The sequence below is a fragment of the Pseudomonas sp. VE 267-6A genome (genome assembly GCF_024126555.1).
GTDB lineage: Bacteria > Pseudomonadota > Gammaproteobacteria > Pseudomonadales > Pseudomonadaceae > Aquipseudomonas > Aquipseudomonas palmensis.
The window spans coordinates 222,301-279,971 of sequence record NZ_JAMYBY010000007.1 but is presented as its reverse complement, the minus strand read 5'-3'; the positions used below and the strand labels follow the sequence as shown (position 1 = coordinate 279,971).

The window sequence follows — 57,671 nt, the reverse complement described above, 5'->3', positions numbered from 1 at the left end:
AAATCACCTCAACCTCCTCAACAGTTGCATTCGAGATAGACCTGAGTGTCGCAGGCCCCGACCCTGAAGGCCCCGATCCTATTCACCGATTGCTAAAGCCGGTAGTGGTGAAAGGCAGAACAGGTGACAACATCCTGACCCGCCAGGACATGAACCTGCCAGTCACTGTCGAGGTGACGCTGTATGCAGTGCCTGAGCCAGGCGAAATACTTGAATTGTATTGGGGTAATAACGCCGACGTGGTCGCTACCTACACCGTGAAGGCAGGCGATACCGCAGGCAGCGTCGTCAGGTTTTCCCCCGTGCCCTATGCCGCAGTGCTGGCTGCGGGAGATGGGCCCGCGATTGCGGTGTTCTACTGGACGTTCAATGGCGTCAACCGCCATCGTGCCCGTGATACGCATGTGCGGGTTGCTGTCCAGCCAATCGTTGGCTTCAAACCGGTAAAATTTCCTGATGTCACGCTCTGGGGGTGGATCAACTGCCAGAAAAAACCCTGGAACGGTATACGTATCAGCGTGCCAGGCAACCCTGGATTGTGGGGCGTAGGGGACAACGTCGAAGTGTCCTGGCAACTGTTTCGCACTCTTGAGGGGGCTTCATCAACGCCCCCCACGGGATCACTGACTGATGTTGTTTATTTCGATCCCATCAAGCTGTCTACCCCGGCGCAGGTTAATAACGGCTTTATGTTTACGATGACACGCTTTGCCGATTTGGTCCTACAACCCCTTAAGCGTGCCAATGAGGCAGATGGCAAGGATGTCGAGGGGGTTGCAGTAGTGAATTACAGAGTGGCCAGAGCGGATGGACAGGGTGGTGAATCCGATCGGGAGATGACTTTCATATCGCTACAACTTCCGAATGGCTCGGTATGTGATGGTAGCAACGTTTAGCCGCGGTTAAATCGGCCAGGTACTTCGCACCTGACGTAGGAACGTGGTAGCGGCATTAGCAAGTATCGAACGTATGAAGCAATCAGCGACGCACAGGCTGATTGAGGAAACGTCACGTGCCTGTTGTGTGTTTAGCAAATCTACCTGAAATGGAGAGTCAAGATGACTATTTTAGAAAAGGCAAATACCGGTGAAGCCGCCAAGGCAAAAAATCCCGCGATTGCAGAGTACCGGGCCAAGCGTGATCAGGATAATAAAACTGCATTGGAAGAGGGTCTTCAAGCAGTTGTTACGCACAGTAATGAACTTAAAGCCGCCAAGGCGCCCACGGGGTTCGGGGTGATGAGCGTCGGCGGGGTGAATGCAGTTGAAGATTTTGTGATGGATAATGTATTGCCTGCTGCAGACGATGGTAAGGTCAATCTTTTTCACCGAGACCAGTTCAAGTCGGGGCTAATGTTGGAGATTCCATTGTGGGTGCCTTCGGGGGGGGATGATGGCAGTTTCGATTATGTAACTCTGCATGTAAATGGTGTTCCGGTTGTCAACGGCGTAGAAGACGGTGTGCAGTATACCTACAAGTTTGAAGTGCCTGTTGCTGCCACCGATCTTCCTGGTCGTTTCGTCATCCCTTTCAACAGTTTGAAAGTGGGCGGGGATGGTATCAAATTGATTGGGTACTCGGTATATAGTAATGAGACGGGCAACAAAGAAGAATCTGAAATTCAACTGCTGACACTGGATTTGCTGGACCCCGCGTTGAACGATAACCCCGCGCCAATCGAGTACCCTGCCGACGTGACTGATGGCGTCGTTACCCTGAAATACCTTGCTGAGCACAGCGGTACATTGACGCTTCATGTTCCTCCTTATTTTGATTATTACCCGGGCGACAAATATCAGTTGTACATCGCTGGTAACCCGGTACCTGTTCGCAGTGGCGACGTTCCCCCAGAGGCAGAGGACGATGGCTTCGACATCGAACTCGATGAGGACACTATCAAAGCGATTGGCGAAGGTGTTTCGGTGCTCCAGTACAAGCTTGAGGACCGGGCTGGGAATCGCTCGGACTTTTCCATCCCGGTTCACCTGACGGTGCGTCTGACCCCCGAACCCGAGGACCTGCTGAAGCCGCTGGTACCCGCTGCACCGATTAGTCGGGAGGACGCCCGCACTGGCGTGGAAGCTATCGTGCCGGCTTTTAAAAACGCTCAGGCAGGCGATGAAATTCGGGTGTATTACCGTGATGAGGACACTGTAAAAGTCATTATCTGGCCGAATGATCGGGTCACCTTTAACTGGGATGAGATTGCTTTGCCCAATGACCAGGTGAAAGACCCAGCGGTACGGGTATGGTATGACGTCATTCGTGGCAAGAACACCTGGACATCGCCCGACACCGAAGTGGCGGTTGACTTGACCACCATAGGCCCCGACCCTGTCGGGCCTGGACCGATCAACGCCACGCTGGTACCGGTTCGCGCTCAAGGCAACAGTTCGAAACAACCTGGTTTTATTCGCCCAGCGGATGTCGGCTCAGGTGCGGTTCTGCTCTTTACCGTGTACGAGAATGCGAAAGTGGGTGAGTTCGTCCGGTTGTTCTATGGTCGAAAAGACAATGCAGTTACACACACCATCGCCGCAGGCGAAACACCGGGGACTGTCATCTCTATCCCGATTCCCTGGAATTTCGTCGAGAGCCTGGGCAATGGCACCATCGCGATCGGTTACGAAATCCAGGAAACCGAAACCACCGGCAACCCGCAACAGGCGGTCGATGGCAGCGTAGAGGTCAGTATTGCCACCGTGACGGTAACTGCAAAAGTGACATTCCCGGATCGCATTGGCGGTAGCAGCGATGTACCGGGTACAACGCCAGTGACCGCTTTGGGTATATTGAATTGTGAACGTCCTCGTCCTTTGCCAGACGGTATCAGGTTGGCGATCGCAGAGCGTGCGGGAGTGTTATCCAAAGATGATCTTGTATTTATTACACTCAGCGTGTGCAGCGATAAGGCCGGTTCAATAGTTGTCACTGACAGGACGCGGGAAATACCGGTGGTTGTCAGTGATCAAGAGGCTACTTCAAATCGAATCGAGCGTGTGTTGCCACTGCTCAAGTCTTACTTCGAAATCGCTGACCAGCCTGGCAAGTACTATGAATTGGGGTCGTTCCGCGCCAGTTGGCGGATCGTAAAGGCCGGTAATATTCCGGGTAGCTCTCAGGCATCGGCCGTGCGTTATGCCCTGCGTAAGCCAGGTGGCGGTTTGTGTCTGCCTCAGAGCTGACAGTCGCGTGCTGGGGGAAACCCCAGCACGCTGCGTTGGTGAGGAATTAAATGCAAGCTACCTAGGAAATTTCCTACATATCTCACTATTCAATACCCCTAGGCTATGTACCTTTGAAGTTACGAGTCGAGGCAGTCGCCTCAATTCAACTGATTATTTTTCAAGGGGTCCATGCATGCGAACTACAATCGATAAAACAAGCGCAAAAAAGCCGCTATTTGTATTTATGAATATGTTGATGCTATTGCCATGGGCGCTTGCAAGTGAGCAGGCATTGGCCATTCTAGTTGATAACCAGACGCTGACACTTACCGCTGCAGATGCACCGGATACTTATGATCTCGTCAATGGTGCAGTGCTGACTACCCAGGATGCTTCCACGTTGGCCATTCGTGTTACCGCGTCGACCGTGCAGCTCAATGGCGGCACTATCTCGGGCGGCAGTTCCAACGGCTTGCACCTGTTTGGCAGCAACGCGACCGTGAATGGGGCAGTTGTTTCCTCAACGGGCGCTGTCGGGATGGCCATAGCACGGGTAGGGGCCGCACCGTCCACCGCCACTGTCAGCAACAGCACTATTACCGGCGCTAGGCTGGGGGCCCAGGTGTCCGCCAGGAGCACATTGAACATCAGCGGGACCACGGTCACTGGCAGCAATGCCGACGGCATCGGCCTAGCGATCCTTGGCGGCACTGTCACCGCTACTTCCGGTACGCAATTCAACGGTACAGCGGCCGGAGTTCGCATCGGGCGCGAGTCAGCCATCAATTCGCAAGCGCCGACACTCACCTTGGATAACTCCAGTGCCACTGGCGGTACGGGCCCTGCAGTTCTGGTGCGCACTGATACAGTCGCTGAAATCAATGTTAGAAATGGTTCGACCTTGAACGGTGGTAACGGCGTCATTCTTGAGGTCCAGGGCCCTGCCACGGCCAACCTGAACGTGGCAGCTTCTTCGTTGCGCGGCAATGTGCAAATTGCTGATACCGCCACCGCTAACCTGAAACTTGATCAGGCGTCTCTGGTGGGGGATGTAGTTGTTACACCTGGTGCCAACGCGTCGTTGGCGCTTGACAACCGCTCGCAACTCACCGGCAACTTGAACGGTGTGCAGCAGGTAAACATCAACAGCAACTCCAACTGGACCCTGAACGCCAACAACACCATCGGCGACCTGGCCATGACCGGGGGCCGCATCACCTTCGGCGACGAAAACTCGTTCTATGAACTGGATGTGCAGAGCCTGTCGGGCAATGGCGAGTTCTACATGGCGTCAAACTTCGCCAGCGGCGCCACCGATTTCCTGAACGTCACCGGCAACGCCAGCGGCACCCATGGGCTGATGGTCGGCACCAGCGGTACCGACCCCGCCAGCGTGGAACGCCTGCAGCTGGTTCATACGGGCTCGGGTGATGCGCAGTTCAGCCTGCTCAACGATCGCCAGGAAGTAGACTTGGGTGCCTACTCCTACAAGCTGGTGAAGGACGGCCAGGATTGGTACCTGGACAGGGAAACCCGCACCATCAGCCCGATGACCCGCACGGTCATGGCCCTGTTCAACACCCCGGTCACCATCGCCTACGGCGAAATGACCTCGCTGCGCAGCCGCATGGGGGAACTGCGTTACAACCAGGGCAAGAACGCCGGGGTGTGGATGCGTGCCTACGGCAACCAGCACAACATTGCCGACGCCTCGTCGGGCGTAGGGTACCAGCAGAACCAGCGCGGGCTGACCTTCGGGGCCGATGCGCAACTGGGCGAAAGCAACTGGACCCTGGGCCTGCTGGCCGGCCACAGCCGCTCGGACCTGAACCTGAGCTACGGCAGTTCGGGCAGCATCGACAGCTACTATGTGGGCGGCTACGCCACCTGGATGGACCCTGAGAGCGGCTATTACGTCGACAGCGTGCTCAAGTACAACCGCTACCAGAATGACGCCAAGGTCGGCCTGAGCGATGGCACCCGCACCAAGGGCGACTACGACACCCACGGCATGAGCGCCTCGGTCGAAGTCGGCAAGCACATCAAGCTCGACGATGGCTACTTCATCGAACCCTTCGCCCAGGTGGCCGCTGCGGCGGTGGCCGGCAAGGACTTCACCCTGGACAACGGCTTTGACGCCAATGGCGATGTCAGCCGCTCGCTGCTGGGCAAGGTCGGTACCACGCTCGGCAAGACCATCTCGCTGGGCGGCGACAGCATGATCCAGCCCTATGTGAAGGCCGCGTTTGCCCATGAGTTCGCACAGCGCAACCAGGTGCAGGTGAACAACAACGTGTTCAACAACGACCTGTCCGGTTCGCGCGCCGAGCTGGGCGCAGGGGTTGCCTGGACCGTCGCCAAGGACTTCCAGGTGTACGGCGAGGCTGGCTACATGAACGGCAAGAACATCGAGATGCCGTACAGCTTCAGCCTCGGCGCAAGCTATCGCTTCTGATCAGGCGAGCAGTAGAAAAGAAAAGGAAGCCTCGGCTTCCTTTTCTCGTTTCAGGGGTTGGCGGATGTTCGTTCGCCAGCCCAGTGCCGGAACAACGGCTCGGCCAGAAACAGCACGAACAGCAGGCGCATCACCTGCAGCGCGGTCACCAGCGGTACCGACAGTTGCAGGGTTTCGGCGGTCAGGCTCATTTCGGCGATACCGCCGGGCATCATGCCCAGGGTCAGCGAGCGCAGGTCCAGCGCCGTCAACGCGCTCAAGGCCCAGGCCGCGAGGCCCGCCAGCAGCATGGTCAGTGCCGTGGCGACCAGGGTACGGCCCAGAAATGACGGCGCGCGACGAAAGAACGCGCGGTTGAAGTGACAGCCCAGGCCGCTGCCGATCAGCCACTGGCCGAGCTGGCTGGCGCCGTCGGGCAGGCCGGTGTGCAGGTTGGCGCCGATGCTGATGCTCGAGGCCACCAGCAGCGGGCCGAACAGCCACGGGTTGGGCTGGCGCAGGCGCTGCCAGAGCAGTGCGGCCAGCACCCCGAGCGGCGCGATCAACGCCAGCCAGTAACCATCCACCGTACCGGCATGGCTCAACGGTACGCCGTCGCCGAGCAGGAACTTGAACGCTGCGGGCACGCACAGCACGACCGCCAGTACCCGCAGGCTCTGCCCGGCGGCGACGCGGCTGAGCACTGCGCCGTTGCGTGCACCCAGGTTGACCATCTCGCCCGAGCCGCCCGGCATGCTGGAAAAGAACGCCGTGGCCCGGTCTTCACCGGTGCGCAGCAACAGCCATACGCCGATCAGACTGGATACGCTGGTGATCAGCGCGCCGAAGAAGATCAAGCCGAAATGGCTGGCCACCTGTTCGACCACCTGGGGGGTGAAGTGCAGGCCGATGCCGACGCCGATGATCCACTGGCCGCACTTGCGCCCGTTGGGTATTTCACCGATCTGCCAGGGCGTCAGGCAGCGCACCAGAATCACCGCCAGCAGCGAGCCGACCATCCATGGCAGCGGCCAGCCGACCAGGCTGGCGAGATATCCGCCGGCCAGGCCGACCAGTGGAGTGGCCCACCAGGTGCGCAAGGTGGATTCAGACATCGGCCAGGGCACGACGCTGGGCGCTGCGGCGGCGCCATATACGCAGCAGCGGCAGGGTCAGCATCAACGCGACCATCGCCCACACCCCCAGGCTGATCGGGCTGGCCCACAGAATCTCCAGTTCACCGTTGGAGATCGACAGCGCCCGGCGCAGGTTCTGCTCCATCAGCCCGCCGAGAATGAAGCCCAGCAGCAGCGGCGACAGCGGGAAGTCCAGCTTGCGCAGGATGTAGCCGAAGATGCCGATGCCGATCATCAGGAACAGGTCGAAGGTGGTGGCATGCACCGCATACACGCCGATCGCGGTGATGATCGCGATCACCGGCACCAGCGCCCAGTTGGGCACCGACAGGATGCGGGTGAACAGGCGCACCATGGGGATATTGAGGATCACCAGCATGATGTTGGCGATGAACAGCGAGGCGATCAGGCCCCAGACGATATCCGGTTGCTGTTCGAACAGCAGCGGGCCGGGGGTGATGTTGTACAGGCTCAAGGCACCGATCATCACCGCCGTGGTACCCGAGCCCGGTACGCCCAGGGTCAGCATCGGCACCAGGGCGCCGCAGCAGGAGGCGCCGATGGCGGTTTCCGGAGCGGCCAGGCCGCGCTTGTCACCCTTGCCGAAGGTGCCGCTGGCACCGGCCAGGCGTTTTTCGGTCATGTACGCCACGGCACTGGCCAGGGTCGCACCGGCCCCGGGCAGCACGCCCATGAAGAAGCCGAGCAGGCCGCAGCGGATGTTCACCACGAACACCGAAGCGGCTTCCTTGAGGTTGAACAGCATGCGTCCGGTGGCTTCCACGGCCTTGTGCCCGTGGTGGGTCTTTTCCAGCAGCAACAGGATCTCGCTGATGGAGAACAGGCCCAGCACCAGCACCACGAACTGGATGCCGTCGGTGAGGTGGATGCTGTCGCCGGTGAAGCGGTACACACCGCTGTTGGCGTCGATGCCCACGGCCGAAAGGAACAGCCCGATCAGGGCGGCGATGAAGGTCTTGAGCGGCTTGTCGCCGGCCATGCCGCCCAGTGCCACGATGGCGAACACCATCAGCACGAAGTACTCCGCCGGGCCGAAGGCGATCGCCCACTTGGCCAGCAGCGGGGCGAACAGCACCATGCCGCAGGTGGCGATGAACGCACCGATGAACGAGCTCCAGGCCGACAGCGACAGCGCCACCCCGGCCAGGCCCTGGCGAGCCATGGGGTAGCCGTCCAGGGTGGTCATCACGGTGGAGGCTTCACCGGGGATGTTGAGCAGGATCGAGCTGATGCGCCCGCCGTATTCGCAGCCCAGGTACACCGCGGCCAGCAGGATCAGCGCCGATTCCGGCGGCAGGCCCAGGGCGAACGCGATGGGGATCAGCAGCGCCACGCCGTTGATCGGGCCCAGGCCCGGCAGCAGGCCGACCACCGTACCGATCAGGGTGCCGCACAGTGCAGTCACCAGGTTGTAGGGGCTCAGGGCGACGCCGAAGCCCTGGCCGAGGTAGCTGAAAGTATCCATGTCAATTCTCCAGAACGTCGAGCAGGCCCAGGGGCAGGGGCACATCCATGGCGCGGTCGAACAGCAGGTACAGGGCGATGCTCATCAATCCGACGATGACCGCACTGGGCAGCCAGCGTCCGCCGTACAGGCGCGCCATGGGGATGCCGATCAGCGCGCTGCTGAGGATGAAGCCCAGGGATTCGAAGGTGGCGGCGAACACCAGCAGCAGGCCGGTGCACAGGCCGATCTTGATCAGGCTGGCGCGGTCCAGCTCTGGTTCGTCGTCCTTGCGCACGATGGGCGTGGGACGGATCGCCAGGTAGAGCAGGGCGATGGCCATCAGGCCGAGCATCAGCAACGGATAGGCGCGCGGGCCGACCGGTTCGTAGGAGAAGGCGGCCTGGTAGGGCCAGGCCATGACGGCCAGTGCGGCGCAGGCGGCCAGCAGGGTCAGGGCGAAAAGGCGTTGCAGGATCATGGGGGAATCCTCGAAGGGCAAACCTGCACCCGTAGGAGCCGGCCTTGCCGGCGAATGACGCGCCACCGACCTGGCGGGACCGCGGTGATCCGCCGGCAAGGCAGGCTCCTACAGGTGAAGCGATGGGTTACTGGATCAGTCCGAATTCCTGGGCCAGTGCCTTGTAGTCCGCTACCTGCTGCTTCACATACACGTCCAGCGCTTCACCGGTCATGGCGAACGGGAACAGCTCGCGCTGGTCACGCAGCTTGTCGAATTCATCCGAGGCCAGCAGCGTGTCGAACGATGCCTTCCACCAGGCGTAGTCCTCGTCGCTCACCTTCGGCCCCAGGTAGAACCCGCGTACTACTGGCCAGACGATGTCGTAGCCCTGTTCCTTGGCGGTAGGGATGTCCTTCATCTCGGGCTCGTCCAGGCGTTCGGGGGAGAACACCGCCAGCAGGCGCATGTCGCCGCTCTGGATGTGCGGCATCGAGTCGGAGATGTCCGTGCTGCCCACCTGGATGTGCCCGCCCAGCAATGCGGTGGCAATCTCGCCACCGCCTTCCAGTGCCACATAGCGCAGGTCGCGCGGGTTGATGCCGGCGGCCTTGGCAATCAGTGCGGTCTGCATCCAGTCCTGGCTGCCAACGGTGCCGCCCGAGCCGATCACCACCTTGCCAGGGTCTTTTTTCAGTGCCGCTACCAGGTCATCGAGGGTCTTGTAGGGCGAGTCCTTTTTCACCGCGATGGCGCCGTAGCTGGTGCCTACCGCTGCCAGCCAGCGCACTGCGTTCTCGTCGAAGCGGCCGAACTTGCCCTGGGCCAGGTTCAGCAGCGAACCGCTGGACCACGCCACCAGCGTGCCGGCGTCGGCCGGGCGCTGGGCCACCACCGCGTTGTAGGCCACCGCGCCGACTCCGCCGGGCATGTAGGTGACGCGCATCGGCTTGCTCAGGATCTTCTCGTTGAGTAGCGCGCTCTGCACCAGCTTGCAGGTCAGGTCAAAGCCGCCGCCGGGCGAGGCCGGGGCAATGCACTCGGGGCGTTTGGGTTCGGCGGCCAGCACGTTGCCGGCCAGCAGCAGGCAGCCGGTGGCCAGGGCGATCTTGCGCAGTGAAAAAGTCATCGTCAGTCTCCGTGAACATTGTTGTTATGGGCGGATTACCAAAGCGCCACGCTGTAGCTCACCAGCAGCCGCACTTCGTCGGCGTCGCGGGAAAAGTTGGAACGGAAGGTGGCGTTACGCAGGCGCACGGCGACGTTCTTCAGGGCGCCGCTCTGTACCACGTACTTGAATTCGGTATTGCGCTCCCACTCCTTGCCTTCGCCACCGCCGGTGCGGCTGACGTTGTCGCCACTGAGGTAGCGGCTCATGAAGCTCAGGCCGGGTACGCCGAGCTTGGCGAAGTCGTAGTCGTAGCGCACTTGCCAGGAGCGCTCGTCGGCCTGGGCGAAGTCGTTGATCTGCACGAAGTTGACCAGGTAGGGGTCGGCGCCATCGACGTAGGGGAAGGCGCTGTCGCCCGACAGGCGCTGGTAGCCGGTGCTCAGCTTGTGGCCGCCGAGGGCATAGCTGAACAGGCTGCCGAAGGCGGTGTTGTCGATCCTGCCGCCGCGGGCCTGGCCCTGGTCGCCGCTGAACGCCATACGCACATCGGCGCCGAAGGTGCCCGGGCCGAACGGCTGGGTCGCGAGCAGGCCGACGAAGTGCTGGCGGTACACGTCGTCGAGCTGGGCGAAGTGATAGCTGCCGGTGATGCGGTCGGTGAGCTTGTAGTCCACTCCGGCCATGTCGAAATGGTTGCCTTCGGCCGTGCCCAGGAAGCGACCGTTCTTGTTGTTGAGGGCGATGTCTTCCTTGTTGGTGTCGTTGCGGTCCTTGACCTTTTCAAGGCGGCCACCGGTGAAGGTCAGGTGCCTGATTTCCTGGGAGGTCAGCAGCCCGCCCTCGAACGTCTGCGGCAGGATACGCCCGTCGTTGGGGCGCAGGGTGGGCGTTTGCGGGATCAGCGTACCGACCTTCAGCTCCGTGGCCGACACCTTGACCTTGCCGGTCAGGCCGAGCTTGGAGTACTCGTCGGCGGCGCGCCCGTCGTCATGGGTCGGCAGCAGGCCGGTGCCGGTGCGGCCCTTGCCGGAGTCGAGCTTGACCCCGAGCATGCCCAGGGCGTCGACGCCGAAGCCGACGGTGCCTTCGGTGTAGCCCGATTCCAGGTTGAGCATGAAGCCCTGGGCCCATTCCTCGCGCTTGGATTGCGTGGTGCTGGGCTCGTTGTGGAAATCGCGGTTGAAGTACATGGTGCGTGTTTCGAAGGTGGCGGTGCTGTCTTCGATGAACGCGGCCTGGCTCAGCGGGGCGACGCCGACAAAGGCGAGGGCACTGGCGATGGCAGAGGGACGAGGGTGCAGGCGACGGGCAGGCGCAGGTGCCTGAGGCTGGGTGGACAGCATCGTGGGGTGACTCCGTTATTGTTCTTATTCGGGTCGAACGCTTCGGTTCGATCTACGGCCTGTACAACGGGCCGTCAGGCGATGCTAGGGGCTCAACCTTTCGCTAACCTTTCAGTGGCCTTTCAATGTTTCGATGGCTTCACAGGCGCCCGCCGCGCTGTAAACTCCGCGCCATTGAACGCGACACGACCAGGAGAAATCGATGCGTGTACTGCTCGTCGAAGACCATCTGCAACTGGCTGAGAGCGTGGCCCAGGCCCTCAAGAGCACCGGCCTGACGGTGGATGTGCTGCACGATGGGGTTGCTGCCGACCTGGCCCTGGCCAGCGAGGAATATGCCGTGGCGGTGCTCGATGTGGGCCTGCCGCGCATGGACGGCTTCGAGGTGCTGGCGCGCCTGCGGGCCCGCGGCAAGACCGTGCCGGTGCTGATGCTGACCGCCCGCAGCGACGTCAAGGACCGGGTGCACGGCCTGAACCTGGGGGCTGATGACTACCTGGCCAAGCCGTTCGAACTGACCGAGCTGGAGGCGCGGGTCAAGGCCCTGCTGCGCCGCAGCGTGCTCGGTGGCGAGCGCCAGCAGACCTGCGGCCCGCTGGTGTACGACCTGGATACCCGGCGCTTCACCCTGGGGGGCGAGCTGTTGGCCCTGACCTCCCGCGAACAGGCCGTGCTCGAGGCGCTGATCGCCCGCCCTGGCAGGGTGATGAGCAAGGAGCAACTGGCGGCGCAGGTGTTCGGCCTGGACGAGGAGGCCAGCCCCGACGCCATCGAGATCTACGTGCACCGCCTGCGCAAGAAGCTCGACGGGCATGCCGTGGCGATCGTCACCTTCCGTGGGCTGGGCTATCTGCTCGAGCACCGTGATGCGTGACGCCGGCAGCCTGCGCGGGCGCCTGCTGTGGAACCTCGCCCTGCTGCTGGTGGTGCTGATGGTGGCCAGCGGGCTGAGTGCCTACTGGAACGGTCGCGAGGCCGCCGACACTGCCTATGACCGTACCCTGCTGGCCTCGGCGCGCACCATCGCCGCAGGGCTCTCGCAACGCGACGGCACCCTCAGCGCCGATGTGCCCTACGTGGCATTGGACACCTTTGCCTACGACAGCGCGGGGCGGATCTACTACCAGGTCAACGACATCCATCAACGCCTGATTTCCGGCTACGAAAACCTGCCCGCACCGCCGCCCGATACCCCGCGTACCGATGACTATCCGGCCCTGGCGCGCTTCTACGATGCGCGCTACCTGGGCCAGGACGTGCGGGTGGTCAGCCTGCTCAAGGCGGTGAGCGAGCCGAACATGAACGGCATGGCGGAGATCCGCGTGGCCGAAACCGAAGAGGCGCGCGTGAGCATGGCCCGCAGCCTGATGGCCGATACCCTGCTGCGCCTGGGCATGCTGGCGATGGGGGCGTTGCTGCTGGTGTGGTTTGCGGTCAGCGCCGCATTGCGCCCGCTGGAGCGCCTGCGCAGCGCCGTGGAAGAACGCCAGCCCGACGACCTGCGCGCCCTGCCGGTGGTTCAGGTTCAGCGCGAACTGGGGCCGCTGGTGCGTGCACTGAATCACTTCACCGAGCGCCTGCGGGGCCAGTTCGAGCGCCAGGCGCAGTTCATCGCCGACGCCGCGCACGAGTTGCGCACCCCCCTGGCGGCGCTCAAGGCGCGGGTGGAACTGGGCCTGCGCGCCAAGGACCCGCAGGAGTGGCGCACCACGCTCGAACTGGCGGCCCAGGGCACCGACAAGCTGACCCACCTGGCCAACCAGCTGCTGTCGCTGGCACGGGTGGAGAACGGTGCGCGCGCCATTGCCGAGGGCGGTGCACAGTTGCTCGACCTCAGCCAGCTGGCCCGCGAGCTGGGCATGGCCATGGCGCCGCTGGCGCATGCACGGGGTGTGGCATTGGCACTGGAAGCACAGGCGCCGGTGTGGATACGCGGCGAGCCGACGCTGCTCAACGAATTGCTGAGCAACCTGGTGGACAACGCCCTGGCGCACACCCCGGCCAATGGCAACGTGATTCTGCGGGTGACGGCCCCGGCGGTGCTGGAGGTGGAGGACGACGGGCCGGGGATTCCCCCGCAGGAGCGCGAGCGGGTGTTCGAACGCTTCTATCGGCGTAGTGCGCAGGGCACCGGCCTGGGGCTGGCCATCGTCGGTGAGATCTGCCGCGCACACCTGGCGCAGATCAGCCTGCACGATGGCGAGCGCGGCGGGCTCAAGGTTCGGGTCAGCTTCAACCCGGGCGACTGATCAGGCGCGAAACATGTGCTTGGCGCCGATCAGCTCGCTGACCTGCAGGTGGCTGTTGGGTGGCAGCTTCAGGTGACGCATCGCCGGCAGGCGCGCCAGGGCATGTTCGTTGCCATCGCTGAGGGTGCGCGCGATCTGCACGATGTCGACATAGTCGAGCTTGTCGGTGCTGCGCTCCAGGTTCTGCGACAGGCTCGGCAGCCCGGCCAGTTGCTCGGGAAATTCCCACACGCTGAGGATCTTGTCGCCCAGTACCGGGTGGATCAGGTCGATCACATGGTTCAGGCAGACCGGGTCGGAGAGCAGTTCGTTGTGTTCTTCGGCATAGGTCAGGATCGGCAATGCGCCGATCTGGTGGACCAGCCCGGCGAGGGCGCCCTGGTCGGGCTTGAGCTGGGTGAAGCGCAGGCACAGCTCATAGCTGATGCCGGCCACTTCCAGGCTCTTGGCCCATATTTCACGCATTTTCTGTTCGACCACTGGTGAGCGCGCATGGAAGATCTGCTCGATCACCAGGCCGATGGCCAGGTTGCAGCTGTAGTTGATACCCATGCGGGTGATGGCGGTCTGCAGGTCGGTGACTTCGGTGGCCGCACGCAACAGGGGGCTGTTGACCACCTTGATCAGGCGTGCCGACAACGCGGCGTCGCGGCCGATCACCTTGCTCAGGGTGCTGACGCTGATCTCGCTGTCTTCAGCCGCTTCGCGGATGCTCAGGGCCACTTCCGGCAAGGTCGGCAGCACCAGGTCATCGTTGTCGATGGCGCTGAGCAATTGTGCTTCAACGATCTGGGCCAGCGTGTTCATCGTGGATTCTCTAGCGCATTCAGGGGCCCCACCGCCACACGCGGCGGGGCAGGTGGGCTCAGCGCTGGATTTCGCGATCGCGGTCCAGTTCGTAAGGCAGGCTCAGCAGTTGCAGGCGCGGGCCCTCGGGGCTGCCCAGGTGCAGGTTGTCGTCTGCTACCGCATCGGCAGTCAGCACCGCCAGCAGCTCGCTGCCCTGCGCGCTCGTGGCGGCCAGCACCACCTCACCCACCGAGGAGGCATGGGTAGGGGAGAACACCTCGGTGCCAGGGGGCGGAGCAGTACCCTCGGCCAGGGCCAGGCGATACAGGCGACGCTTGAGCTTGCCCAGGTACTGCATGCGCGCGACGATTTCCTGCCCGGTATAGCAACCCTTCTTGAAGCTGACGCCACCCACGGCCTGCAGGTTGATCATCTGCGGGATGAACAGCTCGCGAGTCTGGGCCATCACCTGGCCGATACCGGCGCGGATCTGCCCCAGCAGCCAGGCGTCCAGCGGGCCTTCGTCGAGGTGCTCGGCCAGTTGCTCGCGTACGGCTGCGGCCTGTTCGGCCGGTACCCACAGTTCGGTGCGGCCCGGCGATACGGCAATTGCGAACAGGGGGTCGTGCCGGCTGATGGCGCCATCTTGCGTCGGCGGCTCGATGCCCAGCGCCTGCAACGCCTTGTCGCCATGCTGCAGGCCGAAGCGCGCCCAGGCACTGCTCTCGTCGGTGAGCTTGGCCTTGGAGAACACGGCGTACTTCTTCAGGTCGGCCAGTTGCGGCTCGAGCAGTTCGTGGGTCATTGCCAGCACGAAGCCGTCGGCGTGGGGCACGATGCGAAAGCTCGACTGCATGCGCCCCTTGACCATGCAGCGCGCGCCGAGGCTGGAGGTGTGCTCGTCGAGGTAATTTATGTTGCAGGTCAGTTGACCTTGCAGAAACTTGCCGGCGTCAGAGCCGCGGACGGCGAGGACGCCCTCGTGGGACAGGGGGCAGAAAAAAGCGGAGTCGGCCATGGGTCTTCGCAGGTAATCAGGACTGGGGATCATCATAGAGTGCTGTCGGCAAAATAGGTAGCCGACCTAGACCAACGCCTTGTGCCGTTCACAGGCTCGGCCTGTATACTGGCGGCCAATTTGAGGAGGGCTCCATGGTCGTCGAACAATCTGAACTCAACCGGCTCTTCTGGCATAGCCGCCGCGGCATGCTGGAGCTGGACGTGCTGCTGGTGCCGTTTACCCAGGAGGTGTACAGCACCTTGAACGACGTCGACCGCGCGCTCTATGTCCGGCTGCTGACCTGTGAAGACCAGGACATGTTCGGCTGGTTCATGGAACGCAGCGAGTCCGACGACCCTGAGCTGCAGCGCATGGTGCGCATGATCCTGGACCGTGTCCAGCCCAAGTGACCGCTTCGAGTGTCGCTGGCAGGGCTCGCGGGTCCTGCTGGCGGCCTACCTCGCATGCCAGTTGCTGGCGCTGATCGCGCTGTGCCTGCTGGCCATTTCGCTATACATGACCCTGCTTGGCCTGGCGCTTTGCCTGGCACACGCAGCCTGGGTCGTGCCCCGGCATATCCTGCTTACCCACCCGCGTGCCGTCACCGGCCTGCGCCGTGATCCTTCTGGCTGGCACCTGTTCAGCGCGGCCACGGGCTGGCAGCAGGTGCAACTGCGCCGCGACAGCCTCGCCTTGCCCGCCCTGGTAGTGCTGCGTTATCGCCGGCCGGGGCGGCTGTTCAGCCAGAGCCAGTGCATCGCCCCCGATGCGCTGGAACCGGTGCTGCACCGGCGCCTGCGCTTGCGGTTGAAGTTCAGTCGGCGTAGGTGGGCGGCCGTAGAATAGTGTCCAGCGCTTCGGGCAGCATGTCCGGGTAGTCCAGGGTGTAGTGCAGGCCCCGGCTTTCCTTGCGCTGCATGGCCGAGCGGATCATCAGCTCCGCTACCTGGGCAAGGTTCCTCAGCTCGATCAGGTCGCGGCTGACCTTGTAGTTGCTGTAGAACTCGTCGATTTCGTCCAGCAGCAGACGTACCCGGTGCTGGGCGCGCTGCAGGCGCTTGCTGGTGCGCACGATGCCGACGTAGTCCCACATGAACCGGCGCAGCTCGTCCCAGTTGTGCGCAATGATCACATCTTCGTCCGAATCGGTGACCTGGCTGGCATCCCAGCAGGGCAGGGCCTGGGGCATGGCCACGCTGTCGAGCCTGGCGAGGATGTCGGCTGCCGCCGAGCGGCCGTAGACGAAACATTCGAGCAGCGAGTTGCTGGCCATGCGATTGGCGCCGTGCAGGCCGGTGAAGCTGGTTTCGCCAATGGCATAGAGCCCCGGTACGTCGGTCTGGCCGTGGTCGTCGACCATCACGCCGCCACAGGTGTAGTGCGCCGCCGGTACCACCGGGATCGGCTGGGTGGTGATGTCGATACCGAAGGTGAGGCAGCGTTCGTACACGGTCGGGAAGTGGCTTTTGACGAACTCCGCAGGCTTGTGGCTGATGTCCAGGTACACGCAGTCGACGCCCAGGCGCTTCATCTCATGGTCGATGGCGCGGGCCACGATGTCGCGCGGGGCGAGTTCGGCGCGCGGGTCGAAGCGCGGCATGAAGCGCTCGCCGCTGGGCAGCTTGAGCAGGGCGCCTTCACCGCGCAGTGCTTCTGTGATCAGGAAGCTCTTGGCCTGCGGGTGGTACAGGCAGGTGGGGTGGAACTGGTTGAACTCCAGGTTCGCCACCCGGCAGCCGGCGCGCCAGGCCATGGCGATCCCGTCGCCGCAGGCGCCGTCCGGGTTGCTGGTATAGAGGTAGACCTTGGCCGCCCCGCCGGTGGCCAGCGCGGTGAAGCGGGCGCCAAAGGTGTCGACCTCGCCGCTGGCACGGTTGAGCACATAGGCCCCCAGGCAGCGCTCGCCGGCCTGGCCCAGGCGCCGTTCGGTGATCAGGTCGACCGCCACGCGCTGTTCCAGAAGCTCGATGTTCGGGCGCTGGCGGGCCTGCTCCAGCAACGTGGTGAAAATCGCCGCGCCAGTGGCGTCGGCCGCGTGGATGATGCGCCGGTGGCTGTGGCCGCCCTCGCGGGTCAGGTGGAACTCGAAGCCGCGTTCATCGACGCCGGCCTGTTCGTCACGGGTAAACGGCACGCCCTGGTCGATCAGCCACTGGATCGCCTCGCGGCTGTGCTCGACCGTATAGCGCACCGCGTCTTCATGACACAGCCCGCCGCCGGCATTGAGCGTATCCTCCACGTGGGACTGTACCGTGTCGGTGTCGTCGAGCACGGCGGCAACACCGCCCTGTGCCCAGAAGGTCGAGCCGTTGGCCAGCTCGCCTTTGCTCAGTACGGCGATGCGCAGGTGCGCCGGCAGGTTCAGGGCCAGGCTCAGGCCGGCGGCACCGCTGCCGATCACCAGAACGTCATGTTGGAATTGTTGGCTCATGTCAGGGATATCCGAGCGAGGCGACCACTAGTATAAGGACGGGGGTATCGGCACAATAGTCAGGTGTTTATGGCATTGTGAAACTATCGTGAAACGGGCTGGGTTGCCTTTATAACAGCCTCGAGGGCCTGATTTCCATGACGTGCGGTGCGACCTGATGCTTGCATGTGGGAACTTTCCTGGAACCCTGCCTATCCATAGAAGGTTGCCTGCATGCCAGGACGCGGCGGCGACGGGAGGCCTGGGGCTGATATCGGCTCTGCCTGCGTACACGAGACCAGAATATTGACGCAGCCGGCCGTGACCGTGCTGCGTTTTTCGTGCGAGCCGTTCAAGGGCCGCAGGAAACTTGCTTGGAGGGGAGAACTTTTGCGAAAAGCCCGAGTCTATGGTTGCAAGCCTGAACGATGGCCGCTGCAGCACTCCTCCAGGTCCACCGAGGAGTGTTCATGCTAACCCAGGAAGAGGATCAGCAGCTTGTCGAGCGCGTGCAGCGTGGCGACAGGCGAGCGTTTGATCTGTTGGTGCTGAAGTATCAGCACAAGATTCTCGGGTTGATCGTGCGTTTTGTGCACGACACCCATGAAGCCCAGGATGTGGCACAGGAAGCGTTCATCAAGGCTTACCGTGCGCTTGGCAATTTCCGTGGCGACAGTGCGTTTTATACCTGGCTGTACCGCATTGCGATCAACACGGCGAAAAACTATCTGGTATCCCGCGGTCGACGGCCGCCAGACAGTGATGTCAGTTCCGAGGATGCGGAATTTTACGATGGCGATCATGGCCTCAAGGATCTCGAGTCACCAGAGCGCGCGCTGTTACGAGATGAAATCGAGGGCACCGTCCACCGAACCATCCAGCAGCTGCCAGAAGATTTGCGTACGGCGTTAACTTTACGTGAATTCGATGGTCTGAGTTACGAGGACATTGCGAGCGTCATGCAGTGTCCGGTGGGTACCGTGCGCTCTCGAATTTTCCGCGCTCGGGAGGCCATAGATAAAGCCCTGCAGCCGTTGTTGCAGGAAACCTGAGACAGCGGCGACAGCCAAGAGAGGAACCGCCATGAGTCGTGAAGCTTTGCAGGAATCGCTGTCCGCGGTGATGGATAACGAAGCGGACGAACTGGAGTTGCGTCGGGTATTGAATGCCGTCGACGACAATGAAACCCGTGCCACCTGGTCGCGTTACCAGGTTGCCCGAGCAGCGATGCACAAGGAACTGCTGCTGCCAAAACTGGATATCGCCGCCGCGGTCAGTGCCGCACTGGCTGACGAAGCCACGCCGGTCAAGGTTGCCCGTGGTCCATGGCGCAGCCTGGGTCGTCTGGCTGTTGCAGCTTCGGTGACCGTTGCAGTACTGGCAGGTGTGCGCCTGTACAACCAGGACGACATCAGCGGTGCCCAACTGGCTGCCCAGCAGCCTGTGCAGCAAGGCGTGACCGTACCTCAGGTGCAAGGCCCGGCAGTACTGGCAGGCTACACCGAGAGTGCCGAACAGCCGACCGGCCCGATGGCCAATGGCGTGCTGCAAGGTCAAAGCGGCTGGCAGGACGAACGTCTGCCGGGCTACCTGCGCCAGCATGCTCAGGAAGCCGCCGTGGAAGGGACTGAAAGTGCTCTGCCTTATGCCCGTGCGGCCAGCCTGGAAAATCGCTGAGTAAGGAGGATCATGCGCGCGCCAACTCTACTACCGCTCTTGCTCGGAGGATGTCTGTCGGTGCCGGCCCTGGCCGCCAACTCCTCCACTGATGCCGCAGACTGGCTCAACCGTCTGGCCAAGGCCGAGCAGCAGCAGAGTTATCAGGGTACTTTCGTCTACGAGCGTAACGGCAGCTTTTCCACCCATGACATCTGGCATCGGGTGCAGGAGGGCAAGGTTCGTGAACGCTTGTTGCAACTCGATGGCCCAGCCCTTGAGGTTGTGCGGGTAGATGGACGTACCCAGTGCGTGAGCGGCGCCCTGGCCCGCGGAGTGGGCAATGCGGCGCAGTCTTCGCCCCGTGTACTGGACCCCTTGAAGCTGATGAACTGGTACGACCTGAGTGTGGCAGGGCGCTCCCGGGTGGCCGGTCGCGAGGTCGAGATCATCACCCTCAGGCCGCGCGATCAGCATCGTTATGCCTTCGAGCTGCACCTGGATCGACAGTCGGGTTTGCCCCTCAAGTCGTTGCTGCTCAACGACAAGGAGCAACTGCTGGAGCGCTTCCAGTTCACCCGGTTGGAGACCGACAAGGCGCCGGACGATGCCCAACTGCAGCCCAGCAGCAACTGCAAGCCGGTGGCCCAGGCCACTCAGCAGGTTGCCGAGGCCGCATCGGGATGGCGTTCCGACTGGTTGCCACCCGGCTTCGAGTTGGTCAACAGCGCGGTACGCAAGGATCCGGAGCACAAGAGCATCGTCAGCAGCCTGATGTACGATGATGGCCTGGCACGCTTCTCGGTGTTTCTGGAGCCGGTTGCAGGCAATTCGGGCATCGACGCCCGTACCCAGCTTGGCCCGACGGTCGCGGTTTCGCGCCGGCTGACCACGCCCAAGGGTGATGTGGTGGTCACCGTGGTAGGGGAGATCCCCATCGGTACGGCCGAGCGGGTCGCCTTGTCGATGCGTGCCCAAGACGCCCACGCCAGCCAATGACGAGCCACAGGTAATGCGTTGATGATCGATGGGCCGCCAAGGCGTTGACATGATTCGTAAGCCTTCGAATTTGCAAAATTCTTCAGATTTATCTATAGGTCAGTTCTTTCGGGGGCTGGCCTTTACTGCTGTTGCAGCATCAACAATGCCGATCCACCGAGCCTGGTCGCAGCCTTTCGAGGATGTTGCCGGGCTTTGTGCGTTGGCTGGTCCCTACTGCTTAACCACGCTCGTTGTGACGGGAGCCGTATGTCAATACCTCGCTTGAAATCCTATCTGTCGCTGTTCGCCGCCGTGCTCATGCTCGGGCAGGTGCTCAACGCCCAGGCCGAAGCCCTGCCTGATTTCACCACCCTGGTCGAGCAGGCCTCGCCGGCGGTGGTCAACATCAGTACCAAGCAGAAGCTGCCTGATCGCAAGTATGCTGCGGGTCAGATGCCAGACCTCGAAGGCCTGCCGCCGATGTTCCGCGAGTTCTTCGAGCGCAACATGCCGCAAGCCCCGCGCTCACCCCGTGGCGATCGTCAGCGCGAGGCCCAGTCGCTGGGTTCGGGCTTCATCATTTCGGCCGACGGCTACATCCTCACCAACAACCACGTGGTGGCCGATGCCGATGAAATCATCGTGCGCCTGTCCGACCGCAGCGAACTGCAGGCCAAGCTGGTCGGCACCGACCCGCGTACCGACGTGGCATTGCTGAAGGTCGATGGCAAGAACCTGCCCACGGTCAAGCTGGGCGACTCCGAGAAACTCAAGGTGGGCGAGTGGGTACTGGCCATCGGTTCGCCGTTCGGCTTCGATCACTCGGTGACCAAGGGTATCGTCAGCGCCAAGGGCCGCACCCTGCCCAACGACACCTACGTGCCGTTCATCCAGACCGACGTTGCGATCAACCCGGGTAACTCCGGTGGCCCGCTGTTCAACATGAATGGCGAAGTGGTCGGCATCAACTCGCAGATCTTCACCCGCTCGGGCGGCTTCATGGGCCTGTCGTTCGCTATCCCGATCGATGTTGCACTGGATGTTTCCAACCAGCTGAAAAAGGACGGCAAGGTCAGCCGTGGCTGGCTGGGCGTGGTGATCCAGGAGGTCAACAAGGACCTGGCCGAATCCTTCGGCCTGGACAAACCGGCCGGCGCGCTGGTGGCCCAGGTGCTGGAAGATGGTCCGGCAGCCAAGGGCGGCCTGCAGGTGGGCGACGTGATCCTGAGCATGAACGGTCAGCCGATCGTCATGTCGGCTGACCTGCCGCACCTGGTCGGTGGCCTGAAAGATGGCGCCAAGGCCAAGCTGGAGATCATCCGCAACGGCAAGCGCCAGAACCTGGACGTGACCATCGGTGCACTGCCCGATGAAGATCAGGACGTGACCACCGGTGCCAATGGCGGCGTCGAGCGCAGCAGCAACCGCCTGGGCGTATCGGTAGCCGACCTGACCGCAGAGCAGAAAAAGACTCTGGAGCTCAAGGGCGGCGTGGTCATCAAGGAAGTGCAGGATGGTCCGGCCGCGATGATCGGCCTGCGTCCCGGTGACGTCATCAGCCACTTGAACAACCAGGCCATCCTTTCGGCGAAGAACTTCACCGAAATCGCCAAGGAACTGCCGAAGAACCGTTCGGTGTCGATGCGCGTGCTGCGTCAGGGCCGTGCCAGTTTCATCACCTTCAAGCTGGCCGAGTAAGGCCTGACCGAGAAGGTCGCGGTAAGAAAAAGCCCGACGCCGATGCGTCGGGCTTTTTCATGGGCGCGCAGTCAATTGCGAAAGCGTGCCAGAAGACCGGAGAAACCCCATGCGTGCTGGCTGTTCAAGCCAATCAGTGTGGCGGCGGGCGTCATTGCGACGGCGATCATCTTTCTGTCCTTGGGGTAGTCCTGGAAGGCGATACCTTGGTTGCCAAAGGCAGTATCCAGTCGGCCATGGACTGTATAGCGGGCACGGTAGATGCGCTGACCGCCCAGGCCAAACACTACCAGCTTGCCGTCCTGGTGCAGCGCTGCGGCTTCCCATTCGTCTTCGGTGTGCGTGTTGAAGGTCAGCACCGTCGGGTTGCCGTGGTTATAGGTCGCGTCCCTCACACCTTCGGCATCGAATTGCCAAGTCATGGCGTTGGTGTCTTCGGGGCGCTCGCCGGGCAGGTTCCCCGCGACGATCAGGTGGCCATCGGGGCGTTGAATCAGCGTGTTGAAGCGGATGTTGGCGTTTCGACGCGGAGCAAGCCAGCGGAGCCAGCGCGGCAACCAGCGCAGCCAGCGCGACAGCGGGGATTCATACAGCTTGAAACCGTATCGGTCGCCAAAGGACGGGTCGGGTGTGCCGTCGTTTCTGAAGCGTGCGATGAAGCCTCGGGTCTCAGGCCCGTTGCGCAAGGTTCCGGCAACGAGAAATGTACTTTCCTGCGCAATGACATTGGCGATCTGCACCGTCCCGGAAGGGTGCGTGATCTCGATGAACTGACCGCTCGGGAAACCGGCATTGCCGGCAAGATCCAGTCGATAGACGCAAGCATGGGTAGCCAGCCAATCCGACTCCAGCGTAGCACTGGCGAGCAGGTGTCCGGCCCGCAGCTGGAGTGACGTGGAATGCAGCTTCAGATGAAGGCTGTTGTCCTGATCCAAGGCAAGGTAACCGTGGGGGGAGGCATAGCTGGTGTCCAGCGCGCCCTGCGCGTCGAAACGTGCCACCACCAGTCTGTGGGGCTTGCCGGCGCTGTTCACCCATCCCAGCATCCATATCTTCGCGTTGGCATCGACGACGATGGCTTCCGCGCCCGATTCGGCCACCGGGTCGAATGTTCCGAACACTATCCCTTTGTTGCCGAACGTCGGGTCCAGATCACCTTTATCATCGAAGCGAAGCAAGGTATAGCGGGACTGCTCGTGGTCCCCGGTCAGGCCACACACGGTGATTGTGTCATCGTGTATTGCCACATCAGTGATGAAACGATCGGTGTCCGCAATTTGCGGTAGGGAGCGCTCGCCGTTGTCACCAAAGCTCGTATCGGGGCTTCCGGGGACTGCTGGTTGAACATGTGCCATGGCCATTTCTCCGTCTGGTGCCCTATATTCGGGTCTGCGCGAGCGGCCATCTACTGACAGAAATATCAGGCACCATGAAACTGGAGGGGCGGGCGTGGCGGCTGGCCCCTTCATAAGGTACAATTCCCGGCTATTTTTCGGCGGGCGTTCGCCCCGCAGCCTTTTTGAGTGTTGACCCGTGAGTGATTTGAGTCATATCCGCAATTTCTCCATCATCGCCCACATTGACCATGGCAAGTCGACCCTGGCCGACCGTTTCATCCAGATGTGCGGTGGCCTCACCGCGCGCGAGATGGAAGCGCAGGTACTTGACTCCATGGACCTCGAGCGCGAGCGCGGGATCACCATCAAAGCCCATAGCGTTACCCTGTATTACAAGGCGAACGACGGCATCACCTACCAGCTGAACTTCATCGACACCCCCGGCCACGTCGACTTCACCTATGAAGTCAGCCGTTCGCTGGCCGCCTGCGAAGGCGCGCTGCTGGTGGTCGATGCCGGCCAGGGCGTGGAGGCCCAGTCGGTCGCCAACTGCTACACCGCCATCGAGCAGGGCCTGGAGGTCATGCCGGTACTGAACAAGATGGACCTGCCCCAGGCCGATCCGGACCGTGTCAAGGACGAGATCGAGAAGATCATCGGCATCGACGCCACCGACGCCGTGGCCTGCAGTGCCAAGAGCGGCATGGGCGTGGACGAGGTGCTCGAGCGCCTGGTGCAGACCATTCCGGCCCCTACCGGCGACATCGATGCACCGCTGCAGGCGCTGATCATCGACTCCTGGTTCGACAACTACCTGGGCGTCGTGTCCCTGGTGCGCGTGCGCCATGGCCGGGTCAAGAAGGGCGACAAGATTCTGGTCAAGTCCACCGGCAAGGTGCACCTGGTCGACAGCGTGGGCGTGTTCAACCCCAAGCACACCGCCACCGCCGACCTCAAGGCCGGCGAAGTGGGTTTCATCATCGCCAGCATCAAGGACATTCACGGTGCACCGGTCGGTGACACCCTGACCCTCAGCTCCACGCCCGACGTGGAAGTGCTGCCAGGCTTCAAACGTATCCAGCCCCAGGTATATGCCGGCCTGTTCCCGGTCAGTTCCGAAGATTTCGAAGATTTTCGTGACGCGCTGCAAAAGCTGACCCTGAACGACTCGTCGCTGCAGTACCTGCCTGAGAGCTCCGACGCACTGGGCTTCGGCTTCCGTTGCGGCTTCCTCGGCATGCTGCACATGGAGATCATCCAGGAGCGCCTGGAGCGCGAGTACGACCTGGACCTGATCACCACCGCGCCGAGCGTGATCTTCGAGGTCAAGCTCAAGACCGGTGAAACCATCTACGTCGACAACCCGTCCAAGCTGCCGGACGTGTCGTCGGTGGAAGACTTCCGCGAGCCGATCGTGGCCGCCACCATCCTCGTGCCGCAGGAGCACCTGGGCAACGTCATCACCCTGTGCATCGAGAAGCGTGGCGTACAGCGCGACATGCAGTTCCTCGGTTCCCAGGTGCAGGTGCGCTACGACCTGCCGATGAACGAAGTGGTACTGGACTTCTTCGACCGCCTCAAATCCACCAGCCGCGGCTATGCTTCGCTGGACTACCATTTCGACCGGTATCAGTCGGCCAACCTGGTCAAGCTCGATGTACTGATCAACGGCGACAAGGTCGATGCCCTGGCATTGATCGTGCACCGTGACAATGCGCACTACAAAGGCCGCGCGTTGACCGAGAAGATGAAGGAACTGATCCCGCGGCAGATGTTCGATGTGGCAATCCAGGCCGCCATTGGCGGGCAGATTGTGGCGCGTACCACTGTCAAGGCGCTCAGAAAGAACGTACTGGCCAAATGCTACGGTGGCGACGTTAGCCGTAAGCGCAAGCTGTTGGAAAAGCAGAAAGCCGGTAAGAAACGCATGAAACAGGTGGGCAACGTGGAAATTCCACAGGAAGCCTTCCTCGCCGTGCTCAGGTTGGATAGCTAGGTCCTATGTCACTAAATTTCCCGCTGTTGCTAGTCATCGCCGTTGCCGTGTGTGGACTGCTGGCCCTGATCGATCTGCTGTTCCTGGCCCCGCGCCGGCGCACGGCGATCAACACCTATCAGGGCAGCGTCAGCCAGCCCGAGATGGCGGTGGTCGAGCAGTTGAACAAGGAGCCGTTGCTGGTCGAGTACGGCAAGTCGTTCTTCCCGGTGCTGTTCATCGTGCTGGTGCTGCGCTCGTTCCTGGTCGAGCCGTTCCAGATCCCTTCGGGGTCGATGAAGCCGACCCTGGAAGTGGGCGACTTCATCCTGGTGAACAAGTTCTCCTACGGCATCCGCCTGCCGGTGATCGACAAGAAGGTCATCGAGGTCGGTGACCCGCAGCGTGGCGATGTGATGGTGTTCCGCTACCCGAGCGACCCGAACGTCAACTACATCAAGCGTGTGGTCGGCCTGCCGGGCGACCAGGTGCGCTACACCAGCGACAAGCGTCTGTTCGTCAACGGCCAGCCGATTGCCGAGCAACTGGTCGGCAGCGAGCCGGGCACCCTGGGCAGCGCCGAGCTGTACAAGGAGAAGCTGGGCGAGGCCGAGCACCTGATCCGCAAGGAGATGAGCCGCTATCGCATGCCGCCGGACCAGCAGTGGGTGGTGCCTGCCGGGCACTACTTCATGATGGGCGACAACCGCGACAACTCCAACGACAGTCGCTACTGGGATGACCCCAACATTCCCAAGGAGCTGCTGGGCATGGTTCCCGACAAGAACATCGTCGGCAAGGCCTTCGCCATCTGGATGAGCTGGCCAGAGCCCAAGCTCAGCCACTTCCCGAGCCTTTCGCGGGTTGGCCTGATCAAGTAACACCCTAACGGCGCTGTCCTTCGACAGCGCCGAATGCTTTTCTGGCATAGGCTGTACAAGGGCGTCCACAAGACGCGCCCCGGCCGGACGTCAGGCATGAACAAAACCGTCTTTCAGGATTTGCATTTGAACAACGCGTTAACCCCGTCGGCTTCGAGCCGGACAGAACTGTGTGAGCCCGGCGCCCTGGCGCCGCTGCTGAAAATCGACCACGAACAGCGCGTGGGTACACTGTGAGCGTTTCCTTGAGCCGCCTCGAGCGCCAGCTCGGCTACACCTTCAAGAACCAGGAGCTGATGCTGCTGGCCCTCACGCATCGCAGCTTTGCCGGCCGCAACAACGAACGGCTGGAGTTCCTCGGTGATGCGATCCTCAACTTCGTCGCCGGCGAGGCCCTGTTCGAGCGCTTCCCCCAGGCCCGCGAAGGCCAGCTGTCGCGCCTGCGCGCCCGCCTGGTCAAGGGTGAAACCCTGGCCGTGCTGGCCCGCGGTTTCGACCTGGGCGAGTACCTGCGCCTGGGCTCGGGCGAGCTGAAAAGCGGCGGGTTCCGGCGCGAGTCGATCCTGGCCGATGCCCTCGAGGCGCTGATCGGTGCGATCTACCTGGACTCGGACATGCACACCGCACGCGATCGCGTGCTGGCATGGCTGGCCGGTGAGTTCGAGAGCCTGACCCTGGTCGACACCAACAAGGACCCGAAAACCCGCCTGCAGGAGTTTCTGCAGTCGCGGGCCTGCGAACTGCCCCGCTACGAAGTGGTGGATATCCAGGGTGAACCCCATTGCCGGACGTTTTTCGTCGAATGCGAAGTGACCCTGTTGACTGAAAAAAGCCGAGGGCAGGGCGTGAGCCGGCGTATCGCCGAGCAGGTCGCGGCCGCCGCAGCACTGATCGCCCTGGGCGTGGAGAATGGCAATGACTGAACAGAACACTACCCGTTGCGGCTACGTCGCCATCGTCGGCCGCCCCAACGTGGGCAAGTCGACGCTGCTCAACCACATCCTCGGGCAGAAGCTCGCGATCACCTCGCGCAAGCCGCAGACCACCCGCCACAACATGCTCGGTATCAAGACCGAAGGTGATGTGCAGGCGGTGTACGTCGATACCCCCGGCATGCACAAGGGCAACGAGAAGGCGCTCAACCGCTACATGAACCGTACCGCCTCGGCGGCGTTGAAAGACGTCGACGTGGTGATCTTCGTGGTCGATCGCACCAAGTGGACCGACGAGGACCAACTGGTGCTCGAGCGCGTGCAGTACGTGCAGGGCCCGGTGATCCTGGCCATCAACAAGACCGACCGCATCGAGGACAAGGCCGAGCTGATGCCGCACCTGCAATGGCTGCAGGAGCAACTGCCCGACGCCGAGATCGTGCCGGTCTCGGCGCAGCACGGGCACAACCTCGATGCCCTCGAAGCACTGATTGCCAAGCACCTGCCGGAAAACGAGCACTTCTTCCCCGAAGACCAGATCACCGACCGCAGCAGCCGCTTCCTGGCTGCCGAACTGGTACGCGAGAAGATCATGCGCCAGCTCGGCGCCGAGCTGCCGTACCAGATCACCGTCGAGATCGAGGAATTCAAGCAGCAGGGCAACGTGCTGCATATCCATGCACTGATCCTGGTCGAGCGTGACGGCCAGAAGAAGATCATCATTGGCGACAAGGGCGAGCGCATCAAGCGCATCGGCACCGAGGCGCGCAAGGACATGGAGCTGCTGTTCGACGCCAAGGTCATGCTGAACCTGTGGGTCAAGGTCAAGGGTGGCTGGTCCGACGACGAGCGCGCCCTGCGTTCGTTGGGCTACGGCGACCTCTGATTGCCCTGGCCCGACACCGGCCGGTGTCGGGCCCACCTCTTCGTGAAGCGCTGAATCATGGACATGCCAGACGGCCAACCGGCCTTCGTGCTGCACAGCCGGGCGTACCGTGAAACCAGTGCGCTGGTCGACTTCCTTACCCCCCAGGGGCGCCTGCGCGCCGTGCTGCGTCGTGCGCGCGGCAAGGCCGGCAGCCTTGCGCGTCCGTTTGTGCCGTTGGAGGTGCAGTTCCATGGGCGCGGCGAGCTCAAGAATGTCGGTCGCATGGACAGCGCAGGCGTGGCGGTCTGGCTCAACGGCGACGCGCTGTTCAGCGGGCTGTACCTCAATGAGCTGCTGATTCGCCTGCTTCAGGCCGAAGACCCGCACCCGGTGATGTTCGAGCAGTACGCTGCCACCTTGCAGGCACTGGGCGCGGGGCGCCCGCTGGAGCCGTTGCTGCGTGCCTTCGAATGGCGCCTGCTGGACGAGCTGGGGTATGGCTTTGCGCTTGAGCACGACATCAATGGCGATCCGCTGGTGGCCGACGGCCTGTACCGCCTGCAGGTGGACGCGGGCCTGGAGCGGGTGTACCTGGTGCAGCCGGGCTTGTTCAGTGGTGCGCACCTGCTGGCCATGGCCGAGGCCGAGTGGTCGATGCCGGGCGCGCTGGGCGCGGCCAAGCGCCTGATGCGCCAGGCGCTGGCGGTGCACCTGGGTGGGCGCCCGCTGGTCAGCCGGGAACTGTTTCGCAAGCCTTGATCACGACGTATGCTGTGAGGCTCAATTTTCAGGAGAGTCTCTTCGTGACCACCAGCAACCGCATCCTCCTTGGCGTGAACATCGACCACGTGGCGACCCTGCGCCAGGCCCGTGGCACGCGATATCCGGACCCGGTCAAGGCCGCGCTGGACGCCGAAGAGGCGGGTGCCGACGGCATCACCGTGCACTTGCGCGAAGACCGTCGGCATATCCAGGACCGTGACGTGCTGGTACTGAGCGAGGTGCTGCAGACGCGCATGAACTTCGAGATGGGCGTCACCGAAGAGATGATGCAGTTTGCCGAGCGCATTCGCCCGGCGCACATCTGCCTGGTGCCCGAGACACGCCAGGAACTGACCACCGAAGGTGGCCTGGACGTGGCGGGGCAGGAGGCGCGGATCAAGGCGGCGGTGGAGCGCCTGTCGCGCCTGGGGTCGGAGGTGTCGTTGTTCATCGATGCCGACGAGCGCCAGATCGAGGCCTCGCGCCGCGTCGGCGCGCCGGCGATCGAACTGCACACCGGGCGTTACGCCGATGCGCAGACCCCCGCCGAGGTGGCCGAAGAACTCCAGCGCGTGGCCGATGGCGTGGCCTTCGGCCTGGCCGAGGGGCTGATCGTGAATGCCGGGCATGGCCTGCACTACCACAACGTCGAGCCGGTGGCGGCGATCAAGGGCATCAACGAACTGAACATCGGCCATGCACTGGTGGCCCATGCGTTGTTCGTGGGCTTCAAGGGTGCGGTCAGCGAGATGAAACAGCTGATTCTGGCAGCCAGCAACCGCTGAATGCGTCGTGACCTTCGCCGGCAAGGCCGGCTCCTACAGGCGCTGCGATTCCTGTAGGAGCCGGCCTCGCCGGCGAAACCGCCTAGCCAAATATCAGACTGAACCGCGTAGGCCCCTGCGCCGCGCTGGTCACCTCCACCTGCCCACCATGCACCTGCATGATCGACTGCACGATGGCCAGCCCCAGCCCCGTGCCGCCCTCCACCCGCGAGCGCCCGCAGCCCACCCGGTAGAACCGCTCGAACAGGTGCGGCCAGTGCACCGCCTCGATCCCCGGCCCCTCGTTGCGCACCCAGCATTGCACGCCCCGTGCGCTCTGCTCGATGCCGATTTCCACCAGGCGGCCCTCGGGGCTGTGGCGAATTGCATTGCTCAACAGGTTCGACAGCGCCCGCTGCAGCATCAGCCGGTCGCCCTGCACCGTGCCCCAGCCGCTGACCTTCAGGGTGATCGCCTTGCATTCGGCGCTCAGCGCGAACAGCTCCACCACCCGTTGCGCCTCGTCGGCCAGCGCCACCGGCTTCAACGCCAGTTGCTGACGCGGCGCGTCCACCTGGGCCAGGAACAGCATGTCGGTGATGATCCGGTTCAGGCGCGTCAGCTCCTCGATGCTGTCCTCCAGCGCCACCCGGTAATCCTCGGCCGAGCGCACCCGTGACAAGGTCACCTGGGCCCTGCCCATCAGGTTGCTGATCGGCGTGCGCAGTTCGTGCGCCAGGTCATCGGAAAACTGCGACAGACGCTGCACGCCGCCATCCAGCCGGTCGAGCATCACGTTGATGCCGCGCGCCAGGGCACTCAGTTCCTGGGGCAGCTTGTCCTCGGGCAGGCGGTGGCTCAGCTCCTGCGCCGACACCTGGGCGGCAATCCGCCGGAACCTGCGCAGCGGCAGCAGACCACGCTGCACCAGCTTCCAGGCGGCAATGCCGATCAGCAGCAACAGCAGTGGCAACGCCAGCAACGTCGACCGCAGGTAGGCCTGCAGCAGGCCGAGGTCGTCGGCCCGGTTCAGCGTCAGCAGTACCCGCACCGGGGTGCCGTCACGCAGGGTCATCAGGCGCGCGGCGGTCATCAGGCGGGCCTCGGCGCTGTCCTGCCATTCGCTGTAGCCCAGCGCTGTCCCGGCCGCGATACGCCGCAGCGGCTCGGCCTCCACTGCAGGCCCCAGGCTCAACAGGGCCGGGTGGCGTCCGGTCTGGGCGATGATGTTCAGGCTCAGATCGTCGTGGCCCATCACCAGGTCGAGCAGGGGGTGGGCGCGCGAGCCCAGGTCGCTGGCCTTCAGGTCCACCCCCAGGCTGTGCTCGATCTGCTCCATCTTGCGTGCCAGCACCTTGCGGGCGCGGTTGTCCAGTTCGTGGTCCAGCGCCAGTACCGCCAGGCTCGCCAGCAGCAGCACCAGCGCCGCGCCCATCAGGCTGACGCTCAGGCCCAGGCGCAACGACAGTCGTGCCGGTTTCATTCGCGCGCTTCCAGCACATAGCCCACGCCGCGCAGGGTGTGGATCAGCTTGTCCTCGAAGGGGTCGTCGATCTTGGCCCGCAGGCGCCGGATCGACACCTCCACCACGTTGGTGTCGCAATCGAAGTTCATGTCCCACACCAGCGAGATGATCTGCGTGCGCGACAGCACCTCGCCGCTCTGGCGCATCAGCAGGTGCAGCAGGGCGAACTCCTTGGCCGTCAGGTCGATACGCTGGTTGCGCCGGTAGGCGCGGTGGCGGCTGGGGTCCAGCTCAAGGTCGGCGACCCTGAGCGTGGCCGGCGCCAGGTTCTGCTCGCTGCGCCGCAACAGGCTGCGAATGCGTGCCAGCAGTTCGGGAAACTCGAACGGCTTGAGCAGGTAATCGTCGGCGCCCAGGTCCAGGCCCTTGACCCGATCCGAGAGCCGGCCGTGGGCGGTCAGCATCATGATACGGGTCGAGGACTCCGCCCGCAGGCGTTGCAGCACGCTCCAGCCGTCGAGCTGCGGCAGGTTGACGTCGAGGATGACCAGGTCGTAGGCGTGCTGGCGGGCCAGGTGCAGGCCGTCAATGCCGGTGGCGGCGCAGTCGACGATGTAGCCGTTCTCGCTCAGGCCCTGCTGCAGGTACTCGGCGGTACGGACTTCGTCTTCGATGATCAATAGGCGCATGGGGTACTCGCGGCGTGCAAAACGGCAATTCTCAACCCTTGAGTCACTTCAGGGTCAAGGCGTGTCGCGCATGGTAAGCCAAGCCGGTCCTGAGCGGCGCTGGATAACAGATTTGTAATCCTGGGGTCATGTTGACGATAAAGCCCGCTCCCTAAAGTGCCCGCTTCGAAATGGGCGCGGGGGATTCACGCATGACGTGCAGGCACAGGCTTCATCCACAGCGCGTGGCGCGGCTGGCGGCGCTGGCCGGGGTGCTGCTGGGGCTTTCGACAGCGCTGCAGGCGAGCGTGCTGACGCTTGATGCCGCCTTGCGCACCGCGCAGGACAACAACCCCGAGCTTGCCGCAGCGCGCTGGGGCACCGAGATCGCCCTGGGCGAACGCAACCAGGCCGGCCTGCTGCCCAACCCGGAGTTGAGCTGGGAGCAGGAAGATACCCGCCGCGGCTCGCAGACCACCACCGTCAGCCTCAGCCAGCGCCTGGAACTGGGCGGCAAGCGTGGTGCGCGGGTGGAGGTGGCCCAGCGCGAGCAGGCCCTGGCGGCGCTGGAACTGGAACGCCAGGGCAATGCCTTGCGCGCCGAGGTGCTGGCTGCGTTTCATGCCGCCGTGCAGGCTCAGGAACGGCTGCAACTGGCCGAGCAGTCGCTGCGCCTGACCGAGCGTGGCCTGCAGGTGGTGCAGGGGCGGGTGCGGGCTGGCAGCGCTTCCCCCATCGAAGCCACCCGCGCGCAGGTGCAGGTGTCCGAGATGCGCCTGGAACGAGGCCGTGCGCAGCAGGCCGTGGCCGTGGCCTATCAGCAACTGGCCAGCGTGACGGGGGCGCCGCAGGCGGGGTTCGAGCGGGTGGCAGGCATGCCGTCCGACGCCCTGACCCCAGCCGAGGGCGACACGCTGCTTGCCCGCCTCGAGCGCACGGCCGAGCTGCGCCTGGCCCGCCTGCAGATCGAGCAGCGCGAGGCTGACCTGGGGCTGGCTCGCAGCCAGCGTATCCCCGACCTCACCGTCAGCCTGGGTAGCCAGTACAGCGAGGCCGACCGCGAGCGCATCAATGTGGTCGGGGTGTCGATACCGCTGCCCTTGTTCGATCGCAACCAGGGCAATGTGCTGGCGGCGGCGCGGCGTGCCGATCAGGCCCGCGACCTGCGCAACGGCGCCGAACTGCGGGTGCGCAGCGAAGTGGTGCAGGCGCTGGCGCAGTGGCAGGTGGCAGCGGGCGAGGTACAGGCCTTCGACCGCTCGATACTGCCGGCGGCGCAGCAGGCGGTGGACGCCGCCACGCGGGGTTTCGAGCGCGGCAAGTTCAGCTTTCTCGAGGTGCTCGACGCCCAGCGCACGCTGGTGGCGGCGCGCACCCAATACCTGGCGGCGCAGGCCCAGGGCAGCGATGCGCGAGTCCGCCTGGAACGACTTTTCGGCGACCTGGCCACCGCCAGCCGCTGACCCCCGACGATTTGCCGAGGAATGTGCATGAACAGCAAAACCATCACGCTGGTGGCCGTCACCCTGACCCTGGGCGTTGGCCTGGGGGTTGTGCTGGGTCACCAGATGAATGCGCCGCAGGCCTCCCACGCGGCGCATGCCGAGGCGGGCCATGGCGATGAGGAAAAGGGCCATGGCGACGACGCCCATGGCGAGGAAGGCCATGGCGAAGAACAGCAGGAGGGCCACCTGACCCTGAGCGACGAGCAGATCCAGGTGGCCGGTATCGAGCTGGCCACCGTGGCCCCGCGCACCTTGAGCCGCAGCCTCGGCCTGCCGGGCGAGATCCGCTTCGACGAGGACCGTACCGCGCACCTGGTGCCGCGTGCGGCCGGGGTGGTGGAATCGGTGGCCGTGGTGCTCGGCCAGCAGGTCAAGGCCGGGCAACTGCTGGCGGTGATCGCCAGCCCGCAGATCTCCGAGCAGCGCAGCGAGCTGGCGGCCAGCCAGCGGCGACTGGAACTGGCGCGCGGCACCTTCGCCCGCGAGAAAGACCTGTGGCAGGAGGGCATCTCTGCCGAACAGGACTACCTGCAGGCGCGCCAGGCCCTGCAGGAAGCCGAGATCGCCGCCACCAATGCCCGGCAGAAGATCAGCGCGCTGAGTGGCAGCGTGGTGCTGGCCGGCGGCAACCGCTATGAGCTGCGTGCACCGTTTGACGGGCAGGTGGTGGAAAAGCACCTGGTGCCGGGCGAAGTGGTCAGCGAGAGCAGTGCGGCCTTCACCTTGTCCGACCTGTCGCGGGTATGGGCAACCTTTGGCGTGGCCCCGCGTGACCTGGCCAGGCTGCGCGTCGGCATGCCGGTGACGGTGCTGGCCAGTGAACTGGGCGAGCAGGCCAGCGGCACGGTCAGCCATGTGGGCAGCCTGCTCGGCGAGCAGACCCGCACCGCCACCGTGCGGGTCACCCTGGACAACCCTCGCGGCGCCTGGCGCCCCGGCCTGTTCGTGGCGGTGCGGGTGCCTACCGAACGCCTGGACGAGGCGCTGGCGGTACCGGAGGCCGCGCTGCAGACCCTCGAAGAGCAGCCCACCGTGTTCGTGCGCAGTGCAGAGGGCTTCACCGCCCAGGCGGTGACCCCGGGTGTGGTGGCCGACGGCTTCGTGCAGATCAAGGCGGGCCTGCAGGCCGGCCAGCAGGTGGCGGCACAGGGCAGCTTCATCCTCAAGTCGGAGCTGGGCAAAGCCAGCGCCGAGCATTCCCACTGAGCCCCCACGAGTACTCCTCATGTTCGAACGGATCATTCAATTTGCCATCGAGCAGCGCCTGATCGTGATGCTCGCGGTGCTGCTGATGGCCGGGCTGGGGCTGGCCAGCTACCAGAAGCTGCCGATCGATGCGGTGCCCGACATCACCAACGTGCAGGTGCAGATCAACACCTCGGCGGCGGGCTTTTCACCGCTGGAAACCGAGCAGCGCATCACTTTCGCCATCGAGACCGCCATGGCCGGCCTGCCGGGCCTGGAGCAGACCCGTTCGCTGTCGCGCTCGGGGCTGTCGCAGGTGACGGTGATCTTCGACGAGGGCACCGACCTGTTCTTCGCCCGGCAACTGGTCAACGAGCGCCTGCAACAGGCGCGCGGGCAGTTGCCCGACGGCGTCGAGGCGGCCATGGGGCCGATCTCCACCGGCCTGGGCGAGATCTTCCTGTGGACCGTGGAAGCCGCGCCGGATGCGCGCAAGGCCGACGGCAGCGAGTACACGCCCACCGACCTGCGCGAGATCCAGGACTGGATCATCAAGCCGCAGTTGCGCAACGTGCGCGGTGTGGCCGAGATCAACAGCATCGGCGGCTACGCCAAGGAGTACCAGATTGCCCCCGACCTCAGGCGCCTGGCCGCCTACAAGCTGACCCTGGGCGACCTGCTGACGGCCCTGGAGCGCAACAACGCCAACGTCGGTGCCGGCTACATCGAGCGCCGTGGCGAGCAACTGCTGATTCGTGCGCCGGGGCAACTGGCAGGCATCGACGACATTGCCAACATCGTGCTGGCCACTGTCGACGGCACCTCGATTCGCGTGCGCGATGTCGCCCAGGTGGGCATCGGCCGCGAACTGCGCAGCGGCGCGGCTACCGAAAATGGCCGTGAGGTGGTGCTGGGCACCGTGTTCATGCTGGTCGGCGAGAACAGCCGCACCGTGTCGCGGGCAGTGGCCGACAAGCTGGCGCAGATCAACCGCACGCTGCCGGCGGGTGTCAGCGCGGTCACGGTGTACGACCGCACCGACCTGGTCGACAAGGCCATCGCCACGGTGAAGAAGAACCTGGTGGAAGGTGCAATCCTGGTGATCGCGGTGCTGTTCCTGTTTCTGGGCAACATCCGCGCCGCGCTGATCACCGCCATGGTGATTCCGCTGTCGATGCTGTTCACCTTCACCGGCATGTTCGGCAACAAGGTCAGTGCCAACCTGATGAGCCTGGGTGCGTTGGACTTCGGCATCATCGTCGATGGCGCGGTGGTGATCGTGGAGAACGCGATCCGCCGCCTGGCCCACGCCCAGCAGCACCATGGCCGCCTGCTGACCCGCTCCGAGCGCCTGCACGAAGTGTTCAATGCCGCCCGCGAGGCGCGCCGCCCGCTGATCTTCGGCCAGTTGATCATCATGGTGGTGTACCTGCCGATCTTTGCCCTGAGCGGGGTGGAGGGCAAGATGTTCCACCCCATGGCCTTCACCGTGGTGATCGCCCTGCTGGGAGCGATGCTGCTCTCGGTGACCTTCGTGCCGGCGGCCATCGCGCTGTTCGTCACCGGCAAGGTCAAGGAAGAGGAAAACCTGCTGATGCGCAGCGCCAAGGCCGGCTATGCGCCGCTATTGCGCTGGGTGATGGGGCACCGTGGGCTGGCGTTTACCCTGGCCGGGGCGTCGGTGCTGCTGTGCGCGGTGCTGGCCGGGCGCATGGGCAGCGAGTTCGTGCCCAGCCTCAGCGAAGGCGATTTCGCCCTGCAGGCGCTGCGGGTGCCGGGCACCAGCCTGAGCCAGTCGGTGCAATTGCAGCAGCGCCTGGAGGAGAGTGTGGTCAGCCAGGTGCCGGAGGTGCAGCGCGTATTTGCGCGCACCGGCACCGCCGAGATCGCCGCCGACCCGATGCCGCCGAACATCTCCGACAGTTACGTGATGCTCAAGCCGCAGGCGCAGTGGCCCGACCCCGGCAAGTCGCGCGAGCAACTGATCGCCGATATCCAGCGCGCGGCGGCGCGGGTGCCGGGTAGCAACTACGAGCTGTCGCAGCCGATTCAACTGCGCTTCAACGAACTGATTTCCGGGGTGCGCAGCGATGTGGCGGTCAAGGTCTTCGGCGACGACATGACGGTGCTCAACCGCACGGCAGCACAGATTGCCGCAACCTTGCAGGCGGTGCCGGGGGCATCGGAGGTCAAGGTCGAGCAGACCTCGGGCCTGCCGGTGCTGACCATCGAGGTCGACCGCGACAAGGCTGCACGCTACGGGCTCAACGTCGGCGATGTGCAGGACACCATCGCCGTGGCCGTGGGCGGCCGCCAGGCCGGCACGCTGTACGAGGGCGACCGGCGTTTCGACATGGTGGTGCGCCTCTCGGACGACGTGCGTACCGATATCGAAGGCTTGTCGCAGCTGCTGATTCCGGTACCGGCCAGTGCGGGCAGCGACGGCGGTATCGGCTTCATCAGCCTGGCCGAGGTGGCCAGCCTGGCGCTGGTGCAGGGGCCCAACCAGGTGAGCCGCGAAGACGGCAAGCGCCTGGTGGTGGTCAGCGCCAACGTGCGTGGCCGCGATATTGGTTCGTTCGTGGCCGAGGCCGGCGAGCGCATCGATACGCAGGTGGAAGTGCCGCCTGGCTACTGGACGCGTTGGGGCGGTCAGTTCGAGCAGCTGCAATCGGCGGCCAAGCGCCTGCAGGTGGTGGTGCCGGTGGCATTGCTGCTGGTGTTCGGGTTGCTGTTCATGATGTTCAACAGCGTCAGGGACGGCCTGCTGGTGTTCACCGGCATCCCGTTCGCGCTGACCGGCGGGGTGGTGGCGCTGTGGCTGCGCGACATTCCATTGTCGATTTCGGCGGGGGTGGGCTTCATCGCCCTGTCGGGGGTGGCGGTGCTCAACGGGCTGGTGATGATCGCCTTCATCCGCAGCTTGCGCGAGCAGGGTCGGCCGCTGCGCGTGGCCATCGACGAAGGTGCGCTGACGCGTCTGCGGCCGGTGCTGATGACCGCGTTGGTGGCGTCGCTGGGGTTCATTCCGATGGCCCTGGCCACTGGCACCGGTGCCGAGGTGCAGCGCCCACTGGCCACCGTGGTGATCGGCGGCATCCTCTCGTCCACCGCGTTGACCCTGCTGGTGCTGCCGGCCCTGTACCACTGGGCGCACCGCAAGGAGGAGGAGCACAATCTTGCAGCACTGTAATGTGCGGCTCACCTTGGCGTTAGCTTGGGCTGCTTATGATCGGTTCGAATCCAATCATGAGGGAAGGTCGATGAACCTGAGCAAGTACGCACTGATCGCCGCGTTGCTGCTGGGCAGCAGCGCGGCAATGGCCGAAGGCGGCGCCGAGCGCACCAAGGCGTTCTGGGCCGAGTTTCGCAAGAGCCAGGAGCGGGTGCATGGGGAGGGCAGGAAGGAGGTAGCGCAGAAGAAGGAGCAGGTGCAGCAGCAGGTGGTGAAGGACTGACGCACGCCGTGTTCGCAAGGGCCTCTGCGCCGGCAAGGCCGGCTCCTGCAGGCGAAGGGGCCCCCTTCTGATTACTTGCGCGCCACCAGCACCGCCCGCCTGGGTGCCGGCAGGCCTTCGACGGTTCGGGTCGGGTCGGTAGGGTCGAGGAAGTCGCTCAGCGACTGGTAGCGCATCCAGTCGGTGCTGCGTTGTTCCTCGACGCTGGTCACGCTCACATCCACGCTGCGCACATCGCTGAAGCCGGCGCGACGCAACCAGCGCTCCAGTGCCGGCACCGAGGGCAGGAACCATACATTGCGCATCTGCGCATAGCGGTCTTCAGGCACCAGCACCTGATGCTCGTCACCCTCGACCACCAGGGTTTCCAACACCAGTTCGCCCCCCTTGACCAGGCAGTCCTTGAGCGCCAGCAAATGCTCGATCGGCGAGCGGCGGTGGTAGAACACCCCCATCGAGAACACCGTGTCGAAACCTTCCAGGTTGGCCGGCAGGTCTTCCAGGGCGAACGGCAAGTGCCAGGCGGGAAGGTCCGGCAGGTAACGCTGCACGGCCTGGAACTGGCAGAAGAACAACCAGTTGGGGTCCACGCCGATCACGCTGTCGGCGCCGGCGCCGAGCATGCGCCATTGGTAGTAGCCGTTGCCACAGCCCACATCCAGCACGCGTTTGCCGCGCAGGTCCAGGTGCGGCGCGACCCGTGACCACTTCCAGTCCGAACGCCATTCGGTGTCCACGTGCACGCCGAACAGGTCGAACGGGCCCTTGCGCCAGGGCGACAGGCCCATCAGCGCGGTGCGCACCTGTGCGCGGGTGGCGTCGTCGCAGTCGCTGTCCAGGCGCAGGCCGTGCAGCAGGTCGACCTGGCTGGGCTCCAGGGCCGGCAGCGCATCCAGTGCGCTTTGCCAGCGCTCCAGGTCGCCATGGCCCTTTTCCAGCTTGGCATCGAGTTGCGCCTGCAGGCCTTGGGCCCAGTGCGCCAATGGGGTGCCCGCCATGCGGCGGACCAGGGGAGTCAGATCGATCATGGCAGGGCAATCAGCGAGGCGAAGTTCAGGCACTGGAACCACGGCACCACCTGCGAGAAACCGGCTGCCAGCAGGCGCTGACGGTGTTCCTCGAGGCTGTCGGGTTTCATCACGTTTTCGATGGCACTGCGCTTCTGGGCAATTTCCAGTTCGCTGTAGCCGTTGGCGCGTTTGAAGGCCACGTGCAGATCGGTAAGCAGGGCCTGTTGCTGCGGGTCGGCAAAGCGCAGCTTCTCCGACAGGATCAGTGCGCCGCCAGGCACCAGGCACTGGCGAATGCGGCCAAGCAGGGCCAGGCGTGCCTGCGGCTCGATGAACTGCAGGGTGAAGTTCAGCGCCACCACCGACGCCGGCTGCAGGTCCAGCGCGGTGATGTCGGCCTCGATCACCTGCACCGGCAGCAACTCCTGGTGCATCGCGTCCTGGTGGCTGAGGTATTCGCGGCAGCGCTCGACCATGGCCGGGGAGTTGTCTACCGCCAGCACCTTGCAGCCCTCGCTGCGTACATGTCGGCGCATCGCCTGGGTCACCGCACCGAGCGAGCTGCCCAGGTCGTACAGCAGGGTATCGGGCTGGGCGAACTGGGCAGCCAGCACGCCGATGTTCTCGACGATCGTCGGGTAGCCGGGCACCGAGCGCTTGATCATGTCGGGGAAAACCCGCACGACATCTTCGTTGAAGGTGAAATCGGGGACCTGCGCCAGCGGGGTGGCGAACAGGCGATCGGGCTCTTTGCTCACGGGCAATCCAGGCGTTCGGCGGTAAAGGGCCGGCATTTTAGCCAATGTTGCAACAGGATGCATGGCCGACTGACCGGCGCGGCTGGCCGCTGCATTCCAATGCCGGCTTCGAGGAAAGCCTGCCGGCTATTTGTCTTGCCGGCGGGTCCTTAGAGTGAAGTGGCTTGACCCTATTGGCTCACTCACAAGGAATGTGAAATGAAACTCGAACCTGGCGCGCGCTCGTACGATACCGGTGAACTGGAAAAGGAAGCGGCCCTGCTGCCCAGAAACCTGATCGAAGGCATGAACCAGCGTGATGGCGAAAACGAGGGAGGGCTGACGCTTTCCCGCGAACATATCGTCACGCTCAATCAGTATGTGAAGTATGTCACCGGCCTGCCGACCGAAACCGCGTCGCTGGTGCCCTGGCTTGGCTACACCGACATCAAGGAGCCGGTACTGTCGGTCAGTGCCATGCGCACGACCTTTCTCAACCTGCACAAGCATGCCCGCGCCTGGGGCACGCTGTCCGACGAGTGCAAGAAGCTGTCCGCCGAGCTGGGGGTGTGTGCCCGTGGCATCAACACCACCGGCGAGGGGGTGATGCAGGAATGCGAGAAGACCAAGGCCCTTGGCGGGCGGCGTGATACGTGGGAGTCCGTGCAGTTCGCAGCGCCGGTTGCGTTGAGCTTCGGCGACCGGGAGATCGTCTCGTCGCTGGTGGACTACATGGAGGTGCTCAAGGATGAAGTCGAGCATTTTCACGCGCGCGTAAGCAGCGTGCGCAGCCACACCGAAACCTTTCGCGACACCGCGCGTTTCGAGCTGATGAACGAGGTCGCCCTCAAGACCGACGCCATCGAGCGTCACCAGGCCAGCGGTGCCACCCAGGCTCTGCGCGATGAGCTGGCGGCGCTCGACAAGGAAATCGACAACCTCAACAAGCAGTACGACGAGTACGTCAAGGCGGCCCTGGCCGGGCTGGCGGCCGGCCCGCTGGGGGCGGTCATCTCAGGCTCGATCTACGGCTCCAAGGCCGAAAAGGTGCGCAAGACCCGCAACCGGGTGCAGAAGGAACGCAAGGCTGTGGGGGCGCGCCTGACGGCGGCGGTCAACCTGGAGGGACGCCTGCAGGTACTCACGACCCATATGGATGAACTGGCCACCCGCCTGCAGGAGGTGGTGACCGCTTCCTCGCACCTGCAGACGGCCTGGCAGACCATCGGCACCTACATCGAAGCGTCCATCGAAAAGCTCGAAAAGATGAACGACAGCCGGCAGCTGGGCATTTTCATCATCCATTTCAGAAACTTTCTCTCGCAGTGGGCGTTTATCGAAGCCTGCTCCATCACCATGAGCCGGGTCTTCGACGACACGCTGTGGGCCCAATAAGGAGCTACCCATGAGCAACATTCTTCAATTTCCGCTGGGCTGGGATGATCCGCAGTTCGACAGGGTCCTGCGTGCCGGTGCCGCCTACCTGAAGGCCGCCCAGGACAGCCGCTATGCCTTCCTGCCACTGTTGCACGAGCGTGTGGAGCGCAATGCACGCTGTCTTGACGACAACCTCCAGCAACTGATGCGCCATGCCGATCGCATCATCGTCGCGATCAAGAGCAATGACCTGGGCGGCCTCGAAAAGGACATCGACCCGAACGATGATCCCGAGGACATTGCGCAGTATCTGGAGGTGGCACAGGACGCCATCGGCGAGATTGCCGTCAAGCTCAACGATCAGTTGGGGCAGTTGCGCACGGCCACGGCTCAGATCACGGCCATCCCGGTCTATGACTCCAGTGCCGACAAGGCTCGCTATCAGGGCGAGCTCGACAGGCTGGCGGCCAATCGCAAGGCCTGCGAAGACGACCTGGCCGTGCGGCGCGAGGCCCTGGCCAGTCTTGACGAGGCGATCAAGGTACTTGAGGCGGCCAAGGTGGAATCCACCTTCGGCGGCCTGTTGCCGACCACCGAGCAGCTCAAGGCGGCGGCGGATGTCATCGCCACGGGCGGACTGTCGGTCGAGGCAGTGCAAGGCGCGCTGAAGAAAATTGGCGAAATCATCGGTGCGGCAATGGAAGGCATGCGCTATGCAACGATGCTCGAGCAGCGCCGAGGGATGCAGAAGCAGCACGATGAACTGCAACTGCAACTGACCGCGATGGCACGGGACAAGACGCGCCTCCAGGCCCAGTGCCAGCACCTTGAGGCTTATGCCGAGCTGATCACGTCACGCGAGCAATGGCTGGCCGGCATCAGGCGCATCGCCGTGCAACTGAAACCGGTGTGGGATCGGCTCATCGCCTGCAGCATCGACGATGTGCAGGCGTTGAGAGCGGTCAGCGAGCTGGTCGAGGCGTTGAAAGCCTACAAGAAAAAGATCAAGGCCGAGTATGTTGCCGGCCTTTGAGTGAAGGGCGCAAGGCGCTGCAGGCTGTGCTGGCCAGCAGCGCCTTGCGGCTTCTGGATTGCTCTGGTGATGACCCACAATGAACAACATTATTCAAAGACTGAGGCATCCACTGCCTCAGGATGAGCTGGATACCCAGATAGCCCTGATTCCGCTGCAGTTGGTGCAGGATCTGGAGGAGGAGGGGCGGATCGACCTGACGTTCACCCGCGAACACGTTGCCGTGCTGGATGCCTACATGGACCATGTGATGGCGATACCGACCCGACGGGAGGCCTTTCTGCAGTGGTTGGGATACTACCGTCACCCGGACCCCGAGCTCGACTTCTACCCGATGCAGGTGTTGTTCCATCGCATCAATCTCCACGCCGACTCATGGGGGCGGTTGAAGCAGAAAAGCATTCAGTTGCCCATCGCGCTGATCAACTGCGCAAGCTCCATCAGCCTGTCAGGCGAGCGTGCGCTGCTGGCCTGTGAACGTACCAAGGCGTTGGGCGGGCGCAGGGAGGCTTGGCAAGGCGTGCAGTTCGAGGTGCCCGTGCAACTGGATGCACCAGACCGAACCCTTGTGCTGGAGATGGCACGGTGGGTGGCCAACCTCAAGAACTCGGCGGGCGTCTTCCAGTTCCAGGTCGGTGAAGTACGCAAGGAGACCGACAGGTTTCGTGATGACGCCCGGTTCGAATTGAGGCCGGCACTGGGGCGCAAGATCGAGCGCCTGGTGGCATCCGGCACAAAGGAAGGGAACCTGGGGCTACTGGCGCAGCGCATGCGAAATCTGGTGGTACGCCTGGAAGACGTCACCACTGCTGCGTCGCACCTGCAGACCGCCTGGCAGTTCATCGAGACCTATCTGGACGCCTCGATCGGCAAGTTGCACAGCATGCAGGACAGTCAGCAACTGGCCAGATTCGTCATTCACTTCAAGAATTTCCTGGCGCAGTGGTCATTCATCGAAGAGTGCGCCAGGCGTCTTCAGAAACGCCTCGAGTAAATGCTCCGCGGCGCAGCCTCAGCGTACCTGGATGTCGCAGTCGAAGCTCATCGCCGGCTTGACCTCCGGTGCCCAGGGTTGCTGATACACCAGCAGCAGGTGGCCGCTGCCGCTGGCGCTGGCCTTGAAGCGCCACAGCGATCGGCCGGCACTGCCCACCAGGCCGGTGTCTTCGGGGTTGCTGTAGACCTCGGGGCCCAGCGCCGCAAGTACGCCGTTGGCCGGATTCTGCAGCAGCCAGCGATAACCGGTACTGGGGTTGCTGGGCAACGCCAGGGTGATGGCCTGGCCGACATCGAGCGTGACCGGGCACTGGCTCTGTTTTTCCACCAGCAGCGGCTGTGGAGGTGTGGGCTGGCTGGCACAGCTGGCCAGGAGTATCAGGCTCGAACTCAGTAACACACGGGATGCGGTCATCATGACTCCTGGCTCGGGGAGGGTCCGGGCAGCCGATAATAGGGAAAGTGTGCTGCCTTGGGAAGATTCTCACGCTTCGCTGCCGGGTGCCCGCGCGGGCTGCCTGCAGCCCGCGCTGTTTCTGTTACCGCTGTTTCAGAACAGCACCTTGGCCACGTCGCTGAAGCGCCTGGCGAAATGCACCTGCAGGCCGGCCTTCAGGTAGCCGGGCAGTTCTTCGAAGTCGCCGCGGTTGGCCTCCGGCAGGATCAGCTCGTGGATCTTCTGCCGGCGCGCCGCAATCACCTTCTCGCGTACCCCGCCAATCGGCAGTACCTGCCCGGTCAGGGTCAGCTCGCCGGTCATGGCCACGCCTTTCTTCGGTGCCTGGTCGCGTGCCAGGGACAGCAGGGCGCTGGCCATGGTCACCCCGGCACTCGGGCCGTCCTTGGGCGTGGCCCCTTCGGGCACGTGCAGGTGAATGAACGACTCGTTGAAGTAGCCCACCTCACCACCGTACTGCTTGAGGTTGGCGCTGACGTAGCTGTAGGCGATCTCGGCGGATTCCTTCATCACCTCGCCCAGCTGGCCGGTGAGCTTGAAGCCGCGGTTGAGGGTGTGAATGCGGGTCGCCTCGATCGGCAGCGTGGCGCCGCCCATGCTGGTCCAGGCCAGGCCGGTGATCACGCCCTTGCCCGACAGCACCTGCTCGCTGCGAAACACCGGCATGCCGAGTGAAGCTTCGAGGTCCTTGGGGCCGATCTTTATCACTGCATCGGGTGTGTCGATCAACTGCACCACGGCCTTGCGCACCAGCTTGCCCAGTTGTTTTTCCAGCTGGCGCACCCCGGCTTCACGGGCATAGCCTTCGATAACCGTGCGCAATGCGCTGTCGCTGATACCCAGGCTGGCCTTGGCCACGCCGGCCTTGGCCAGTTGCTTGGGCCACAGGTGACGCTTGGCGATGGCGACCTTTTCCTCGGTGATATAACCGGACAGGCGGATCACCTCCATGCGGTCGAGCAGCGGCCCGGGGATGGCATCGAGGGTGTTGGCGGTGCACACGAACAGCACCTTGGACAGGTCCAGGCGCAGGTCCAGGTAATGGTCGAGGAAGTCGACGTTCTGTTCCGGGTCCAGGGTTTCGAGCAGGGCCGAGGCCGGGTCGCCCTGGTAGCTCTGGCCCATCTTGTCGATCTCGTCGAGCATGATCACCGGGTTCATCACCTCGACGTCCTTGAGCGCCTGCACCAGCTTGCCTGGCTGGGCACCGATGTAGGTGCGCCGGTGGCCCTTGATCTCGGCTTCGTCGCGCATGCCGCCGACGCTGAAGCGGTAGAACGGCCGCCCCAGTGACTCGGCGATGGACTTGCCGATGCTGGTCTTGCCCACGCCCGGCGGGCCTACCAGCAGCACGATCGAACCGCTGATCTCGCCCTTGTAGGCGCCCACGGCAAGGAACTCGATGATGCGGTCCTTGATGTCATCCAGGCCGGCGTGGTGCTGGTCGAGCACCTTGCGTGCATGCCTGAGGTCGAGCTTGTCCTTGCCGTACACGCCCCAGGGCAGGGCGGTGGCCCATTCCAGGTAGTTGCGGGTGACGGCGTACTCGGGCGAGCCGGTCTCCAGGATCGACAGCTTGCCCATTTCTTCGTCGATGCGCTTTTGCGCCGCAGCGGGCAGGGTCTTGCCTGCCAGGCGCTGCTGGAACTGCTCCAGGTCGGCGCTGCGGTCGTCCTTGGTCAGGCCCAGCTCCTGCTGGATGACCTTGAGCTGTTCCTTGAGGAAGAACTCGCGCTGGTGCTCGCCGATCTGGCGGTTCACCTCGGCAGAGATCTCGTTCTGCAGGCGTGCCACCTCGACTTCCTTGCGCAGCATCGGCAGCACCTTTTCCATGCGCTTGAGCATGGGCACGCAGTCGAGCACTTCCTGCAGCTGGTTGCCGGTGGCGGAGGTCAGGGCGGCGGCAAAGTCGGTGAGCGGCGAAGGGTCGTTGGGGCTGAAGCGGTTGAGGTAGTTTTTCAGCTCTTCGCTGTACAGCGGATTGAGCGGCAGCAGCTCCTTGATCGCGTTGATCAGGGCCATGCCGTAGGCCTTGACCTCGTCGGTCGGCTGGCTGGGCTGGTGCGGGTATTCGACTTCCACCAGGTAGGGCGGGCGGTGGTGCTTGAGCCAGGTGCGGATCCGCACGCGGGTCAGGCCCTGGGCGACGAACTGCAGCTTGCCGTTCTCGCGGCTGGCGTGGTGCACCTTGACCAGGGTGCCGTACAGCGGCAGGGCCGAGGTATCGAAGTGGCGATGGTCTTCGGGCGGGGTGTCCATGAAGAACAGCGCCAGGTTGTGATGCGGGGTCTTGGCCACCAGGTCCAGGGTCTCGGCCCAGGGTTCTTCGTTGACGATCACCGGCAGTACCTGCGCGGGGAAGAACGGGCGGTTGTGGATCGGGATCACGTAGACCTTGTCCGGCAGTTGCTGGCCGGGGATGGCGAGGGTGCGACCGGTGTGGTCGGAGGCGTCGAGATGCTCGACTTCAGCGTCTTGGTCGGGATGTTCGGGGAGATCCTGCTGGTCGCTCATGGGGCACCTGCGTGAATGACTATGGTGCTTAGATGGGGCGGGAGGGGGGAGGTTTCAATGGGCGGACAGGTATGTGCAGTGCCGGGCGGCCCCTTCAGCGACAAGGCCGGCGCCTGCAGGGCCATGCTGTCACATGGTCCTGCAGGCGCCGGCCTTGCCGGCGAAGGGCTGCACGGCAGCCCAGGTTCAGCGGTCGATCACTGCGCCAGTTTGTAGGCGATCACGTAATCGCCCATCTTGGTGCCCAGCGAACCGTGCCCGCCAGCCATCACCAGCACGTACTGCTGGCCATCCTTGCCGGTGTAGGTCATCGGCGTGGCCTGGCCGCCAGCCGGCAGGCGCGATTTCCACAGCTCCTTGCCGGTGTTCACGTCATACGCACGCAGGTACTGGTCCAGGGTGCCGCTCAAAAAGCCCAGGCCGCCGGCCGTCACCATCGAGCCGCCCATGCTCGGTACACCCACCGGCAGGCCGATCGGAATCGGCGAGCTGTCGCGGCTGGTGCCGTTCTTGTGCTTCCACACCACCTTGTTGGTGGTCAGGTCGATACCGGCCACATAGCCCCAGGCCGGGGCCTGGCACGGTACGCCCAGGGGCGACATGAACGGGTGCATGATCACCGCGTAAGGTGCGCCGGTGTTGGGCTGCACGCCGCTGGTCTCGCTTTCGCGCTTGCTGCCCTCGGCCACTTCGGCACGCGGCACCATCTTCGACACGAAGGCCATGTAGTTGGGGCTGGTGAACAGCAGCTGACGCACGGGGTCGACCGACACGCCGCCCCAGTTGAACACGCCCACGTTGCCCGGGTAGATCAGGCTGCCCTGCTCCGACGGCGGGGTGTACTGGCCCTCGTAGCGCAGTTCGCGGAACTGGATACGGCACAGCATCTGATCGAACGGGCTGGCGCCCCACATGGCCGCCTCGGTCAGGTCCGGGCCCAGCAGGTTCAGGTCCGAGCGGGCCTGGGTCGGTGCGGTGTGGTCGCCCTTGACCGCGCCCTGGGGCGCCGGGATCTCGCGGATCGGCACGATGGCACTGCCGTCACGACGGTCGAGCACGTACAGGCTGCCCTGCTTGGTCGGGGCGATCAGTGCAGGTTTGACGCCGTCGGCGGTCTTCAGGTCGAGCAGGGTCGGCTGGCTGCCGACGTCCATGTCCCACAGGTCGTGGTGGGTGAACTGGTAGTTCCAGCGTACCTTGCCGGTGGCCAGGTCCAGGGCGACGATGCCGGCACTGAACTTCTCGGCACCTGGGGTGCGGTCGGCGCCCCACTGGTCAGGGGTCTGGTTGCCCAGTGGCAGGTACACCATGCCCAGCTTCTCGTCGACGCTGGCCAGCGACCACATGTTGGCCGAGTTGCGGCTGTAGGTCTTGCCCGGTGCCAGCGGCGCGGTCTCGTCCGGGTTGTCGCTGTCCCAGTTCCAGACCAGACGACCGTCATGCACGTCGTAGGCACGGATCACGCCCGAGGGCTCGTTGGTGGACTCGTTGTCGGTGACGTGGCCACCGATGATCACCAGCTCGCGAGTGATCGCGGCAGGCGAGGTGGAGTAGTAGCCACCGGCGGTGAACGGGCCGATGCCCTGGGTCAGGTCGACCACGCCCTGGTTGCCGAAGCCTTCGCAGACCTTGCCGGTGTCGGCGTTGATCGCGATCAGGCGCGCATCGGCGGTGGGCAGGTACAGGCGACGCGGGCAGCTGCGCACCACGGCCTGGCCGGCTTCGGAGATTTTCGGCGCAGGGGCGCCGTCCATGTTCACGTAGTTGTTTTCGTCGTAGTACGACACGCCACGGCAGGTCATGTGGGCAAAGCCCTTGAAGCCCACCGGGCTCTTGATCTGCGGGTCGAAGCGCCAGATCTCGGCACCGGTATCCGGGTCCAGGGCCAGCACCTTGCTGTGCGCGGTGCAGGCATACAGCTTGCCATTGACCTTGAGCGGGGTGTTCTCGTTGGTCAGCTCGACCGGGTCATCGCTGGTCGGCAGGTCGCCGGTGCGAATGCGCCAGGCCTCTTCGAGCTTGTGCACGTTGTTCGGGGTGATCTGGCGCAGCGGCGAGTAGCGGTCACCGAATTCGGTGCGCCCGTAGGCCTGCCAGTCGCCATCGGGCATGGCCGGCGCGGTGCTGCTCAGCTCGGTGCTGTCGCGGCCCAGCTCGCCCTTGATTTCACCCGGGAAGGTGAACTGGCTCGCCACTGCGGTGGCGCCCGACAGCACCACCGCCAGGCTCAGCAGCCCGGTGTTGAGCTTGCCGGGCTGGCCCAGCAGCGGGCGGCGTGCCCACGGCAGCAGCAACACCACGCCCAGGGCGAACCACAGCGACAGGCGCGGTACCAGTTGCCACCAGTCCAGGCCGACCTCCCACAATGCCCACAGGGTGCTACCCAGCAGCACCAGGCCGTACAGGCCCAGCGCGGTGCGGCGCAGTGCCAGCAGCAGCACGCCCGACAGGGCAAAGCCGATACCAGCGATCAGGTAATACAGCGAGCCGCCGAGCTGGCTCAGCTTGATACCGCCGGCCAGCAGCGCCAGCCCCATCAGCAACAGCAGCACGCCGAGCAGTCTCGGCAGCCAGCGGGTTCTACTCAAGGCACCATCAGTGCTCATCGTGTGTTCTCCATCAAGGTGAAAAGGTTCGAGCCGCAGGGCCCGTTCAGAAGCTGCTCTGGATCTTGAGGCCGCCGATCAGCGCGTCGTCCACGTGCCCGACCCCGCCCGGGTGGCGGATGTACTGCAGGTTCGGGCGCACGGTCAGCCACTGGGCCAGGTGGATGCCGTAATACAGCTCGGCGCTGTACTCGGTGTCCTGGACGGGCAGGAAGGCGGGGTTGTCGTAGTCGAAGAGGGCATTGGCGCGGTTGCGGGCCTCGGCGTTCCTGCGATAGGCCGGGTTGACGTGCACGCGAGCGAGGGCGAAGCCGATGTCGTCCTTGGCGCGGGCGTCGAACAGCCCTTTGTAAACCACACCTGCCTGAACATAGTTGTCGATGGCATTGGTCTTCTTGTCGTGCAGCGTGGCATTGGCAAAAACGCTCAGGCCACGTGAGTGATCGCTGGCCAACGACGTCACCTGCTGCTGTGCCCCCAGCCAGAACCCGTGCTTGCTCGAGCTGCTGCGATAGTCCTGGCCACTGAGGGCTGCCGGTTGGCCGTTGCCGTCCTTGTAAACATCTTGTGCCTTGGCACTACTGTAGTAGTAACCGGCGCGATATTCCCCTTTGAGGCCGTCGATGGCCGGCGTCCACACCAGTTCCACCGGCAGTACCGCGCCCTGGGTGCCGCTGCCGCTGAGCTTGAAGCCGTTCTGGCGCTCGAGGTTGGAGGGGTTCTGTTCGTAGGCACCGACCTGGGCGTAGAGTTCCGGCGTAAGGTGGTACTTGACGCGCAGGGCCCACTGGCTCACCGGCCAGTTGTACCAGATGCTGCCGGCCCAGTTGCCCACCTGCGAGCCGCAGAAGGCCAGGTTCTGGAAGTCGCAGGGGAAGCTGTTGAAGTCCTCGCCCTGGCCGAAGCGCCCGACCTTCACGTCGAGGTCGCCGTCCAGGTACGTCTGCTTGAACCACATCTGGGTCAGCCGCCAGGTCTGGCCACGGCCCCAGACTTCCTGGGCCGAGGTGAAGCCGCCCACCCGCGGATCGTTGATGCGATCGTTGCTGATGTTGTTGCCGTGGCGCTCGGTCACGGTCAACTGGAATTCGGCGCCCTGCCAGCCGAGGATCTTCTGCAGGTCCAGGTGGCTGCCCAGGCTGAACTGGTCGCTGTAGCGGGCTGTGTTGCTGTGGTCGTGGCCACCGTGCAGGTTGCTGCCCATCTCCCCGGTGTAGCCCAGGGTGAAGTCGTAGCCGCGCTCGGCCAGCGCCGAGCGTGTGCCGCCCCAGTCGCCGAGCATCCAGGGCGAGTCGCCGTCCAAGAGGGGGGCGGCCTGCAGGCTGCAGGCCAGGGTGCTGGCGGCCAGGCCTACCAGCAAGGTCGCGGCGGCGGGGGGCAGATGATGGAACTGATGCATGAGATAGCGCTGTCTTTTGATTGTTGGAAGAACGGCAAATTGCCCGAGATGCAGGCATCGTCGAGGGCAAGGCAGTATCAGGAATAGGTGAAGCGGTTCAGCTTGAGGCGGGGAGGATATAGGCGAACGTGCCGGAAAAAAAGCCGGATCAGCAAGAGTGACCGTTGCCGGATGGGTAACAATCCGGCAACGGTGTGGGTTCAGAAGGTGGTTCGCAGGCCTACCTGGACGCTGCGACCCGGCGCTGGGGCGATGTCGCGCAGGATCGAACTGGCATAGCGTACGGTCTGGTCGGTGAGGTTTTCGCCGCGCACGAAGGCCAGCCATTCACTCTGGCCGATCTCGAAGCGATAGCCCACGCTGGCCCCCAGGGTGGTGTAGCCGTCGGTGCTGGTTTCATTGGCCGGCTTGCGATGCTGGCTGCTGGCATGCTGCACGTCGACCCGTGCCTGCCAGCGTTCAAGGTTCCAGGTCAGGCCGCTGTTCAGGCGCAGCGGGGCAATGCGTGGCAGGTCTTCGCCGGTATCCAGGTTCTTGGCGCGGGTGTAGTCGCCAGACAGTTCCAGGGCGAAGCTGCCGTAGGCGTTTTCCAGCAGTTGCCAGCGGTCCTGGGCTTCGATGCCGTAGAAGCGGGCGCGCACGCCGTGATAGAGGTATTCGGGCACGTCGCCATGCTCGTGATCATGGTCGTGATCGTGATCGTCATCCCCGTGATCGTGATCATGCCCTTCGCGCAGGTTGCCGCTGGCCAGCAGGCCGATGTAGTTGCGGAAATGGCTGTAGAACACGCCCACGCTGCCCTTGTGCGTGCCGTTGTCGAAGCGCAGGGCCAGGTCGCTGGAGATCGCCTTCTCCTTCGAAAGCCCCGGGTCGCCCACCTCGTAGGTGCCGGTGGCGACGTGAGCGCCATTGGCATACAGCTCGTAGAAGGTCGGTGCACGTTCGGTGTAGCCCAGGCTGGCGGCCAGCGACCACACCGGGGTCAACTGGTACACCGCACCCGAGGACAGGCTGGCGGCGGTGAAGCTGCTGGCGCTGTCGGCCTGGGCGAAACGTTCGCTGCCCTGGCTGTCGGGGTCGACCCGGGTGTGCTCCAGGCGTGCGCCCAGGCTCAGGTCGAGGCGGTCGGTGGCCTTCCACTGTTCGAGCACGAACAGCGCCAGGCTGTCGGTATCGGTCTGCGGCACGAAGGCTTCTTCGCCCAACGCCGAGAACTCGTTGCGGGTGACCTGGGCGCCGATCACGCCTTCCACCGGCCCCAGCGGCTGGTGCCGAGCCTCGACGCGGGCCTCGTAGCCCTTGTTCTTGAAGGTGGTATGCACCTCGCCGCCTTCCAGCTCCTGATGCTTGTAGTCGGTGTAGCCGGCGTCGAACTTGAGCGAGCTGAACGGGCCGTCGAGGTCGCGCAGTTCGGAGGCAAAGGCGTAGTGGTCCTGTTCCATGGCCAGACGCACGCCGGGCTCGGCCACCGAACCGTAGTTGGCATCGTAGCGGCTGTAGGACAGGCCCGCGTAACCGTGTTCCCAGTTGTACGAACCGCCGACGGCACCACCGTCCTGGCGCCCGTCGCTGTTTTCCAGGCGATGCTTGCCGCCGGGTTCGTCGGCATCGCGCACCTTCGAACTGCGGGCGTAGCCGGGGATGCGCAAATCGTTGAACTGGCGGCTGTTGGCGTCCAGGTGCAGGGCGAAGCGGCCATCGCCGGCTTCCAGCTTGCCCGCACTGCTGCGGGTGGTGTCGGCGCCCCCGTAGCGCAGCTCGCCGGCACCATGAATGCCTTGCACCGGCGCGTCGGGGATGCGGTTGTCGAAGGTGTTGACCACCCCGCCGATGGCATTGCCACCGTAGAGCAGGGCGGCCGGGCCGCGCACGATCTCGACGCGCTCGACGTTCACCGGGTCCAGTGGCACGGCGTGGTCGTACGACAGCGAAGAGGCATCCAGTGCACCCACGCCGTTGCGCAGGATACGGATCCGGTCGCCGTCCAGGCCGCGGATCACCGGGCGGCTGGCGCCCGGGCCGAACCAGGTGGAGGCGACGCCGGGCTGGGTGTTCAGGGTTTCGCCCAGGCTGCCCTTTTGCTGCAGGGTCAATGTGTCGCCTTCGAGCACGCTGCTGGGGGCTGCCAGCGGGGTGCCCAACGGGTTGGCGGTGATGACCTGGGGTTGCAGTTCAACCGCGTGGCTGGGCAGCGAGGCCAGCCACAGTGCGGCGGCAAGGGGGGAGAGGTGGAGCGGCAGGTGACGCATGGTGGGGTCCTTGGCAGTTATCGTTTTGGTTACAATATAACATTACCGTAAAACAATAAATGCCAAGGTGCTGTCCAGAGCCTTCGTGGTCACTAGAATCACCTCAGGTGCCCTTGATCGAGAAAGGCCGCACCAGGTGCTGACGCGCCGCCGCACCTGGGCTAAGGTGCGCACCTTCGTTTGGCTGGAGCACAGGCATGACTGCCGCTGACAACAACCCGCTGCATGGCGTGACACTGGAACAGATCCTCACCGCGCTGGTGGCGCACTACCAATGGGAAGGGCTGGCGCAGCGCATCGATATCCGCTGCTTCAAGAGTGACCCGAGCATCAAGTCGAGCCTGACCTTCCTGCGCAAGACGCCCTGGGCGCGGGAAAAGGTCGAGCGCCTGTACCTGAAGCTGCAACGCGGTCGCTGAGCCGATGCCGGTGGCTGACCGTCGCATGGGCATCGGCCTGCTGGCGGGCCTTGGCTGGGCGGCGTTGACCATCCAGCTGTATCTGGTGCTGCTGGCGCGCTGGCAGGATCAGGCCAGCCTGCTGGGCGGGCTGGTGAATCTGTTCGGTTATTTCACGGTGTTGAGCAATACCCTGGTGGCCACGGTGCTGACCCAGGCGGCCTTTGGCCGTGAATCGGCGGCGCGGCGCTGGTGGCTGTCGCCCTGGGTGAGTTCCGGGGTGGCGGTGAGCATCGTGTTCGTGGCGCTGGCCTACAGCCTGTTGCTGCGTCACCTGTGGCAACCGCAGGGCTGGCAGTGGCTGGCCGATGAGCTGCTGCACGACGTGATGCCGGCGGCCTATGCGCTGTACTGGTGGTGGTGCGTGCCCAAGGGGCAGTTGCGTTTCACCCACCTGCTGGGCTGGCTGGTGTACCCGCTGGGGTACTTTGCGTATGTGCTGGCGCGCGGTCACGGTATCGGTTTCTATCCGTACCCGTTCGTCGATGTGGCGAGCCTGGGCTATGCGCAGGTGCTGCTCAATGCGCTGGCCATGCTGGGGGGCTTCATTCTGGTCGGCGTGCTGCTGATCGTCCTCGACCGCTGGCAGGGCAGGCGCCTGGCACGGGCCCAGGCGCAACCCTGAAGGTCGACGCTTATTCCTCGTCGTTGGGGTCCAGTCGCCAGTAGGCGGCCGCCTTGAGGTACGTCTCGTTCACGCCTTTCTCTTCCAGCAGCAGGCTCTTGGCCTTGCGCGTCAGCGCCTTTTCCAGGGCAACCCAGGCATACAGCGTGCCCGACGGCAGGCTCAGGTCGCGCAACACCTGCAGCACGTCCTGCTGGTGGCGCCGTACCCAGATCACCTCGACCTGCGCCGCGCTGGGCAGTGGCTGGCGTTCCTGGTCGTCCTCGATTTCGATCACCGCCAGCACCTTGCGTCCGGCTGGCAACTCTTCGAGCCGGCGGCCGATGGCCGGGATGGCGGTTTCATCGCCCACCAGCAGGTAGCTGTCGAAGATGTCCGGCACCACCAGCGAGGCGCGTGGCCCGGCGATATGCAGGTAATGGCCGGGTTCGGCCTGGGCCGCCCAGGTGGAGGCGGGGCCGTCGCCGTGCAGCACGAAGTCCAGGTCCAGCTCGCCGGCGGCCAGGTCGATGCGCCGCGGGGTGTACTCGCGCATGGTCGGTCGCACGTCGGTGGCGCCGGGGTTGTCCAGGGCCACCTGTTCTTCGGGGGAGCAGGCGAACATGAGTTTGACGTGGTCGTCGCTGCCGACGCTGAGAAAGCCCTGCAGCTCGGCGCCGCCGAGGGTGATGCGGCGCATGCGCGGGGTCAGCTCGGTCACGCGCAGTACCTCGAGGCGGCGGCGCTTGATCTCGTGGTTGACGCGATGGATCGAAAGGTTGGGGCTGTCCGTCATTCGGAAGTCTCCTGGGTGGGGGTTGCCGGGCCGGCAACGATGGCTTTTGCGGTGTCGTTGAGCAGGGTGCGTACCCGCTCGATCTCTGCGGGGTTCCAGCGCCCGGCGTGGATCTGCAGGGCATGGCGCAGGTTGTGGACGGCTTCGTGGATTTCCGGCGGACGGTCGTGCACGCGCATCGAGCGCTTGCTCACCTCGATGCGCGTGCGCACGCCGTCCAGAGCGATGGCCTGGTCGACCAGCGATTGGCGCCCGGCGTCGGTGACGCTGTAGAGCTTCTTGCTGCCGTGGACTTCGCCGCTGATCAGCTCGCTCTCTTCGAGGAAGGTCAGGGTCGGGTAGATCACGCCGGGGCTGGGGCTGTAGCCGCCGTCGAACTCGGCCTCGATCTGGCGGATCAGGTCGTAGCCGTGGCCGGGCTTTTCCGAAAGCATGGCCAGCAGCAGCAACTTGAGATCGCCGGGGGCGAACACGCGGGGGCCACGGTCGCCGCGTTCACGGCCGTGCCGGCGCTCGAAGCCGTCATGGCGCTCGCCGCTGTCGCGGTGGGGTGGGTGATGGTCACGCATGGACTGTCTCCTGTCTGCGTTGCGATGTATCTAAAGATATTACTCAAGATATATCTTAACGCAAGACATGGAGATGATTATTTTTCGCATTTGGCAGTGATCTGTTTCACCGGCAAGGCCGGCTCCTGCACGCAAGCGTGTGGTTGCTGCAGGCGGGCGAATGGCGTCAGGGCTTCGAAAGGTCTTGCGTTGCCACCAGCGGCGGCGTGCACAACGTGTTGCCCCCCGGCTGCAGGTATGGCAGCAGTATCGGCGCCATGCCCTTGAGCACCTGCACCGGCAACGCCGAGGTGAACTTGAATGCCTCGGCCGCGCGCCCCGGCACGAACGCCGTCAAGGTGCCGAAATGGTTGTCGCCCAGAAAGAACACGAACGTCGCGGTGCGGTTCAACGAACGCGAACCGATCAGCCGCCCGCCAGCACCGAAGCTCTCGATGCGGTTGTCCCCGGTGCCGGTCTTGCCGCCCATGGTCAGCAGGGTGCCATCGGGCAGCTTGAAGCTCCCCGACACCCGTCGTGCCGTACCGGCGTCCACCACCTGCGACATGGCCCCGCGCAGGGCCCGCGCCACTTCCACCGACAGCACCCGCTGGCCCCGGTCCGGGTCACCGGCCAGGCGCAGTTCATAGGGCGTGTCGGCGGCGAAGTGCAGGGTGTCGATACGCAGCACCGGCAGGCGCACGCCGTCGTTCTGGATGATGCCCACCAGCTCGGCCAGCGCCGCCGGGCGGTCGCCCGAGCTGCCGATGGCGGTGGCCAGCGATGGCACCAGGTGATCGAACGGGTAGCCAACGCGCTTCCAGCGCTGGTGAATGTCGAGGAACGCCTCGATCTCGACCATGGTACGGATACGGCTGTCACGGGCGCCCTTGTGCCGGCTCTTGAACAGCCAGCTGTAGACTTCCTGGCGTTCGAAATGGCTGGCCAGCACCGCGTCCTGGAAGCTTGCGGTGGGGTTCTTCAGCAGGTAGCCCAGCAGCCACAGGTCCAGCGGGTGCACCCGGGCGATGTAGCCCTGGTCGGGCAGGTCGTAGGTGCCCGGGCCGTAGGCGGCATACAGGCCTTCCAGACGCTGGTCGGTCAGTTGGTCCTTTTTCAGCGGTGGCCGCTTGGCCGCCCCTGGCTCGGCCTTCATGTGCGCGCGCACGAAGGCGTTGAAGGTGGCCTGGTCGGCCTCGGGGAACAGGTAGCGGTGCACGGCGGCCAGGCGGATCGGCGTGACCCGCAGGCTGTCGAGAAAGGTGTCCAGGCGTTCCTGGGAGGTCTTGCGCTGGTACTTCTTCCAGAACCGGCGCATGAAGTCGGTGCCCTCGCGGTCGGCGAAGCGGGCAAGGTACTCCTGGCGCCGCGGCTCGGCATCGTCCTTGAGCAACTTGCCGCTGTTGCCCGGTGCCGAATAGGTGCTGTAGCGCACCAGGTCGCGCATCAGGCGAATGAAGGGCAGGTTGATCGACTCGCGCAGGGCATCCTTGAGGGTCGGCATGCGGCCGTTGTCCTCGCGGCGAAAGTTGTTGAACACATGCATGCCGCCGCCGGTGAAAAAGGCTTCGCCGGGGCTGGCCGAATACTTGCGCTCCAGCGCCGCGTCGAGCATCGCGGTGATGTTGCGGTCCTTGTTGCGGGCCAGGTAATCCAGGGCCCAGCGGCTGATGAAGTCGGTGTCGGCCACCTCCACCTTGCTCAATTGGGCCGGGGTCATGTCGACGTACTTGTCGTGTAGCTCGGCGATGATTTCCAGGTACTGGGTCAGCACCCGCAACTTGGCGGTGGAGCCCAGCTCAAGCTTGCTGCCCTCGTTGATGTCGAACGGCTGGTCGGTGCTGTCGGTCTGTACCCGTACCCGCGAGCCGTCGGCGGTGCGTTCCAGCAGTGTGAAGCTGTAGCGCACCTGGGTGGTGCTGGTGGGGGTCAGCAGGCGTTCGCCAATCAGCCCCATCTGCGCCGCAAAGGCCGGGTCGGCGAGGCTCTTGAGGTACTCGCTGACCTGCCCCTGCAGGTCGGCCTGCAGCGTGCTGGTGGCCGACAGGTCGAGGCGGTCCAGGTCGTACAGCGGGCGCCCCAGCGCCGACGACAAGCGGCTGCGGGCCACGCTGATGCCCTTGTTGGTGACGATGGGCACGATGGTCGGCTGCGCCACCCAGTCGCGAAACACCACCTTGCTTGCCAGCGCGGCATCGGCCAGCGGGCGGTCGATGATGTTGTTGGCGGCCAGCAGGCGCACGTGGCTGTCGGTGAGGGTGGCCAGTTCGTTGCGACCCTTGGACAGAAAGTGCGACGGGCGACGCTGGGCGATCATCAGCGACAGCACCTGGCGCAGCGCCAGGCCACGTGCGGCCAGGCTGGCCGGGTCGCTGTCGGTACTGGCCAGGGTCTTGTTGACCTCGGCAAAGTCGGCGCCGTACCACACCCGCAGGCCCTCGGCCATGCCGTGCACTTCGCCGTGGCCGGGCACCGCCGACAGCGGCACGCTGTTGAGGTAGTCGCGCACGATGCGCTGGCGTGCGCCCAGGGTCTGCGGCCCGTCCTGGTAGGCGCGCACGCTGGCCGAAATCATCTGGCGCAGTTTCTCGCTGCCCGACACCGTGAGGCCATCGGGGGAGTGGCGGTATTTTTCCAGCTGCGTGGCCAGCGTGCTGCCGCCGGCCGACTGGCCGGGCAGGGCCAGGTGCTTGGCGACCTGACTGTAGGCGGCCATGGCGAAGCGCGGCCAGTCCACCGCCGGGTTGCTGCGCGGATCGGCGGGGTCGAGCAGGTCGCGGTTCTCGATGAACAGCAGGCTGTGCACGATCACCGGCGGGATCGAGGCGAAATCCGGGTAAAGGTGCTGCGGGTAATGGAACTGGTACAGCGCGTCGCCCTTGCAGTCGGTGATCGACAGGCCGGCCTGGATCTTCTCGGCATAGGGCACGAAGAACCCGTGCTGCACATAGTTCATCAGCGCCGGCGAAAAACGCGCCTGCTCGACGATCACGTAATCGCGCTTGAACAGCCGCGGCAGAAACTCGCCCAGCGCGCTGTAGCCCAGGCGCTTGTCGAACGGGCCTTCGCCCGGGTAGATGACGGCATCGCTGGGGCCCTTGTGCATCGAATAGCTCAGGGTGGCGGCGAACTGGCTGAACTCGCGCGCCTGCAGGCGCGAGGTGTGCATTTCACGGGCGATCGCCAGG

Annotated in this window: 48 protein-coding genes (2 of these 48 only partly in view); 27 read left to right on the top strand and 21 right to left on the bottom strand. The window is 64.2% G+C overall.

What is annotated here, in order from left to right; genetic code table 11:
• The 3 genes from NJH59_RS10690 to NJH59_RS10680 all read left to right on the top strand — a co-directional run.
• On the top strand, positions 1-896 hold the 3' portion of the coding sequence (locus tag NJH59_RS10690; protein ID WP_100633574.1) for a hypothetical protein. 1,099 nt of this gene lie to the left of the window's left edge; only the last 896 of its 1,995 coding nucleotides appear in the window; its start codon lies beyond the left edge, outside the window; its stop codon occupies positions 894-896.
• Between the two features lie 162 nt (positions 897-1,058).
• Complete coding sequence (locus NJH59_RS10685; protein WP_058540935.1) at positions 1,059-3,185, top strand: hypothetical protein; 2,127 nt, start codon at positions 1,059-1,061, stop codon at positions 3,183-3,185.
• 1,063 nt (positions 3,186-4,248) lie between these two features.
• Positions 4,249-5,622, top strand: coding sequence for an autotransporter outer membrane beta-barrel domain-containing protein (locus NJH59_RS10680; RefSeq protein WP_253086762.1), 1,374 nt, complete (start codon positions 4,249-4,251; stop codon positions 5,620-5,622).
• 50 nt (positions 5,623-5,672) lie between these two features.
• On the opposite strand, the gene NJH59_RS10675 is transcribed toward NJH59_RS10680, so the two are convergent.
• The 5 genes from NJH59_RS10675 to NJH59_RS10655 form a co-directional block, all read right to left on the bottom strand.
• Complete coding sequence (locus NJH59_RS10675) at positions 5,673-6,716, bottom strand: AbrB family transcriptional regulator (protein WP_043860091.1); 1,044 nt, start codon at positions 6,714-6,716, stop codon at positions 5,673-5,675.
• Complete coding sequence (locus NJH59_RS10670) at positions 6,709-8,223, bottom strand: tripartite tricarboxylate transporter permease (protein ID WP_043860092.1); 1,515 nt, start codon at positions 8,221-8,223, stop codon at positions 6,709-6,711. The genes NJH59_RS10675 and NJH59_RS10670 overlap by 8 nt, the downstream gene beginning before the upstream one ends.
• A 1-nt stretch (position 8,224) precedes the next feature.
• Entirely contained in the window at positions 8,225-8,683 is a 459-nt protein-coding gene (locus tag NJH59_RS10665) for a tripartite tricarboxylate transporter TctB family protein (protein ID WP_253086761.1), read from the bottom strand.
• 127 nt (positions 8,684-8,810) lie between these two features.
• Complete coding sequence (locus NJH59_RS10660) at positions 8,811-9,791, bottom strand: tripartite tricarboxylate transporter substrate binding protein (protein WP_043860094.1); 981 nt, start codon at positions 9,789-9,791, stop codon at positions 8,811-8,813.
• Positions 9,792-9,826: 35 nt separating this feature from the next.
• Positions 9,827-11,116 carry an OprD family porin gene (locus tag NJH59_RS10655; RefSeq protein WP_253086760.1) on the bottom strand — a complete coding sequence of 430 codons (1,290 nt, stop codon included), beginning with the start codon at positions 11,114-11,116 and terminating at the stop codon, positions 9,827-9,829.
• A gap of 202 nt (positions 11,117-11,318) precedes the next feature.
• Here NJH59_RS10655 and NJH59_RS10650 point away from each other — a divergent pair, with 202 nt between their 5' ends.
• Together NJH59_RS10650 and NJH59_RS10645 are read left to right on the top strand one after the other, a co-directional pair.
• Positions 11,319-11,990, top strand: a complete 672-nt coding sequence (locus NJH59_RS10650; protein ID WP_043860096.1) for a response regulator — start codon at positions 11,319-11,321, stop codon at positions 11,988-11,990.
• Entirely contained in the window at positions 11,983-13,365 is a 1,383-nt protein-coding gene (locus tag NJH59_RS10645) for a sensor histidine kinase (protein WP_043860097.1), read from the top strand. The genes NJH59_RS10650 and NJH59_RS10645 overlap by 8 nt, the downstream gene beginning before the upstream one ends.
• On the opposite strand, the gene NJH59_RS10640 is transcribed toward NJH59_RS10645, so the two are convergent.
• Positions 13,366-14,172: an HDOD domain-containing protein gene (locus NJH59_RS10640; protein ID WP_054914777.1), complete on the bottom strand. Its 807-nt coding sequence runs from the start codon at positions 14,170-14,172 to the stop codon at positions 13,366-13,368. It lies immediately after the preceding gene.
• 58 nt (positions 14,173-14,230) lie between these two features.
• Positions 14,231-15,172: a folate-binding protein YgfZ gene (locus NJH59_RS10635; RefSeq protein ID WP_253086759.1), complete on the bottom strand. Its 942-nt coding sequence runs from the start codon at positions 15,170-15,172 to the stop codon at positions 14,231-14,233.
• A gap of 134 nt (positions 15,173-15,306) precedes the next feature.
• Between NJH59_RS10635 and NJH59_RS10630 the strand changes: the two genes are divergently transcribed.
• Together NJH59_RS10630 and NJH59_RS10625 are read left to right on the top strand one after the other, a co-directional pair.
• Entirely contained in the window at positions 15,307-15,564 is a 258-nt protein-coding gene (locus tag NJH59_RS10630; protein ID WP_043862035.1) for a succinate dehydrogenase assembly factor 2, read from the top strand.
• Entirely contained in the window at positions 15,548-16,000 is a 453-nt protein-coding gene (locus tag NJH59_RS10625) for a protein YgfX (protein WP_058540941.1), read from the top strand. The genes NJH59_RS10630 and NJH59_RS10625 overlap by 17 nt, the downstream gene beginning before the upstream one ends.
• Here NJH59_RS10625 and nadB read toward each other — a convergent pair.
• Positions 15,969-17,585 (bottom strand): L-aspartate oxidase, encoded by a 1,617-nt coding sequence (gene nadB, locus NJH59_RS10620; protein ID WP_253086758.1) that lies wholly within the window; start codon positions 17,583-17,585, stop codon positions 15,969-15,971. The two genes, NJH59_RS10625 and nadB, sit on opposite strands and share 32 nt — an antisense overlap.
• 449 nt (positions 17,586-18,034) lie before the next feature.
• Between nadB and rpoE the strand changes: the two genes are divergently transcribed.
• The 4 genes from rpoE (at position 18,035) to NJH59_RS10600 (ending at position 21,899) form a co-directional block, all read left to right on the top strand.
• On the top strand, positions 18,035-18,616 hold the full coding sequence (gene rpoE, locus NJH59_RS10615) for an RNA polymerase sigma factor RpoE (protein WP_010220971.1): 582 nt from the start codon (positions 18,035-18,037) through the stop codon (positions 18,614-18,616).
• 31 nt (positions 18,617-18,647) lie between these two features.
• Complete coding sequence (locus NJH59_RS10610) at positions 18,648-19,241, top strand: RseA family anti-sigma factor (RefSeq protein ID WP_043862032.1); 594 nt, start codon at positions 18,648-18,650, stop codon at positions 19,239-19,241.
• 12 nt (positions 19,242-19,253) lie between these two features.
• On the top strand, positions 19,254-20,219 hold the full coding sequence (locus tag NJH59_RS10605; RefSeq protein WP_043862031.1) for a MucB/RseB C-terminal domain-containing protein: 966 nt from the start codon (positions 19,254-19,256) through the stop codon (positions 20,217-20,219).
• A 249-nt stretch (positions 20,220-20,468) separates the two neighbouring features.
• Positions 20,469-21,899, top strand: a complete 1,431-nt coding sequence (locus NJH59_RS10600; RefSeq protein WP_043862030.1) for a DegQ family serine endoprotease — start codon at positions 20,469-20,471, stop codon at positions 21,897-21,899.
• A 71-nt stretch (positions 21,900-21,970) separates the two neighbouring features.
• Here the strand turns inward: NJH59_RS10600 and NJH59_RS10595 are convergent, their stop codons facing one another.
• Positions 21,971-23,254, bottom strand: coding sequence for a hypothetical protein (locus tag NJH59_RS10595; RefSeq protein WP_196933238.1), 1,284 nt, complete (start codon positions 23,252-23,254; stop codon positions 21,971-21,973).
• Between the two features lie 178 nt (positions 23,255-23,432).
• Here NJH59_RS10595 and lepA point away from each other — a divergent pair, with 178 nt between their 5' ends.
• The 7 genes from lepA (at position 23,433) to pdxJ (ending at position 29,439) form a co-directional block, all read left to right on the top strand.
• Positions 23,433-25,232: a translation elongation factor 4 gene (gene lepA / locus NJH59_RS10590; protein WP_043862028.1), complete on the top strand. Its 1,800-nt coding sequence runs from the start codon at positions 23,433-23,435 to the stop codon at positions 25,230-25,232.
• A 5-nt stretch (positions 25,233-25,237) separates the two neighbouring features.
• Positions 25,238-26,092, top strand: a complete 855-nt coding sequence (lepB, locus tag NJH59_RS10585; protein ID WP_043862027.1) for a signal peptidase I — start codon at positions 25,238-25,240, stop codon at positions 26,090-26,092.
• Between the two features lie 96 nt (positions 26,093-26,188).
• Positions 26,189-26,329 carry a hypothetical protein gene (locus tag NJH59_RS10580; protein ID WP_156326207.1) on the top strand — a complete coding sequence of 47 codons (141 nt, stop codon included), beginning with the start codon at positions 26,189-26,191 and terminating at the stop codon, positions 26,327-26,329.
• On the top strand, positions 26,326-27,015 hold the full coding sequence (gene rnc, locus NJH59_RS10575; RefSeq protein WP_043862025.1) for a ribonuclease III: 690 nt from the start codon (positions 26,326-26,328) through the stop codon (positions 27,013-27,015). The genes NJH59_RS10580 and rnc overlap by 4 nt, the downstream gene beginning before the upstream one ends.
• Complete coding sequence (gene era, locus NJH59_RS10570) at positions 27,008-27,910, top strand: GTPase Era (RefSeq protein WP_253086757.1); 903 nt, start codon at positions 27,008-27,010, stop codon at positions 27,908-27,910. Before rnc ends, era begins: the two co-directional genes overlap by 8 nt.
• 57 nt (positions 27,911-27,967) lie before the next feature.
• Entirely contained in the window at positions 27,968-28,651 is a 684-nt protein-coding gene (gene recO / locus NJH59_RS10565) for a DNA repair protein RecO (RefSeq protein ID WP_043862023.1), read from the top strand.
• Between the two features lie 44 nt (positions 28,652-28,695).
• Positions 28,696-29,439 (top strand): pyridoxine 5'-phosphate synthase, encoded by a 744-nt coding sequence (pdxJ, locus tag NJH59_RS10560; RefSeq protein ID WP_253086756.1) that lies wholly within the window; start codon positions 28,696-28,698, stop codon positions 29,437-29,439.
• Positions 29,440-29,521: 82 nt separating this feature from the next.
• Here pdxJ and NJH59_RS10555 read toward each other — a convergent pair whose 3' ends face one another.
• Both NJH59_RS10555 and NJH59_RS10550 read right to left on the bottom strand, forming a co-directional pair.
• Entirely contained in the window at positions 29,522-30,901 is a 1,380-nt protein-coding gene (locus NJH59_RS10555; RefSeq protein ID WP_104572013.1) for a heavy metal sensor histidine kinase, read from the bottom strand.
• A complete protein-coding gene (locus NJH59_RS10550; protein ID WP_043862020.1) occupies positions 30,898-31,572 on the bottom strand; it encodes a heavy metal response regulator transcription factor in 675 nt (224 codons plus the stop codon). Before NJH59_RS10550 ends, NJH59_RS10555 begins: the two co-directional genes overlap by 4 nt.
• Positions 31,573-31,763: 191 nt before the next feature.
• Between NJH59_RS10550 and NJH59_RS10545 the strand changes: the two genes are divergently transcribed.
• The 4 genes from NJH59_RS10545 to NJH59_RS10530 all read left to right on the top strand — a co-directional run bounded on the left by NJH59_RS10545 (position 31,764) and on the right by NJH59_RS10530 (position 37,699).
• Positions 31,764-33,014, top strand: coding sequence for a TolC family protein (locus NJH59_RS10545; RefSeq protein WP_253086755.1), 1,251 nt, complete (start codon positions 31,764-31,766; stop codon positions 33,012-33,014).
• A 27-nt stretch (positions 33,015-33,041) separates the two neighbouring features.
• Positions 33,042-34,262, top strand: a complete 1,221-nt coding sequence (locus tag NJH59_RS10540; protein ID WP_043862018.1) for an efflux RND transporter periplasmic adaptor subunit — start codon at positions 33,042-33,044, stop codon at positions 34,260-34,262.
• Positions 34,263-34,281: 19 nt separating this feature from the next.
• On the top strand, positions 34,282-37,434 hold the full coding sequence (locus NJH59_RS10535) for a CusA/CzcA family heavy metal efflux RND transporter (RefSeq protein ID WP_058540950.1): 3,153 nt from the start codon (positions 34,282-34,284) through the stop codon (positions 37,432-37,434).
• Between the two features lie 70 nt (positions 37,435-37,504).
• Positions 37,505-37,699, top strand: coding sequence for a co-regulatory protein PtrA N-terminal domain-containing protein (locus NJH59_RS10530; RefSeq protein ID WP_058540951.1), 195 nt, complete (start codon positions 37,505-37,507; stop codon positions 37,697-37,699).
• Between the two features lie 71 nt (positions 37,700-37,770).
• Here the strand turns inward: NJH59_RS10530 and cmoB are convergent, their stop codons facing one another.
• Positions 37,771-38,727, bottom strand: coding sequence for a tRNA 5-methoxyuridine(34)/uridine 5-oxyacetic acid(34) synthase CmoB (gene cmoB, locus NJH59_RS10525; protein ID WP_058540952.1), 957 nt, complete (start codon positions 38,725-38,727; stop codon positions 37,771-37,773).
• Positions 38,724-39,503: a carboxy-S-adenosyl-L-methionine synthase CmoA gene (gene cmoA / locus NJH59_RS10520; RefSeq protein ID WP_173925038.1), complete on the bottom strand. Its 780-nt coding sequence runs from the start codon at positions 39,501-39,503 to the stop codon at positions 38,724-38,726. Before cmoA ends, cmoB begins: the two co-directional genes overlap by 4 nt.
• A gap of 162 nt (positions 39,504-39,665) precedes the next feature.
• On the opposite strand from cmoA, the gene NJH59_RS10515 reads away from it, so the two are divergent.
• The 3 genes from NJH59_RS10515 (at position 39,666) to NJH59_RS10505 (ending at position 42,850) form a co-directional block, all read left to right on the top strand.
• Positions 39,666-40,841 (top strand): alpha-xenorhabdolysin family binary toxin subunit A, encoded by a 1,176-nt coding sequence (locus tag NJH59_RS10515; protein WP_088515481.1) that lies wholly within the window; start codon positions 39,666-39,668, stop codon positions 40,839-40,841.
• Between the two features lie 10 nt (positions 40,842-40,851).
• Positions 40,852-41,856 carry an alpha-xenorhabdolysin family binary toxin subunit B gene (locus NJH59_RS10510; protein ID WP_253086754.1) on the top strand — a complete coding sequence of 335 codons (1,005 nt, stop codon included), beginning with the start codon at positions 40,852-40,854 and terminating at the stop codon, positions 41,854-41,856.
• Between the two features lie 79 nt (positions 41,857-41,935).
• Positions 41,936-42,850 carry a hypothetical protein gene (locus tag NJH59_RS10505; protein ID WP_054914765.1) on the top strand — a complete coding sequence of 305 codons (915 nt, stop codon included), beginning with the start codon at positions 41,936-41,938 and terminating at the stop codon, positions 42,848-42,850.
• Positions 42,851-42,868: 18 nt separating this feature from the next.
• Here the strand turns inward: NJH59_RS10505 and NJH59_RS10500 are convergent, their stop codons facing one another.
• The 5 genes from NJH59_RS10500 to NJH59_RS10480 all read right to left on the bottom strand — a co-directional run bounded on the left by NJH59_RS10500 (position 42,869) and on the right by NJH59_RS10480 (position 52,077).
• Positions 42,869-43,267, bottom strand: a complete 399-nt coding sequence (locus tag NJH59_RS10500) for a protease inhibitor I42 family protein (protein ID WP_043862010.1) — start codon at positions 43,265-43,267, stop codon at positions 42,869-42,871.
• 135 nt (positions 43,268-43,402) lie between these two features.
• Positions 43,403-45,823, bottom strand: a complete 2,421-nt coding sequence (gene lon / locus NJH59_RS10495) for an endopeptidase La (protein ID WP_043862009.1) — start codon at positions 45,821-45,823, stop codon at positions 43,403-43,405.
• Between the two features lie 197 nt (positions 45,824-46,020).
• The gene (locus NJH59_RS10490; protein WP_043862008.1) at positions 46,021-48,429 is read right to left on the bottom strand and encodes a glucose/quinate/shikimate family membrane-bound PQQ-dependent dehydrogenase; all 2,409 of its coding nucleotides are present in this window, start codon (positions 48,427-48,429) and stop codon (positions 46,021-46,023) included.
• A gap of 46 nt (positions 48,430-48,475) precedes the next feature.
• Positions 48,476-49,828 (bottom strand): carbohydrate porin, encoded by a 1,353-nt coding sequence (locus NJH59_RS10485; protein ID WP_253086753.1) that lies wholly within the window; start codon positions 49,826-49,828, stop codon positions 48,476-48,478.
• 200 nt (positions 49,829-50,028) lie between these two features.
• Positions 50,029-52,077, bottom strand: a complete 2,049-nt coding sequence (locus NJH59_RS10480; protein ID WP_058540956.1) for a TonB-dependent receptor — start codon at positions 52,075-52,077, stop codon at positions 50,029-50,031.
• Between the two features lie 197 nt (positions 52,078-52,274).
• Between NJH59_RS10480 and NJH59_RS10475 the strand changes: the two genes are divergently transcribed.
• Entirely contained in the window at positions 52,275-52,496 is a 222-nt protein-coding gene (locus tag NJH59_RS10475) for a VF530 family DNA-binding protein (protein ID WP_043862005.1), read from the top strand.
• A 4-nt stretch (positions 52,497-52,500) separates the two neighbouring features.
• Entirely contained in the window at positions 52,501-53,160 is a 660-nt protein-coding gene (locus tag NJH59_RS10470) for a Pr6Pr family membrane protein (protein ID WP_253086752.1), read from the top strand.
• A gap of 10 nt (positions 53,161-53,170) precedes the next feature.
• Here the strand turns inward: NJH59_RS10470 and NJH59_RS10465 are convergent, their stop codons facing one another.
• The 3 genes from NJH59_RS10465 to NJH59_RS10455 all read right to left on the bottom strand — a co-directional run.
• Positions 53,171-53,935, bottom strand: a complete 765-nt coding sequence (locus tag NJH59_RS10465; protein WP_253086751.1) for a siderophore-interacting protein — start codon at positions 53,933-53,935, stop codon at positions 53,171-53,173.
• Positions 53,932-54,504 carry a PadR family transcriptional regulator gene (locus tag NJH59_RS10460; protein ID WP_054914759.1) on the bottom strand — a complete coding sequence of 191 codons (573 nt, stop codon included), beginning with the start codon at positions 54,502-54,504 and terminating at the stop codon, positions 53,932-53,934. Before NJH59_RS10460 ends, NJH59_RS10465 begins: the two co-directional genes overlap by 4 nt.
• A 166-nt stretch (positions 54,505-54,670) precedes the next feature.
• Positions 54,671-57,671, bottom strand: partial view of a transglycosylase domain-containing protein gene (locus tag NJH59_RS10455; RefSeq protein ID WP_088515478.1) — the 3' portion only. 146 nt of this gene lie beyond the right edge of the window; 3,001 of the gene's 3,147 nt are visible here — the last part of the coding sequence; its start codon lies off the right edge, out of view — the gene reads right to left on this strand; it ends in the stop codon at positions 54,671-54,673.

Coding starts and splice junctions, on each gene's coding strand:
- NJH59_RS10600 (WP_043862030.1), top strand. CDS start 20,469: ATGTCAATACCTCGCTTGAAATCCTATCTGTCGCTGTTCGCCGCCGTG.
- cmoA (WP_173925038.1), bottom strand. CDS start 39,503: ATGCCGGCCCTTTACCGCCGAACGCCTGGATTGCCCGTGAGCAAAGAG.
- NJH59_RS10630 (WP_043862035.1), top strand. CDS start 15,307: ATGGTCGTCGAACAATCTGAACTCAACCGGCTCTTCTGGCATAGCCGC.
- NJH59_RS10470 (WP_253086752.1), top strand. CDS start 52,501: ATGCCGGTGGCTGACCGTCGCATGGGCATCGGCCTGCTGGCGGGCCTT.
- NJH59_RS10510 (WP_253086754.1), top strand. CDS start 40,852: ATGAGCAACATTCTTCAATTTCCGCTGGGCTGGGATGATCCGCAGTTC.
- rpoE (WP_010220971.1), top strand. CDS start 18,035: ATGCTAACCCAGGAAGAGGATCAGCAGCTTGTCGAGCGCGTGCAGCGT.
- NJH59_RS10685 (WP_058540935.1), top strand. CDS start 1,059: ATGACTATTTTAGAAAAGGCAAATACCGGTGAAGCCGCCAAGGCAAAA.
- NJH59_RS10465 (WP_253086751.1), bottom strand. CDS start 53,935: ATGACGGACAGCCCCAACCTTTCGATCCATCGCGTCAACCACGAGATC.
- NJH59_RS10460 (WP_054914759.1), bottom strand. CDS start 54,504: ATGCGTGACCATCACCCACCCCACCGCGACAGCGGCGAGCGCCATGAC.
- lepB (WP_043862027.1), top strand. CDS start 25,238: ATGTCACTAAATTTCCCGCTGTTGCTAGTCATCGCCGTTGCCGTGTGT.
- NJH59_RS10480 (WP_058540956.1), bottom strand. CDS start 52,077: ATGCGTCACCTGCCGCTCCACCTCTCCCCCCTTGCCGCCGCACTGTGG.
- NJH59_RS10500 (WP_043862010.1), bottom strand. CDS start 43,267: ATGACCGCATCCCGTGTGTTACTGAGTTCGAGCCTGATACTCCTGGCC.
- NJH59_RS10595 (WP_196933238.1), bottom strand. CDS start 23,254: ATGGCACATGTTCAACCAGCAGTCCCCGGAAGCCCCGATACGAGCTTT.
- NJH59_RS10675 (WP_043860091.1), bottom strand. CDS start 6,716: ATGTCTGAATCCACCTTGCGCACCTGGTGGGCCACTCCACTGGTCGGC.
- recO (WP_043862023.1), top strand. CDS start 27,968: ATGGACATGCCAGACGGCCAACCGGCCTTCGTGCTGCACAGCCGGGCG.
- NJH59_RS10530 (WP_058540951.1), top strand. CDS start 37,505: ATGAACCTGAGCAAGTACGCACTGATCGCCGCGTTGCTGCTGGGCAGC.
- NJH59_RS10635 (WP_253086759.1), bottom strand. CDS start 15,172: ATGGCCGACTCCGCTTTTTTCTGCCCCCTGTCCCACGAGGGCGTCCTC.
- NJH59_RS10605 (WP_043862031.1), top strand. CDS start 19,254: ATGCGCGCGCCAACTCTACTACCGCTCTTGCTCGGAGGATGTCTGTCG.
- NJH59_RS10655 (WP_253086760.1), bottom strand. CDS start 11,116: ATGCTGTCCACCCAGCCTCAGGCACCTGCGCCTGCCCGTCGCCTGCAC.
- nadB (WP_253086758.1), bottom strand. CDS start 17,585: ATGAGCCAACAATTCCAACATGACGTTCTGGTGATCGGCAGCGGTGCC.
- NJH59_RS10505 (WP_054914765.1), top strand. CDS start 41,936: ATGAACAACATTATTCAAAGACTGAGGCATCCACTGCCTCAGGATGAG.
- NJH59_RS10515 (WP_088515481.1), top strand. CDS start 39,666: ATGAAACTCGAACCTGGCGCGCGCTCGTACGATACCGGTGAACTGGAA.
- NJH59_RS10535 (WP_058540950.1), top strand. CDS start 34,282: ATGTTCGAACGGATCATTCAATTTGCCATCGAGCAGCGCCTGATCGTG.
- NJH59_RS10640 (WP_054914777.1), bottom strand. CDS start 14,172: ATGAACACGCTGGCCCAGATCGTTGAAGCACAATTGCTCAGCGCCATC.
- NJH59_RS10665 (WP_253086761.1), bottom strand. CDS start 8,683: ATGATCCTGCAACGCCTTTTCGCCCTGACCCTGCTGGCCGCCTGCGCC.
- NJH59_RS10610 (WP_043862032.1), top strand. CDS start 18,648: ATGAGTCGTGAAGCTTTGCAGGAATCGCTGTCCGCGGTGATGGATAAC.
- NJH59_RS10660 (WP_043860094.1), bottom strand. CDS start 9,791: ATGACTTTTTCACTGCGCAAGATCGCCCTGGCCACCGGCTGCCTGCTG.
- NJH59_RS10670 (WP_043860092.1), bottom strand. CDS start 8,223: ATGGATACTTTCAGCTACCTCGGCCAGGGCTTCGGCGTCGCCCTGAGC.
- NJH59_RS10485 (WP_253086753.1), bottom strand. CDS start 49,828: ATGCATCAGTTCCATCATCTGCCCCCCGCCGCCGCGACCTTGCTGGTA.
- NJH59_RS10645 (WP_043860097.1), top strand. CDS start 11,983: ATGCGTGACGCCGGCAGCCTGCGCGGGCGCCTGCTGTGGAACCTCGCC.
- NJH59_RS10490 (WP_043862008.1), bottom strand. CDS start 48,429: ATGAGCACTGATGGTGCCTTGAGTAGAACCCGCTGGCTGCCGAGACTG.
- NJH59_RS10555 (WP_104572013.1), bottom strand. CDS start 30,901: ATGAAACCGGCACGACTGTCGTTGCGCCTGGGCCTGAGCGTCAGCCTG.
- NJH59_RS10580 (WP_156326207.1), top strand. CDS start 26,189: ATGAACAAAACCGTCTTTCAGGATTTGCATTTGAACAACGCGTTAACC.
- cmoB (WP_058540952.1), bottom strand. CDS start 38,727: ATGATCGATCTGACTCCCCTGGTCCGCCGCATGGCGGGCACCCCATTG.
- lon (WP_043862009.1), bottom strand. CDS start 45,823: ATGAGCGACCAGCAGGATCTCCCCGAACATCCCGACCAAGACGCTGAA.
- NJH59_RS10650 (WP_043860096.1), top strand. CDS start 11,319: ATGCGTGTACTGCTCGTCGAAGACCATCTGCAACTGGCTGAGAGCGTG.
- era (WP_253086757.1), top strand. CDS start 27,008: ATGACTGAACAGAACACTACCCGTTGCGGCTACGTCGCCATCGTCGGC.
- NJH59_RS10475 (WP_043862005.1), top strand. CDS start 52,275: ATGACTGCCGCTGACAACAACCCGCTGCATGGCGTGACACTGGAACAG.
- NJH59_RS10545 (WP_253086755.1), top strand. CDS start 31,764: ATGACGTGCAGGCACAGGCTTCATCCACAGCGCGTGGCGCGGCTGGCG.
- NJH59_RS10550 (WP_043862020.1), bottom strand. CDS start 31,572: ATGCGCCTATTGATCATCGAAGACGAAGTCCGTACCGCCGAGTACCTG.
- NJH59_RS10540 (WP_043862018.1), top strand. CDS start 33,042: ATGAACAGCAAAACCATCACGCTGGTGGCCGTCACCCTGACCCTGGGC.